This is a genomic window from Pseudomonas sp. PDM16, assembly GCF_014851865.1.
Classification (GTDB): Bacteria; Pseudomonadota; Gammaproteobacteria; order Pseudomonadales; family Pseudomonadaceae; genus Aquipseudomonas.
On sequence record NZ_JACVAM010000001.1, the window covers coordinates 1135694 to 1193364 of the forward strand.

General features: G+C 61.0%; 45 protein-coding genes (2 of these 45 running past the window's edge). 30 read left to right on the forward strand and 15 right to left on the reverse strand.

The annotated features are described in order from the left end of the window. The 14 genes in view from IB234_RS05300 to IB234_RS05365 are tightly spaced (at most 54 nt apart) and all read left to right on the forward strand, a layout consistent with a single transcriptional unit that may run on beyond the window. Positions 1–298: the 3' end of an ABC transporter ATP-binding protein gene (locus IB234_RS05300; RefSeq protein ID WP_192314956.1), read on the forward strand. The gene continues 938 nt to the left of window position 1, outside the view; only the last 298 of its 1236 coding nucleotides appear in the window; its start codon lies off the left edge, out of view; it ends in the stop codon at positions 296–298. 34 nt (positions 299–332) lie between these two features. After that, complete coding sequence (locus IB234_RS05305) at positions 333–3572, forward strand: class I SAM-dependent methyltransferase (RefSeq protein WP_192314959.1); 3240 nt, start codon at positions 333–335, stop codon at positions 3570–3572. 53 nt (positions 3573–3625) lie between these two features. Further along, positions 3626–5305: a type II secretion system ATPase GspE gene (gene gspE, locus IB234_RS05310; protein ID WP_192314961.1), complete on the forward strand. Its 1680-nt coding sequence runs from the start codon at positions 3626–3628 to the stop codon at positions 5303–5305. 1 nt (position 5306) lies between these two features. Beyond that, positions 5307–6518: a type II secretion system F family protein gene (locus IB234_RS05315; protein WP_192314963.1), complete on the forward strand. Its 1212-nt coding sequence runs from the start codon at positions 5307–5309 to the stop codon at positions 6516–6518. Between the two features lie 54 nt (positions 6519–6572). Continuing rightward, on the forward strand, positions 6573–6998 hold the full coding sequence (gspG, locus tag IB234_RS05320) for a type II secretion system major pseudopilin GspG (RefSeq protein ID WP_192314966.1): 426 nt from the start codon (positions 6573–6575) through the stop codon (positions 6996–6998). Positions 6999–7001: 3 nt separating this feature from the next. Next, positions 7002–7454 (forward strand): GspH/FimT family pseudopilin, encoded by a 453-nt coding sequence (locus tag IB234_RS05325; protein ID WP_192314968.1) that lies wholly within the window; start codon positions 7002–7004, stop codon positions 7452–7454. Then, positions 7451–7861 (forward strand): prepilin-type N-terminal cleavage/methylation domain-containing protein, encoded by a 411-nt coding sequence (locus tag IB234_RS05330; protein ID WP_192314970.1) that lies wholly within the window; start codon positions 7451–7453, stop codon positions 7859–7861. Before IB234_RS05325 ends, IB234_RS05330 begins: the two co-directional genes overlap by 4 nt. Then, the gene (locus tag IB234_RS05335; RefSeq protein ID WP_318651975.1) at positions 7858–8451 is read left to right on the forward strand and encodes a prepilin-type N-terminal cleavage/methylation domain-containing protein; all 594 of its coding nucleotides are present in this window, start codon (positions 7858–7860) and stop codon (positions 8449–8451) included. Before IB234_RS05330 ends, IB234_RS05335 begins: the two co-directional genes overlap by 4 nt. 20 nt (positions 8452–8471) lie before the next feature. Then, the gene (locus IB234_RS05340; RefSeq protein ID WP_192314983.1) at positions 8472–9263 is read left to right on the forward strand and encodes a type II secretion system protein GspK; all 792 of its coding nucleotides are present in this window, start codon (positions 8472–8474) and stop codon (positions 9261–9263) included. Between the two features lie 5 nt (positions 9264–9268). Further along, positions 9269–10381, forward strand: coding sequence for a PilN domain-containing protein (locus IB234_RS05345; RefSeq protein WP_192314987.1), 1113 nt, complete (start codon positions 9269–9271; stop codon positions 10379–10381). After that, the gene (gene gspM / locus IB234_RS05350; protein ID WP_192314989.1) at positions 10378–10968 is read left to right on the forward strand and encodes a type II secretion system protein GspM; all 591 of its coding nucleotides are present in this window, start codon (positions 10378–10380) and stop codon (positions 10966–10968) included. Before IB234_RS05345 ends, gspM begins: the two co-directional genes overlap by 4 nt. Before the next feature lie 8 nt (positions 10969–10976). Then, positions 10977–11441, forward strand: coding sequence for a hypothetical protein (locus IB234_RS05355; protein WP_192314991.1), 465 nt, complete (start codon positions 10977–10979; stop codon positions 11439–11441). A 35-nt stretch (positions 11442–11476) separates the two neighbouring features. Continuing rightward, on the forward strand, positions 11477–13660 hold the full coding sequence (gene gspD, locus IB234_RS05360; protein ID WP_192315001.1) for a type II secretion system secretin GspD: 2184 nt from the start codon (positions 11477–11479) through the stop codon (positions 13658–13660). A 15-nt stretch (positions 13661–13675) separates the two neighbouring features. After that, positions 13676–14086 carry a hypothetical protein gene (locus tag IB234_RS05365; protein ID WP_192315003.1) on the forward strand — a complete coding sequence of 137 codons (411 nt, stop codon included), beginning with the start codon at positions 13676–13678 and terminating at the stop codon, positions 14084–14086. 91 nt (positions 14087–14177) lie between these two features. Here IB234_RS05365 and selO read toward each other — a convergent pair whose 3' ends face one another. The 4 genes from selO to IB234_RS05385 all read right to left on the reverse strand — a co-directional run bounded on the left by selO (position 14178) and on the right by IB234_RS05385 (position 22900). Continuing rightward, complete coding sequence (gene selO, locus IB234_RS05370; RefSeq protein ID WP_192315006.1) at positions 14178–15638, reverse strand: protein adenylyltransferase SelO; 1461 nt, start codon at positions 15636–15638, stop codon at positions 14178–14180. Between the two features lie 62 nt (positions 15639–15700). Further along, on the reverse strand, positions 15701–19015 hold the full coding sequence (gene mscK / locus IB234_RS05375; protein WP_192315008.1) for a mechanosensitive channel MscK: 3315 nt from the start codon (positions 19013–19015) through the stop codon (positions 15701–15703). A gap of 89 nt (positions 19016–19104) precedes the next feature. Next, positions 19105–20847, reverse strand: coding sequence for a potassium/proton antiporter (locus IB234_RS05380; protein ID WP_192315576.1), 1743 nt, complete (start codon positions 20845–20847; stop codon positions 19105–19107). A gap of 220 nt (positions 20848–21067) precedes the next feature. Next, entirely contained in the window at positions 21068–22900 is a 1833-nt protein-coding gene (locus tag IB234_RS05385; RefSeq protein WP_192315010.1) for an acyl-CoA dehydrogenase, read from the reverse strand. 146 nt (positions 22901–23046) lie between these two features. Here IB234_RS05385 and IB234_RS05390 point away from each other — a divergent pair, with 146 nt between their 5' ends. Then, a complete protein-coding gene (locus IB234_RS05390; protein ID WP_192315012.1) occupies positions 23047–23883 on the forward strand; it encodes a 23S rRNA (adenine(2030)-N(6))-methyltransferase RlmJ in 837 nt (278 codons plus the stop codon). 4 nt (positions 23884–23887) lie between these two features. Here the strand turns inward: IB234_RS05390 and IB234_RS05395 are convergent, their stop codons facing one another. Then, positions 23888–25252, reverse strand: coding sequence for a CSLREA domain-containing protein (locus IB234_RS05395; protein ID WP_192315015.1), 1365 nt, complete (start codon positions 25250–25252; stop codon positions 23888–23890). 138 nt (positions 25253–25390) lie between these two features. Beyond that, entirely contained in the window at positions 25391–26383 is a 993-nt protein-coding gene (locus tag IB234_RS05400; RefSeq protein WP_192315017.1) for a DctP family TRAP transporter solute-binding subunit, read from the reverse strand. Positions 26384–26875: 492 nt separating this feature from the next. Here IB234_RS05400 and IB234_RS05405 point away from each other — a divergent pair, with 492 nt between their 5' ends. Next, positions 26876–28468 (forward strand): malate:quinone oxidoreductase, encoded by a 1593-nt coding sequence (locus IB234_RS05405; protein ID WP_192315019.1) that lies wholly within the window; start codon positions 26876–26878, stop codon positions 28466–28468. Positions 28469–28533: 65 nt separating this feature from the next. Here IB234_RS05405 and IB234_RS05410 read toward each other — a convergent pair whose 3' ends face one another. The 4 genes from IB234_RS05410 to IB234_RS05425 all read right to left on the reverse strand — a co-directional run bounded on the left by IB234_RS05410 (position 28534) and on the right by IB234_RS05425 (position 33588). Further along, positions 28534–29796 (reverse strand): HD-GYP domain-containing protein, encoded by a 1263-nt coding sequence (locus IB234_RS05410; RefSeq protein ID WP_192315021.1) that lies wholly within the window; start codon positions 29794–29796, stop codon positions 28534–28536. Between the two features lie 107 nt (positions 29797–29903). Further along, entirely contained in the window at positions 29904–30101 is a 198-nt protein-coding gene (locus tag IB234_RS05415; RefSeq protein WP_192315023.1) for a YjfB family protein, read from the reverse strand. Positions 30102–30158: 57 nt separating this feature from the next. Then, complete coding sequence (msrA, locus tag IB234_RS05420; RefSeq protein WP_192315025.1) at positions 30159–30806, reverse strand: peptide-methionine (S)-S-oxide reductase MsrA; 648 nt, start codon at positions 30804–30806, stop codon at positions 30159–30161. 82 nt (positions 30807–30888) lie between these two features. Next, a complete protein-coding gene (locus tag IB234_RS05425) occupies positions 30889–33588 on the reverse strand; it encodes an EAL domain-containing protein (RefSeq protein WP_192315027.1) in 2700 nt (899 codons plus the stop codon). A 132-nt stretch (positions 33589–33720) separates the two neighbouring features. Here IB234_RS05425 and IB234_RS05430 point away from each other — a divergent pair, with 132 nt between their 5' ends. The 6 genes from IB234_RS05430 (at position 33721) to IB234_RS05455 (ending at position 41410) form a co-directional block, all read left to right on the forward strand. Further along, on the forward strand, positions 33721–34251 hold the full coding sequence (locus tag IB234_RS05430) for a hypothetical protein (RefSeq protein WP_192315029.1): 531 nt from the start codon (positions 33721–33723) through the stop codon (positions 34249–34251). Between the two features lie 267 nt (positions 34252–34518). Continuing rightward, positions 34519–35310 (forward strand): ABC transporter permease, encoded by a 792-nt coding sequence (locus IB234_RS05435; RefSeq protein ID WP_192315041.1) that lies wholly within the window; start codon positions 34519–34521, stop codon positions 35308–35310. 2 nt (positions 35311–35312) lie between these two features. Next, complete coding sequence (locus IB234_RS05440; protein WP_192315043.1) at positions 35313–35987, forward strand: ABC transporter ATP-binding protein; 675 nt, start codon at positions 35313–35315, stop codon at positions 35985–35987. After that, the gene (locus IB234_RS05445; protein ID WP_192315045.1) at positions 35984–37516 is read left to right on the forward strand and encodes an FkbM family methyltransferase; all 1533 of its coding nucleotides are present in this window, start codon (positions 35984–35986) and stop codon (positions 37514–37516) included. Before IB234_RS05440 ends, IB234_RS05445 begins: the two co-directional genes overlap by 4 nt. Positions 37517–37546: 30 nt before the next feature. Beyond that, complete coding sequence (locus IB234_RS05450; protein WP_192315048.1) at positions 37547–40072, forward strand: glycosyltransferase family 4 protein; 2526 nt, start codon at positions 37547–37549, stop codon at positions 40070–40072. A 3-nt stretch (positions 40073–40075) separates the two neighbouring features. Then, a complete protein-coding gene (locus IB234_RS05455) occupies positions 40076–41410 on the forward strand; it encodes a sulfotransferase family protein (protein WP_192315050.1) in 1335 nt (444 codons plus the stop codon). A 40-nt stretch (positions 41411–41450) separates the two neighbouring features. On the opposite strand, the gene IB234_RS05460 is transcribed toward IB234_RS05455, so the two are convergent. The 5 genes from IB234_RS05460 to aceE all read right to left on the reverse strand — a co-directional run bounded on the left by IB234_RS05460 (position 41451) and on the right by aceE (position 48205). Next, positions 41451–42398 carry a sulfotransferase family 2 domain-containing protein gene (locus IB234_RS05460; RefSeq protein ID WP_192315061.1) on the reverse strand — a complete coding sequence of 316 codons (948 nt, stop codon included), beginning with the start codon at positions 42396–42398 and terminating at the stop codon, positions 41451–41453. Positions 42399–42430: 32 nt separating this feature from the next. Further along, complete coding sequence (locus tag IB234_RS05465; protein ID WP_192315070.1) at positions 42431–43174, reverse strand: sulfotransferase family 2 domain-containing protein; 744 nt, start codon at positions 43172–43174, stop codon at positions 42431–42433. Positions 43175–43184: 10 nt separating this feature from the next. Beyond that, complete coding sequence (locus IB234_RS05470) at positions 43185–43682, reverse strand: hypothetical protein (RefSeq protein WP_192315072.1); 498 nt, start codon at positions 43680–43682, stop codon at positions 43185–43187. Between the two features lie 207 nt (positions 43683–43889). Further along, positions 43890–45548 (reverse strand): dihydrolipoyllysine-residue acetyltransferase, encoded by a 1659-nt coding sequence (aceF, locus tag IB234_RS05475; protein ID WP_192315075.1) that lies wholly within the window; start codon positions 45546–45548, stop codon positions 43890–43892. Between the two features lie 11 nt (positions 45549–45559). Next, positions 45560–48205 carry a pyruvate dehydrogenase (acetyl-transferring), homodimeric type gene (aceE, locus tag IB234_RS05480; RefSeq protein ID WP_192315077.1) on the reverse strand — a complete coding sequence of 882 codons (2646 nt, stop codon included), beginning with the start codon at positions 48203–48205 and terminating at the stop codon, positions 45560–45562. Between the two features lie 242 nt (positions 48206–48447). On the opposite strand from aceE, the gene glnE reads away from it, so the two are divergent. From glnE to IB234_RS05520, 8 genes are all read left to right on the forward strand, one after another. Further along, positions 48448–51351, forward strand: coding sequence for a bifunctional [glutamate--ammonia ligase]-adenylyl-L-tyrosine phosphorylase/[glutamate--ammonia-ligase] adenylyltransferase (glnE, locus tag IB234_RS05485; protein WP_192315101.1), 2904 nt, complete (start codon positions 48448–48450; stop codon positions 51349–51351). A gap of 38 nt (positions 51352–51389) precedes the next feature. After that, on the forward strand, positions 51390–52313 hold the full coding sequence (locus IB234_RS05490) for a branched-chain amino acid transaminase (protein WP_192315103.1): 924 nt from the start codon (positions 51390–51392) through the stop codon (positions 52311–52313). A 152-nt stretch (positions 52314–52465) separates the two neighbouring features. After that, the gene (waaF, locus tag IB234_RS05495; protein WP_192315105.1) at positions 52466–53503 is read left to right on the forward strand and encodes a lipopolysaccharide heptosyltransferase II; all 1038 of its coding nucleotides are present in this window, start codon (positions 52466–52468) and stop codon (positions 53501–53503) included. Beyond that, a complete protein-coding gene (gene waaC, locus IB234_RS05500; RefSeq protein ID WP_192315107.1) occupies positions 53500–54504 on the forward strand; it encodes a lipopolysaccharide heptosyltransferase I in 1005 nt (334 codons plus the stop codon). The genes waaF and waaC overlap by 4 nt, the downstream gene beginning before the upstream one ends. Further along, on the forward strand, positions 54504–55625 hold the full coding sequence (locus IB234_RS05505) for a glycosyltransferase family 4 protein (RefSeq protein ID WP_192315110.1): 1122 nt from the start codon (positions 54504–54506) through the stop codon (positions 55623–55625). Before waaC ends, IB234_RS05505 begins: the two co-directional genes overlap by 1 nt. After that, positions 55622–56428, forward strand: a complete 807-nt coding sequence (gene rfaP, locus IB234_RS05510) for a lipopolysaccharide core heptose(I) kinase RfaP (protein ID WP_192315112.1) — start codon at positions 55622–55624, stop codon at positions 56426–56428. Before IB234_RS05505 ends, rfaP begins: the two co-directional genes overlap by 4 nt. 44 nt (positions 56429–56472) lie before the next feature. Continuing rightward, entirely contained in the window at positions 56473–57408 is a 936-nt protein-coding gene (locus IB234_RS05515; RefSeq protein WP_318651976.1) for a glycosyltransferase family 9 protein, read from the forward strand. Next, positions 57408–57671: the start of a lipopolysaccharide kinase InaA family protein gene (locus tag IB234_RS05520; protein ID WP_192315117.1), read on the forward strand. The gene runs 471 nt beyond the window's last position; the window shows 264 of its 735 coding nt (coding positions 1–264); its start codon is at positions 57408–57410; its stop codon lies beyond the right edge, outside the window. Before IB234_RS05515 ends, IB234_RS05520 begins: the two co-directional genes overlap by 1 nt.

Here is a 57671-nt window from a genome sequence, read left to right on the forward strand (position 1 = left end):
CTTTTACATCAAGGACCGTTTCGGGCAGCCCATTATGGGTGAGAATACCCTCCGGCTGGTGGAGGGCTGGGCTCCCATTGCTGGTGGGATGACGTTTACCGTCGATTTTCATTTCTACCTGCCATTGCTGGCGACGGGGGAATACAGCTTCACCGTCGCGCTCGCTGAAGGGTCCCAGGCGGAGCACGTGCAGCATCATTGGATCCACGATGCGTTGGTTTTCAAGTCATCAGCTCCCTCCTATCTCGCAGGCTTTTTCCAGATGGAGAATGTTTCCTGTGAGATCAGGCTTCAGTAGCGCTATGACTTTTCCTGTTTTCTGAGCATTTTTCATGTCCGAAAAGCTTGATCTGATCGAATTTCTGCCTCTGGTTCAGCCGCCGGAGCGGCTTACTGCCATCGAGTCATGGCATCGCCATATGCCGTTTGCCATGGTTCTACTGGGGCTGCTCAGGCCGGGAGTTCTAGTCGAACTAGGCACCCATCGGGGAGACTCCTACAGCGCATTCTGCCAAGGCGTTGTCCATCAGGGCCTCGCGGCCCGCTGCTTTGCGGTTGATACCTGGCAGGGGGATAGCCAGGCTGGACTTTATGGCGATGAGATTCTGGCTGATCTGGCCGCTTGGCATGATCCGCGTTATTCGTCATTTTCTAGCCTGCTGCGCATGACGTTCGATGAGGCGCTGGAGCGTTTTGCGGACGGTACAGTCGATCTCCTGCATATCGATGGCCTCCACACCTACGACGCAGTGCGGCACGATTTCGAAACCTGGCTTCCGAAGATGAGTCGGCAGGGTGTGGTGCTGTTCCACGATACGGTAGTGCGCCATTCGGATTTTGAGGTTTGGCGCCTCTGGCAGGATCTGGAGAAGCAGTACCCCTCCTTCGAGTTTTCATTTGGCTTCGGTTTGGGCGTACTCGCTGTCGGGGATGCAGTGCCCAAGAGTGTTCTGGATTTTTTGGCATATGCCAGATCGAATCCCAAGGTAGTCACCGATTTCTTTCACCAGCTCGGCGACTCTATAGCCCTTCGTAGAGCAAGCACCCGTATTGCCGCATTGGGTGAGCAGGTCGAGTCGCTGGGAGGTCAGCTGACCCATGCTCGACATGTGGTGGAAGAGCGCGATGCTCAGCTGCAGGCTGCTTGCCCTCCTGACGTCCATTTCAATCTCCTGAGAGATTTCGAGGCCTATCGGTCTGCCATGGAGGCAGATCGGAGTTTTCTGAGAACATACTCCGATCAGGCTACCGCCCAAGTTCGTATTGCCGAGCTCATTTCGCGTAGCCGACTCTGGCGAGGGCGTAATCGGTTGATGCGGCTTCTGGGGCAGAAGGATCGCGTGCTGAGCGCGCAGGTCCCGTCTCTACCGACGCCGTCTCCATCTGGGCATCGACCTATCATCGACGTCATCGTGCCTGTCTATCGCAATTTCGAACTCACCCAGCGCTGCATCGAGTCCGTGCTATGCAGCGATATCGCTACTGAGTTTGAGCTGGTCGTGATCAATGACTGCAGCCCGGATCCGGATCTGGCGGATTGGCTGGATCAGCAGGCAGCGGCCGGGCGCTTTACGCTGCTGAAGAACGAATTCAACAGAGGTTTTGTTCAGACGGTCAATCTAGGCATGGCTCTGCATCCCGAGCGCGATGTCGTGCTGCTCAACAGTGATGCCGAGGTGGCCAATGACTGGTTGGATCGGTTGCAGTCGGTGGCGTATTCCGAGGCGGGAATAGGTTCGGTCACGCCCTTCTCGAACAACGCCACAATTTGCAGCTATCCGGTGTTGTGCGCAGACAATGAGCTGCCGGAGGGCTTCGACCTCGCCTCATTGGATAGGGTCTTCCGGGAAGCAAACGCTGGCGTCAAGGTGGACTTGCCCACGGCGGTGGGCTTCTGCATGTTCATTCGCAGAACCTGTTTGGAGCAAAGCGGCCCATTCAACGCCGAGCTGTTCGGCCGAGGCTATGGCGAAGAGAACGAGTTCTGCATGCGCTCCGCTCAACTAGGCTGGCGCCATGTTTTGGCTGCCGACACCTTCGTGCGCCACGAGGGTGGCGTCAGCTTTGCCGAGACCCAGAGCGAAAACCAGCGTGTAGGTCGTAAAGCGCTTCTTGGGGCGTTTCCGCAATACGATCTGGTCATTCGCCAGCATGTCGAGGCGGATCCTGTTGCTCATGTCCGCTTCGCAACCGATCTGGCGGTCAGCCGAAGCCGAGGGCTCCCGATCGTGCTGATGATCAGCCACAAACGAGGTGGCGGTACTGCTCGTCATCTGGAGATGCTGATTGCGCAGTTGGAGGGGCAGGCGACCTTCTATGAGCTCGTTCCCGTGGAGGAGGGCGGGCTGGTGTCGCTCGGTCTTCATGGCGATGGCCATGCTCGAATGGTCTTTGATCCGTTTGCGGATTTCGAGGCGTTGGTCGCGACGCTTGAAGCGCTGGGAGTGGCGCGTATCCATATCCATCACACCATCGGCCTGGCGGCTCCGGTGTTTACACTCCCTGAGCGCCTGCAGTGCCCGTATGACATGACGGTGCATGATTATTATCTGGTCTGTCCGCAAGACTCGATGACCGATGCTCAGGGGCGCTACTGTGGGGCGCCGGATGCAGTTGGGTGCAATCGTTGTCTGGCTGAACGCCCTGCGCCGGGAGGTGTAGACATTGCTGCCTGGCGCCGTTTTGGTGAGGTGCTGTTAGGTGGTGCTGAGCGCGTCTTCGTGCCCAGTCAGGATACTGAGCGGAGGATGCGGCGGTACGTCGACAAGGCTCGATACATCCACGCCATCCACGAGACGGGAGACCTGCGAATTCCCGTTGTGGCGAAGGGTGCCTTACCGGAGAAGCCGCTTAAGGTAGTTGTCCTTGGGGCGCTCGGAATCATCAAAGGGGCCGATCTCCTCGAGGCGGTAGCGCTTGAGGCGCGGGCCGCGCGAACCCCTGTAGAGTTTCATCTGCTTGGCTACTCCTATCGGAAACTCCGCTGCAAGCCTTTCAGTGCGCTAGAAGTGCATGGCGCTTATCAGGAGGCCGAACTCGCTGGGCTTCTAAAGGAGCTCGATGCCGACGTGGCATGGTTCCCGGGTAGTTGCCCAGAAACCTACAGCTATACCCTGTCCGCATGTTTGAGGGCGGGCCTGCCCGTTGTCGCGCCGCAGATCGGCGCATTCCCCGAGCGACTGGCTGAACGGGATCGCACATGGCTTTTCCAGGCAGATCCGACGCCGAGCGAGATGTTGGCTCTTTTGCTGGAGGTGCGTGAGCAATTGATCAAGGGGGCGCCAGTGAGTGAGGTGCAATCCGAGTCGCGTGCCGCTGAGTTCGACTATACGGTAGGCTATTGCGCTGAGCTGGCGGCATCGAAGATTGAGCCTCTTGATCGTGCGAGCTGGCAGAGCCTGTATGGGGTATGGAAGTCGCTGGCTACTATGCCGCGTGGCAAGCGTGCACCGGAGCGATTCAGTTCCCGCGTGGTTCGATTCGTGATTCGCCAGCCTTGGGCTCAGCCTTTGCTTGTGCAGGTTCCGCATGGTTTGCGCGCTCGTATCAAGCGATTGGTTTTCCGCGCTTGATCGCAGTACTGAATGATAAGTCGGCCCGGCATGCGGCCGTGAGAGGCGTTTGAATGCAATACCTGGGATCGCTGCTGGTCGAGGCTGGCAAACTGTCGGCAGAGGATCTGCAGCGCGCGCTGCAGGTTCGAGCTGTGTCGGGCGGGAAGCTCGGACATATCCTGGTTCGGCTTGGCATGGTTGCAGAGCGGGATGTCGCAGCATGTCTGGTGGAGGCATTCGGTCATCGCCTGGCAACTGCTGACGACTATCCGGCTGACCCTGTCCTGGAGGGTCTGATTTCGCCAGCGTTCATGCGTGACCAGCATGTGATTCCGCTGAAGGAAAGTGACGCGCTTGTCGTGGTGGCGATGCTTGATCCAGCCGATGAGTTCGTTCGGCAGGCTGTGGAGCTCGCTACAGGTCGTCCGGTCGAGGCATGGCTTGCCGTATCGTCGGAGTTGGATGCGGCTTATGAGCGCTTGTATGGCGCGGGTGCCTCGCGCTCCGACGTGGATGCTGCTCCCGGAGTCGAGCTCGATGGTGGCGAGGCCGATGTCGAGCGTCTGAAGGACATGGCCAGCGAAGTGCCGGTCATCCGCTTGGTCAACAGCATTTTCTCGCGGGCATTGGAAAGCCGGGCCTCGGATATCCATATCGAACCATTCGAGCATCAGCTGTCCATCCGCTTTCGCATTGATGGGGTATTGCAAGAAGTCGAAAAGGCTCCCGCGAAGCTCGCCCCCGCGGTAATTTCGCGACTGAAGATTCTGTCCCGGCTCAATATCGCCGAGCGCCGGCTCCCCCAGGATGGTCGCATCCAGCTCCGGATGCAGGGCCGTCTGATCGATCTGCGTGTTTCCAGTGTGCCGACCATGCACGGAGAGAGTGTGGTCATGCGTATTCTGGACAAGCAGAGCATGAATCTCGATCTGGATGCCATCGGTCTATCCGACACGGTGCTTCGTGGCTTCAAGGATGTGCTTGATCGCCCCAATGGAATCTTCCTCGTTACGGGCCCAACCGGTAGCGGTAAAACGACGACTCTCTATGCGGCACTGAGTCGTCTGAATACCGTCGATCAGAAGATACTGACGGTCGAGGACCCGGTGGAGTACCAGATTCAGGGGGTCAATCAGATCCAGGCAGCTAGCAAGCTTGGTCTCGACTTCGCCAGCGCACTGCGTTCTATCCTGCGTCAGGACCCTGACGTAGTGATGATCGGGGAGATGCGAGACCAGGAAACAGCCGGTATCGCCATTCAGGCGTCCCTGACCGGCCACATCGTGCTGTCCACGCTGCACACCAACGATGCGCCGAGCGCCATTACCCGACTGCTCGATATGGGTATCGAGGACTATCTGCTCACCTCCACCATCAATGCTGTGATGGCGCAGCGCCTGGTGCGAGTTCTCTGCCCGCACTGTCGAGAAACGGACGATGTGGATGACGAGCGAATCGAGCACATGGGTATTGTTCATCTGCTGGACGGACGTCCTGCCAGTTTCTGGAAGCCGGTTGGTTGTGGCGAGTGTGCTCACACTGGCTACCGGGGGCGTATGGGTATTCATGAGTTGCTGGTGATGGATGATGCGATCCGTCATCTCGTTCTCCAGCGGGCAGGTAGTGAGCAGCTCTATCGAGCGGCTTGCTCCGCCGGCATGCGCACGATGTTCGAGGATGGTGTCCTCAAGGCCATGCAGGGGCTTACCTCGCTGGCTGAAGTCCTACGTGTCGCGAAGATGTCTCGCTAATATGGCTCACTTCAAATACAAGGCGGTTGATCGCAACGGTAAGGCTGTCGACGGAGTCATCGAGCAGGCTTCGATAGACGCCGCTGCGGATTGGCTTGCCCGCGAAGGTATGACACCGCTCAGTATCGTGCCAAGCAAGGTCGGCGCCGGTGCCAAGCCTTCCGCGGCGGGGCGCAAGGGAGGGGGCAAGAGCCGGGATCGGGTTCTGCACTTCACTCGCGAGCTGGGAATAATGCTCTCCTCGGGGCTGCCGTTGGATCGTAGCCTGGGTATTCTGGAGGAGTTGTCCGATCCGGTTGCTCGCGAGATGGTGCATGAGCTGCGCAGCGAGGTTCGTAAAGGCAAGGGGCTGGCGGAGGCGTTTTCTGCTCGCGGAGAGTTCTCTCCTTTTTACATCAGCATGATTCGCGCGGGCGAGGCGAGCGGCTCCTTGGAAGGGTCGCTGTTGCGCATGACTGAATATCTTGAACGGTCGAAAGCGCTGAGGCAGATGATTTCTTCTGCCATGACCTATCCACTGATCCTGCTGGCCGTAGCGGTACTTTCTCTCGTATTCCTGCTGGCCTATGTCGTGCCTAGCTTTGCCGATCTTTTTTCGGACATGGGGGGAACCCTTCCAGCGCCGACGCGTCTAGTGATGAATGCCGGAGCCTTCATGGCTGACTGGTGGTATCTGGTGCTGGGCGCTGCCGTGGGTGCCTACATGGGGGGGCGACACTGGTTGCGGCAGCCGGCAGTAAAGGCTCAACTCGACCGAAGAATGCTGGGTTGGCCTCTGGTCGGTGACTTGGTGCGTAACCTGGAAACCTCTCGTTTCTCCCGGACACTGGGCGTGCTGATGCAGGGCGGGGTGCCACTGGTCGCCGCGTTGGGTATCGCTCGCGAGACCATCGGCAACGATCTTCTGCGCCAGTCGATCGAGGTAGCCATAGGCGAGCTGAAGGAGGGTAAATCCCTGAGTTCTTCCCTCCTGGCGAGTAATGACTTTCCGCCACTAGCCATGCACATGATGCAGGTCGGCGAAGAAACGGGGCGCCTGGAAGAGATGCTGGTGAAAGTGGCCGGCATATACGAGGACGAAGTCGCTGTCGTGACCAAACGTCTGCTGGCCCTGCTGGAGCCCGCGCTGATCCTGACGTTGGGGGTTCTGATTGCCGGTATCATCGTTTCCATCCTGCTCGGGATTCTTGGAGTTAACGAGTTGATCGGTTGATAGTTGATTCCCCATTAGTAAAAACAGTTCATTGATTCGGTTTCAGAGGTCGTTATGAAGCGTCAGGTTCGCAAGCAACAGGGTTTCACCCTTATCGAGCTGTTGGTGGTGTTGGTGATTCTCGGGCTGCTCATGTCAGTGGTCGGTCCGCGCGTGATGAAGTACGTCGGCGGAGCGAAAAGCGATACCGCTGCCATGCAAATCCAGGAGTTGTCCGCCGCTCTGGACATGTACCACCTGGAAGTCGGCAGCTATCCTGCGCAGAGTGCCGGTCTCAAGGCGCTGATCGAGCAGCCGTCCGGGGTGACACGCTGGAAGGGGCCATACCTGCGCAAGTCGGCCGTCCCGAAGGACCCTTGGGGTAACGACTACTCCTACCGCTACCCAGGTAAACACGGCCCGTTCGACCTTTATTCTCTCGGTGCCGATGGGCAGCCGGGTGGTGAGGGTGAAGCGGCAGATATCAACGGCTGGGAATGATTCGTGCGGCGAGCCGGCGGCGGCGGGTTCACCCTGCTGGAGATGATGGTGGTGCTGGCTATCGTTGCGATGGCCATGGCACTGGTGGTGCCGGCTGTTACTCGAGGTATGGAGACGAGTGTCAATGATGTCGCTCGTGATATTTCAGTGTCCCTTCGTAAAGCTCGCACCTCTGCACTGTCTGCCCAGCGATCATCTGTTCTTTGGATTGACCTAGACAAGAAAACCTACGCCGTGGGCGCTGGAAAGGCTAAAGATATCCCGAGTGATGTATCTATCCGTGCGAAGGTTGCGAGCACGCAGATCGACGCTCGCCGAGCGGGTTTCCGCTTTTTTCCCGACGGATCCGCGACGGGTGGGGCGCTCTTCCTGACGCAGGGCGATGCAAGTGTCTCTGTTGAAATTGATTGGCTGAGTGGCCGGGTCACTGTTCGTGATCAGGAGGCTGGTCGGTGAGGGTGGGCGCTCGTCAGGCTGGATTCACGATTCTGGAAGTGCTGGTGGCCTTCGTTGTGGCGGCGTTGCTCTTGTCAGTGATTTTGGGCGGTTTTTCTCAGGGGCTAAGTAATCTCCGGCTAGTTGACCAGCGCGCTCAGGCTGTTTTGGTGGCGCAGTCGCGGATGGCCGAGGTTGGAGTGGTCACGCCATTGCAGCCGGGGGTGTTCCAAGGCGTCGAGAATGCTGACCAACCTTTCCGCTGGGTGGTTAATGTAACCCCTCTGGAATGGGAGTATGCGGCTCGTGTAGCCGCAGTGGGAGCGGTGCTGTACCGGGTGCAAGTCGAGGTTAGCTGGGGTGAGCCAGGTGTAGAGAAGAGCCTTTCCCTTGTGTCACTGCGGACATTTCGTGAGGTGGCGAAGTGAGCCGGCAGCGGGGCTTCACGTTGTTTGAGGTTCTGGTTGCTCTTACGCTGATGGCGCTGCTGACCGTCGTGTTATTTGGTGGTTTCCGCGCGGGGCTGCGTTCCTGGCAGGCGTTAGATTCTCATGTCTCCTCGGTTGAAGATGCTCGGCGGCTTAGCGATCTGCTTTATCGCCATCTCAGCCAGGCAATGGACGCCCCACTGCAAGATGCGAATTTTCAGCCCACCCTTTCTTTCGATGGGGATTCGGTTTCGATGCGCTATATAGCGCCACTCTCGATGTCTGCTGGGGATGCACCGCATGTGGTGGAGATAGCCAATGCGCCAAATGGGCAGGCGGGAGTGTGGATGCGCTTTGCACCAATGCGCCTAGGCGTTTCACTTGATGATTTGTTTGCAGGGAGTGCTTTCCAGCTTGTCAGTGAAGGTCTCAGTGTCAGGTTCTCATACTTTGCCGACGGTCAATGGATGGAGCGCGTCTCTCCTGAGCATCGGCCGGTGCTGGTGGCGGTGAGTATCTCGGGGGGGCAGGGATGGCCGAGAATGGTGATCCCTGTGACCATGACGGCTATGCCGGGGGCGCAGCAATGAGGCGTCGGCAGCAGAGTGGAGTGGTCCTGATCGTTGTTCTTTGGGTGGTTGCGCTGCTGAGTGTTCTGCTCATGGGATTCGTTGCTGTCGCTCGAGTAGAGCGTGACAACGCCGCCGATGTGGTGAACCGGGCAGAGGCTCGGGCCTCTGCCGAGGCTGCATTGGCTTACCTCAGTGCGATGTATAACCTTGGTGGCGAAGAATGGCCGAGACTGATGGGGCGGGTCCTCTTGTTGCCCCTTGCAGAGCCAGTAGCGTTTCGTGTCGTCCCGGAGGATGCATTTGTCAGCCTCAACGGTTCCAGCCGGGAGACGCTGATGGCTTTTTTCACCGCTCTGACACCATCGGTACAGAATCCCGAGCATGTGGTGGAGCAGATATTTGCACGCCGTGAGCCCCCCGTATCTGAGGCGCCACAGGCGGGGCAGGAGCCTCGGCCTTGGTTTTCGGCCAACGAGCTCTTGTTGCTGGATGGTGTCAATCCAGCCGCGCTCCAGGGGGCTATCGGTCTTTTGACGGTCGACTCCTTCAATGATGCCGTTAATGAGCAGTTCGCACCTGCGGTGCTATTGCGCGCGCTATACCCGGATCGTGCTGATGACATTCTCGCGGCTCGTGCTGCGTTGTCGAATGACCCGGAGGCCGCTAGCGATCCCTCGGCAACCACCATGTTCTTTCGAGTTCAGGTGCAGCTCGGACGTCCTCCATTGGAGCGTCGTATAGAGGCGGTCGTGGCCTTTGAGGGTATTGAGTCCGGCTATCAGATCGTTCGATGGAACGAGTACAATGCTTCATTTACCTTCGATGAATAAGCTAGATGCGTATTGATACTGGCAGCCTGAGCCTGTTTGGGGTGGACCTGAGCAAGACTTGGCAATGGTGGCTTTCGGGGCTTGAGCAGATACTGCCAGCAGGTTGGCAGAGCTTCTTTTTCCGCACGCCACCACTTCTCGTCATCGAGCAGAATGAGTCTGGTCTGGTTCTTTCGCTGCAGAAACCAGCAGGCAATGTACAGCTATGTAACATTCCGCCGGAGATTGTGGCGGTCGCCGAGCCCGGCACCTTGAGGCGCTATCTGCCGCAAGGTGTACGCCTAGACCGTTTGGATGTTGTGCTCGTGCTGCCTTCGACGACAGTATTGGTTCGCCGCATAAGCTTGCCATCTGCGGCTCGCATGTCGTTGCTCGACTCCGTTCGCTATCAGCTTTCTCGTCTGACGCCATTTGCACCAAGTCAGGTCTATTTCGATGCGCGGGTCGCGGCCATCCATCAAGATGCTCAGGAACTTGAGGTCGATGTGCTCGTTGCACCAAGGCAAATGGTCGACCCTGCTCTAGAAGGTTTGCAGTCAGCGCTTGGCCTGCCAATTACCCGGGCGAGTAGGGTTGTCGAGGGCGATGTAGCGCCTTTCAACCTTTTGCAGGGGCATGTGCCGGGGAGACGCTGGTGGCGCCGTCTGAATCTCAACGCCTATCTGGCGTTGGCGTTGGTGGTTGCTCTTCTCGCGGCAGCGGTGGTACCTGTCATCAAGCAGCGTGCTCTGGTGGTCGAGCGCAAGCAAGAGCTGCTTGAGCTGAATGCTAGGGCGGCGGATCTCAAGGCGAAGATGCAAGGCCTGGATGATCAGCTGTCACTAATCAATTTCATGGCGGCTAGACGGCAGTCGGTTCCTACGCCAACTGCCACACTGGCCGAATTGACTCGGCTCATTCCTGCCTCTGCTTACGTCAATAGCTTCGTGGTTCGTGACGGAGCCATCGAGTTGGGAGGGGTGGGTAACGGCGTGGTGGATCTGATCGATATCATCAATTCGTCGCCTCTGTTCGAGGGGGCTCGGTTTTCCGCGCCATTGAGTCGTGACCCCCGCAGTGGTTTGGATCAGTTCCGAATTGCCTTGAAGTTTCGCGCGCCGGCCAAGGAGCCTGAATGAACGCCTCCTGGTTGCAATCGCATCGTCAAGGCTTAGCAAGCCTCACCATTGCCGCTGCGCTCTTCCTGCTGTTTGTCGCACTCGTCGCGACTCCTCTGATTTCTCGTTGGGACCGCTATCAACTGGAGCTGACCAAGGACGGGCGGGTAATGCAGCATTTGCAGGCGATGCTTGCCTCTCGTGATGATTTGGAGCAGGCATACGCAGACTTCCAGCAGCGAGGTTTGGATCGTTGGGTCTACCAGGCTGCTAGCGCCGAGGCGATCGAGCTGGATATTCAGAAACGGGTGACCGACCTTCTGAGCACTCAAGGGGTACAGGTGCGCACCGTATCTGCGCTGCGAGGGCTGCAGCGTGATGATCACCAGATCGTAGGGATGCGTTTCCTGTTTTCGGGCACCCTGCCCAGTGTTTTGACGGTTTTCGACGAGATTGAGCTCATGCGGCCACTGTTGCTTATCGAGGATGTAAGGATGTCCCCTGTTTTGCAGGGTGGTCGCCGAGATGCTCCTCAGAAGCAGCTGCTTGAAATCGAGATGTCCGTGGTGACCTTCCTTCCCCTGGTCAGTGAGGGGCAGGAGCCTTGAGAGCTGAGTTGAGTCGAACATCTATCTGGCTTGCGGGCGGGCTCCTGTTCGCACTTAGCCTGTGCGTGCTGGGATGGGTTTTGGTCGATGTTGCAGATGTGCGCACTCCGCGTCTTGCACCGTATGAGCTGCCCGTGGGGCTTGAGGAGAACAGGGCGGCCAGGCAGCTTGCTCTACAAGCTCCATTGTTCTGGCAGTCCCGTGTGCTTGAACAAGAGGGGGAACTACCAGCTGCTGTCTCTACTGGCACTATCGAAGGGCTCAGGCTGGCAGGAATATTGGGGCAGACGGTATTGCTCAAACCCAAGGATAAGCCAGTGAAAAAACTGATGGTGGGCGATGTCATTGAGGGATACAAGATCGAATCCGTGAGAGATCGCATCGTTGTACTCGTAGCCAATGATCGCCGTGTTGAGCTGAGTCTGGTGCCGGAGCGTGCCTCGAACGTCGTTCTGCAGCCTGTTAACGAATGATTAAAAATATTTCATCCAAGTTGGAAAATGATCAGATGAGAATCGAAATGCTCGGGCGCGGAAGGCTCCGGCTGACGCCGTTGGCTGCAGTGCTCTGCAGTCTCATGCTTTCCGGCTGCAGCTCGTTACTTGCGCCGCAGGAGCCAGAGCAACCTGCACTTCCCTCCAGCTTTGTGAAGATGTCTGCCGACGGCGAGATGCGCGAAGAGCAGCCCGAGGCCGAAGAACGGCAACCCGCTGGTCGTGTCCTTTTGGAACACAAGGGTAACCAGAACGTCATTTCTCCTCTGGCTACGCCTGTGCCGGCTACCGCATCGGATCAGCTGGTCAATGTGCACTTCGACGCGGCACCACTTTCGGACGTTCTAGGCGCTCTGTTGGGGGACATGCTGAAGGTTCCCTATACCGTAGCTGGAGAGGTTGGCGGCGAGATCACATTGGTCTCTACCGATCCAGTGCCTCGCGATAGCTTGCTGGATCTTCTGGAGCATGCTCTGGAGGTCCAGGGTATCGCGATGGTCAAAGACGTGTCGGGGGTTTATCGCATCGGCCCGGCTGATAAGCTCAAGGGCAGCGTACCGGTTGCGACCAAATCAGCTTCCACCGCCAGAGGGTACGGTGTTCGCATCGTGCCCTTGCGTTACCTGCCCGTGACCGAGCTCGAGAAGATCTTCGAGCCGCTGGGCATGAAGGAAAACATCCTCCGAATCGACCCGGTGCGCAACATCGTCATGGTCGGTGGCTCGGGGCCGCAGTTGCAAAACATGCTACGTACGCTGGACATGCTCGACGTTGATGTCCTGAAGGGCATGTCGTTCGGGATCTATGAGGTGCTGAACCTCGATCCGGAACTGCTGGTGGAGCGATTCAACAACCTATTGAGCAACCCGGACCTGAAGAGCCTATCCAGCTCGGCACGTCTGATGGCGCTGGAGGAATTGAATAGTGTCATGGTGGTCGCTGCGAGCTCCGAGCAGCTTGGCAGCGTAAGCCATTGGCTTCGCCAGCTTGACGGCGCGGCCCGTAATGACGAGCAGGCCGGCTCGCAGCTTTATGTCTACAACGTAGAAAACGGTGAGGCTGCCAACCTGGCTACCCTGTTGAGCCAGCTATACGGCGGTGGCAATGGCGCGGCCGCTCCGACTACCTCCGGCACAGTGGCGCCGGGGTTGGAGTCCAGCGAACTGTCGAGCTCCTCCTCCTTGAACTCCTCGTCCGGAAGTGACTCCAGCGGCAGCCTGGCTTTCAGCTCCTCCAGCCGCAAGTCGTCGACTACCGGGGGCGCAACCAGCACCACCACCGAGAGCGGTGCTCGTATTGTCGCGGATGAGGCCAATAACAGCTTGTTGGTGATGGCCTCCAATAAGGATTGGCGTGATATTCGTTCCGCGCTCAAGAAGATGGACAAGACCCCTGCGCAGGTGCTCGTAGAAGTTTCCATCTGGGAAGTTTCTCTTACCGATGAGCTTAACTATGGCGTCGAGTGGTATTTCAATGCCTCCCGTGATGCGCAGGGGGTTCTGACCAAGGGCGGCTTGTTCTCAATGAATGATGCCGGCGCGGTCGCAGCCTCTCCACCAGGTTTCTCCTACCTGTTCAGCGGGTCTGACTGGCGTGCGGTGATCAATGCGCTGCAGAAGAAGTCGAACGTACGTTCTCTGTCTTCGCCGTCTCTGTTGGTCTTGGATAATCGTGAAGCCAGCATCATGGTCGGTGACCAGCAGCCAGTGCAGACCAGTCAGACTGTCAATACTGGGAATACCGGGGTTCTCACTCAGAACGTCGAGTACAAGGATACTGGTGTTCAACTGAAGGTCCGTCCGCGCGTCAACTCTGGCGGACTGGTTGTCATGGATATCCTGCAGGAGGTTACCGATGTTGGGGAGCGCGACGTTGCGACAGGGCAGCGTTCCTTCCTCAAGAGAAGTATCGAGAGTTCTGTCGCCATTCAGGGTGGGGATACCATCATTCTCGGCGGTCTGATTCAGGACAAGAGCTCCGACGGAAATGGCGGAATACCGTATCTGAGGTCTATGCCGATTCTCGGCCCGCTATTTGGCACAACCACCAGCGATGGCAATAGAACAGAGCTGCTGGTGACTATTACGCCCAAGGCGATCAATCGTTATCGGGACTTCGGGCGGGTAGGTGAGGAGTTCCGTCAGAAAATGCCAGGAATAGCGGATAGTTTTCGTGAAGAGTTTTCCGGGAAAAATTAGTTATAAGTGAGGTTAGTGCAGATGGTTTTTAAGCGGTTGAGATTGTTGTCCGTAGCAGTACTTAGTCTTCTGGTGCTGGGGTGTGCGACTCATCAGGAGAAGACGGATGAGCAAGTAGTGGGTGATCTATCTCAGAAACGTCTTTCGTTGTTGAAGGCGGGAGACGTCAATGGTGCTTACGCGCTTATGTCTCCAGGCTATCGTGCGCAGAAAACCATCGAGCACTTCAAGATGGACTTTGGCGGCGCTGCCAATATCGTTTCATTCAAAGGACAATCGGTTTCGTGTGAGGTCGATCGGTGTGAGGTCTATGTAGATGTCGAGTACAGCCGACCTGCCTTCTCGCCAAACCTGAACATAGTGCGTACCAATATAGAAACGTGGATCAAGATCAATGATGAGTGGTGGTATGTAAGGACGCAGTGATTCTTACTGCCGATTTAACGCCGACTGATGTCGGCGTTTTTGTTTCTGATGCACATAAGTACGTCACACCCGTGAAAGCGGTAGTTCCCGATTACGACGAGCAACTGATCTCCAGATGCTTGCCCCACTCCGGTGGGCGCTCCGTGTAGCGTTCCATGCCGGGCTGGTCCTCAAAGGGTCGCGAGAGCACTGCATGTAGTTCGCGTACCGGTTCGTAGTCACCTCTCTCGGCAGCTTCGATGGCCTGCTGGGCCAGGTAGTTACGCAGCAGATAGCGTGGATTGACCGCATGCATGCGTGCCCGGCGCTCGGTCTGGGTGCCCTGTTCGCTGGCTGCCCGAGCCAGGTATTCCTGCCCCCACTGGTCGAAGCCGGCAAGGTCGACGAAGTCTTCGCGCAGCGTCTTGATGGCATCGGCCGGCGCCTGTTCGCCGAGGCGACGGAAGAACAGGTTGTAGTCCACCGCGCTGGTCTGCATCAGTTGCAGCAGGCGCTCGATCAGCGCGGCGTCGCGCTCGTCGGCGGTGGTCAGGCCGAGGCGGCGGCGCATCAGGTCCTGGTAGTGGGCCTGGAACAGCGGAAGGAACAGGCCCAGCGACTCGCGCAGCTGCTCCACCTCGACGAAGGGCGTCAGTGCCTGGGCCAGGGCGCTGAGGTTCCAGTGGGCGATGGGCACCTGGTTGCTGAAGCTGTAGCGGCCGGAGTCATCCGAGTGGTTGCAGATATGGTTGGCGTCGAAGTCGTCCAGGAACGCGTAGGGGCCGTAGTCGAAGGTGATGCCGAGGATCGACATGTTGTCGCTGTTCATCACACCGTGGCAGAAGCCATAGGCCTGCCACCTGGCGATCAGCTCGGCGTTGCGTTCGACGATCTCGCGGAACATCGCTGCCCACGGATTCTCTGCCGACAGGCACTCGGGGAAGTGGCTGGCCAGCACGTGCTCGCCCAGCTCCTTCAGACGTTCATGCTGGTTGGTGTAATAGAAGTACTCGAAGTGGCCGAAGCGCACATGGCTGGGCGCCAGGCGCAGCAGCATGGCCCCGCTTTCCTGCTTCTCGCGCCAGACTGGCGTGCTCGATCCGGTCACGCACAGAGCGCGTGAGGTCGGGATGCCGAGGGCATGCATATATTCGCTGGCGAGGAATTCGCGGATCGAGCTGCGCAGCACGGCGCGACCATCGCCCATGCGCGAGTAAGGGGTCTGGCCGGCGCCCTTGAGGTGCAGGTCCCAGTGTTCGCTGGCGTCGTTGACCACCTCGCCCAGCAACAGGCCGCGTCCGTCCCCCAGGCGCGGGTTGTACACGCCGAACTGGTGCCCGGAATAGACCATCGCGCGTGGCTCGGCATCGCTCCACAGCTTGTGCCCGGCGAACAGCTGGGCGAATACCTCGCTATTGGCCTCGGCCGGGTCGAGGTCGAGCAGGGCCATGGCCGCGGGACTTGCCAGCACCAGGCGCGGTTCGTCCAGTGGCTCGGGCAGCACCTCGGTGGAGAAGGCGTCGCCCAGGCGGGCGAAGCGGTTGTCGAACTTCAGCGCGTCGAGAGTCTTCATGGGCTCAGCTTGTCGTGAGGACGGGCCTGGAGGAAACCGCAGGACCGTCCTGGCATGGAGAGTCAGTTTGGTGTTGGCTGCGCGGACGCTTCGTCGGCTTCCACCTGAGCCTGCGGGGTGGCGATCTTGCGGCTGAGCACCACATCCATCTTCGGTGTCGAGGCGATGTTGATGTCATGCTCCTGGAACAGTTGGTCGATGCGCCGGTTCAACTCGTCGGTGGCCAGACCGCGGTCGCCGAGTTCGCGCACGTACACTTTGAGCTCATGCTCCAGGGTGCTCGCACCGTAGGTCTTCAGCTGCACGTTGGGCGCCGGGTCGCGCAGTACGCGGCTGTTCTCCTGGGCGGCCTGCAACAGCAGCTTGCGCACCATCTCCAGGTCCGCACCGCGGTTGACGCTATAGACCAGCACGATGCGGGTCACGGTGTCGGTCAGGGTCCAGTTGATCAACTGGCTGGTGAGGAGGATCTGGTTCGGTACGATCACTTCCTTGCGATCGCTGTCGGTGATGTGCGTGGCACGGATGCGGATACGGTTGACCGTGCCGGTGACGGTGCCGATGGTCACCAGGTCGCCGATGCGGATCGGCCGCTCGAACAGCAGAATCAGGCCGGAGATGAAGTTGGCGAAGATCGCTTGCATGCCGAAGCCGATACCGACCGAGAGCGCGGCCACCAGCCATTGCAGCTTGTCCCAGCTCACTCCAAGGGTCGATAGAGCGCTGACGAAGCCGATGCCGGCGATGGCGTAGGAGAGCAGGGTGGTGGTGGCGTAGGCGCTGCCCTGTGCCAGCCGCAGCTTGGACAGCACCAGCACCTCCAGCAGGCCGGGCAGGTTGCGCGCCAGGGCGATGGTGATGCCGGCGATGATCAGCGCGCCGAGCACGTCGAGCAGGCTGATGGGGATCTGCGCTGCGGTGGCGCCGGTACCGGCGGCGTACTGATACAGGTTGATCTGGTCGAGGTAGGCGAACACGCTGATCAGGTCGGCCCAGACCAGGTACATGCAGGCGAGGAAACCACCGAGCAGCGCCAGGCGGATCAACCGCAGGGACTGCTGGTTGATCTGGTCGATATCCATCACCGGCTCTTCGACCACTACCTCGTCGCCTTCCTCGTTCTCCTTGGTCTGTGCCTGGCGCTTGGCCAGTACCCGGGCGTAGGCCAGCCTGCGCGCAGCCACGGCCAGGCCGCGAACGAAGGCGGCCTCTATCAGCAGGGCGAGGATCAGCAGGTACAGGGTGTTGATCAGACGGTCGGTGAGCTTGAGCGAGGTGTAGTAGTAGCCGAAGCCAACGGCGACGATGAACGCTAGCGGCAGCAGGGACACGCCGATGCCCACGAGCAGGCGGAACGGCGAGGTCTGTTCGCGCATCGGCTCGGCCAGCAGCAGCTTGCCGAGGATCAAGGTCATCAGCGTATAGCCGGTGAGTACCACGAGGATACCGATCACATCGTCGGCCAGGGCCTGTGGTTGGTGCTCGGCGACGGTCACCACCGCCACCAGCGCCATCACCACCAGCCCCAGGCGCCGGACCTGCTTGCTCAGCAGTGCTACCTGCGGGCGCGGCCAGCGGAAGTGCAATTCAGCCACACCGCCTGGCGCGAGGATGCGGTACAGGGTGTAGAACACCAGCCAGGTCTGGGCCATCTCCAGCAACGCGCTGCCGAGGGTCGAGTTCTGGCCGCGAGCGTCGATCAGCAATGCCACGCCGCACAGGGTGAGGAACAGGGTCACCGGCAGCGCCAGCAGTACGTTGAGGAGGATCGCCATCGGCGTGTGCATCTGGCTGTCGCGCTTATAGTGGCCGATGTCCTCGTGCAGCGCCTGCAACTTGTCGTAGAGCCAGCGCCGACGCCATAGCAGCCCGCTGATCACCAGCAGCAGCGGGATGAACAGCCAGGGGCGGTCGACCAGGCCCGCGCCCAGCTCGCGTATGCCGGAGCCCCAGGGCATGGTCGCCAGCTGGTGCTCCAGCATGCGTGGCAGCTCCTGCAGCCAGGACAGGTCGAGTGGCTTGTTGCTGGGAATCCAGAACATCTGCTCGTCCAGCGTGGCGCGCAGTGTCCCGATCATTTCCTGCAGCTGCTTCTGGTTGAGTTGCAGGGTGATGGACTCGTTGAGCAAAGTGTTCAGCTCACGGTTCATGTGTTGCAGCAGGTCGTTGCGGGTGGTTACCAGGTCCAGGAGTGTCGCGCGCAGCTCAGGCGTTACCTGTTCCTCGGGTTGTCCGGCGAGCAGGTCGTCGACGTAGCCCGGCAGGTTGCCCAGCTTGTCACGCTCCTGGTTCAGCTCGAACTGGTAGAGGCGGATGTCGGCGATTTCGTCGGCCAGGTCACTGTCCAGATGCGGCTTTGGCAGCGCCTGCTTCTGCTCGTAGAGAATCTTGGCCAACAGCAGGCTGCCCTTGAGCACGGCGATCTGTTCGTCCAGGGCCTGATCGACCTGGCTCACGCTGTCCAGCTGCTGCTTGGTTTCCAGGTTCATCCGGGTCAGCTGGTTGAGCCGGTCGGTGGCGCGCAGCAGGTAGTCGGATATCTTCAGGTTGATGGCGCTCTCGCGCGCCACCAGGCTGTCCGGTGTGGCCTTCTCAGCCTCGCGTGACAGCTCCGCAACGGTCTTCTCTGAGCTGACCCGGCGCTTGTCGCTGATCAGGCCCTGCAGGTCGAGACTCTCTAGGTCCAGACGGCGGATGCGCTCCTGCAGCAGCTCGTGGCGGGCGCTGCCGAGGTCCTGCAGCAGGCTGTTGCCGGCTAGCTCCTGGCGGCGCAGCGCGGTCTGCGCATCGAGGGCGGCCAGTTCTGCATTGAGCTGGCTGCGTCGCTCGGCGGTCAAGGGCTTGCCAGCCTCCTTGCCGATCTTGAGCAGGCTGTTGATCTGTAGGGTGCGGGTCTGGTTGGCGCTGATTTCGGCCTGGGCGCGCTCGGGGCGCGTCTGCGCGGTGATCAGCAGACTGCTGGCCTCGGCTAGCTCCTGCTGCCAGCCGCTGAGCTGAGCGCTGCGCTCGCTGAGTAACTGTTCCAATTGTTCCACGCTGGCGCGCGTGTAGCGATTGGCGACATTGGCCGGCTGGCTGGCTTTCAGGCGTACCAGCTCGCGCTGTGCCTCGCTGGTCAGTCGTGGAGCATCACGCAGCTGGATCTTCAGCGCCTCAAGCTTCTGCTGGCTCTCGTCCCGAGCGGCGAGAAAGCTCAGGGTCTGTTCCAGTTGGGCCTTGACCTCGTTCTGTTCGGTTTCCGTCAGTTTGCGATCAGCCAGTGCGGCGAGGCTGTCCTGCACGGCTTTGGCGGCTGGTGGCTCGGCTGCAGCGAGCGGATTGGCGGTCAGGCACAGGCCGAGGAAGAGGGTGGCTAGAAGAGGGCGCAGAAGAGACATGGGCGCGGGAGTGACTCGTGAGCGGGAATGCGACTAATGATATGCCAGGCGCAATGCGGGCGCTGCCACCCGCGTCACTTTCATCCGGCCTAGAGGAAGAGTCCGGGCTTGGCCTGGCCTTCGGGGAATCGGACGCCAACCTTGCGTACCTTGTTCCCTTCCATCAAGGCGACGGTCCAGGTCAGGCCGTTCCACTCCACCTGGTCGCCGAGAATCGGTTGGCCGCCGATCTCATGGGCGATGAAGCGCCCCAAGGCCTGGTTGCCGTCCTCATCGCCGAGCTTGAGGCCGTAGAGTGCGGCGATCGCGCTGAGCTGGGCGTCGCCTTCCAGCACGAAGTCACCGAAGAAGCGCAGGTCCGCGCTACGCTGCGGTGCCTGGCTGAACAGCTTGCCGAGGGCCGAGAGGTCATGCTCGTGGCCGACCACACAGAGGATGTCACCGGCGTCCAGGGTGGTACTGCCGGACGGGTGCAGCAGTTCGGTGCCACGGAACAGCGCAGCCACGCGGGTGCCCTCCGGCATCTTCAGTTCGCGCAGCGGTGCACCGATACACCACTTCTCCGCGCCGAGGCGGTAGATGAACAGCTCCCACTCGCTGGTGGGGTGGATTTCCAGGCCCGCTCGGGAAATCGGCGCGGGCTCTGGCGGTACGGTCACCCGCAGCAGCCTGGCGGCCAGTGGCAGGCTGGCGCCCTGCAGCAGCAGCGAGACCAAGACGATGAAGAAGGCCAGGTTGAAGTAAAGCTGCGAGTGCGGCAGGCCGGCCATCATCGGGAACACCGCGAGGATGATCGGCACCGCGCCGCGCAGGCCCACCCAGGCGATGAAGGCTTTCTCGCGGTCGTGGAAGGCCTTGAATGGGTACAGGCCGATCAGCACCGACAGCGGGCGGGCGAACAGGATCATCCACAGCGCCAGGCCCAGAGCCGGGATGGCGATGGGCAGCAGGTCGTGCGGCGTCACCAGCAGGCCGAGCACCAGGAACATGCCGATCTGCGCCAGCCAGGCCATGCCGTCGAGCATGTGCAGGATGCTGTGGCGGCTGCGAATCGGTCGGTTGCCCAGCACCAGGCCACACAGGTATGCAGCAAGGATGCCACTGCCGTGCAGGAAGTTGGTCAGGGCGAATACCAGCAGGCCGCCGCTCACCACCAGCAGTGGGTACAGGCCGTTGGGCAGGCTGACGCGGTTGATCAGTTGCAGCAGCACCCAGCCGCCGCCGAGGCCGAGCAGGGCGCCGATGCCGAATTCGCTGAGCAGGTGGCCGAGGAAGGCGATGCTGATCTCGCTCTGGCCCTTGGCGAGCATGTCGATCAGGGTCACGGTGAGGAACACCGCCATCGGGTCATTGCTGCCGGACTCGATTTCCAGAGTTGCGGTGACCCGCTCGTTGAGGCCCTTGCCGCCGAGCAGGGAGAACACCGCGGCGGCGTCGGTGGAGCCGACGATGGCGCCGATCAGCAGGCCCTGCATCATGTTCAGGTCGAACAGCCAGGCGGCGGCCATACCGGTCAGCCCGGTGGTGATTAGCACGCCGACCGTGGCCAGCGACAGCGCCGGCCATAGCGCCACACGGAAGCTGGAGACCCGCGTGCGCAAGCCGCCGTCGAGCAGGATGATGGCCAGCGCCAGGTTGCCGACCAGGTAGGCCAGCGGGTAGTTGCTGAAGCCGATGCCGCCGGGGCCGTCGACGCCGGCGACCATGCCCACGGCGAGGATGATCACCAGGATCGGGATGCCCAGCCGTGAGGAAATAGAGCTCACCAGGATGCTTGCGCCGACCAGCAACGCGCCGATCAGGAACAGGCTGTTGATGGTGGCTGCATCCACGTGACGGAACTCCTGGGTACGGGGCGGGAAGGGTGGCGCGAGAAGGTGCATGCAGCGCGCATGCCAGCCGGATTCTAACCTGCCGACCGCGAGGCCCCGCAAGCGCCATCGGCGAGAAAGTGAGGTTGACTGGCGAAAGCCTCGTCGCCATTTCGACTCACGGGTCGTTGCCCATGAAAAAGCCCCGCATGGGCGGGGCTTGAAGGTGTGCTGCCGGCGATCAGAACCAGGTGGCCTGCATGTTCAGGCAGGTGTCGTCGCGCGCCTCGAGGATGGCCAGCTCGTGGTGGCAGCCCGGCACTTCCCAGGTCAGGAAGTAGCGCGCGGCTTGCAGCTTGCCCTGGTAGAACTCGGCGTCGGCGGCGTTGCCCTCGCCTTTAGCAATCAGGGCGAGGCCTTCCTCGGCGCGGATCGCCTGTTCCAGCCAGCGCCAGCCGATCACCGCGTGGCCGAACACTTTGAGGTACAGCGCCGAGTTGGCCAGGCCCTGGTTGACCTTTCCGGCGAGCAGGTCGCCGAGCAGGGCCAGGGTTACGCCGCCGAGGCGGTTGACCAGTTGTTCCAGCGGCTCGCGCAGGCGGTTCAATGACTCGAACGTCTCGGCGCGGCGGCAGGTGCCCTGGATCAGGGCCATCAGGCGCTTGAGTGCGGCGCCGCCATTCATCGACACCTTGCGCCCGAGCAGGTCGAGCGACTGGATGCCGTGGGTGCCCTCGTGGATCGGATTCAGGCGGTTGTCGCGGTAGTACTGCTCCACCGGGTATTCGCGGGTGTAGCCGTGGCCGCCGAGCACCTGAATCGCCAGTTCGTTGGCCTTGAGGCAGAACTCGGAAGGCCAGGATTTGACGATCGGGGTCAGCAGGTCGAGCAGCTCCAGGGCCTGGGCGCGCTCTTCCGGCGTGGCCAGGGTGTGGGTGTCGTCGAACAGCCGCGCGGCGTACAGGCCGAGGTCGAAGGCGCCTTCGACGTAGGCCTTCTGGGTCAGCAGCATTCGCCGTACGTCGGCGTGCTCGATGATCGCCACCTGCGGGCTGGTCGGGTCCTTGCCGTCGGCATGGCGACCCTGCGGGCGCTCGCGGGCATATTCCAGCGAGTACAGGTAGCCGGCGTAGCCGAGCATGATCGCGCCCATGCCGACGCCAATGCGCGCCTCGTTCATCATCTGGAACATGTAGGACAGGCCGTGGTGCGGCTTGCCCACCAGATAACCGACGCAGCCGTCGTTATCGCCCCCCGCGTTATCACCAAAGTTCAGCGCGGTCGAGGTGGTGCCGCGCCAGCCCATCTTGTGGAACAGGCCGGCCAGGGTCACGTCGTTGCGCTGGCCCAGCGAGCCGTCGTCGTTGACCAGGAACTTGGGCACCAGGAACAGGCTGATGCCTTTCACTCCGGGCGGGGCGTCCGGCAGCTTGGCCAGGACCATGTGCACGATGTTCTCGGAGATCGGCTGGTCGCCGCCGGAGATGAAGATCTTGTTGCCCTTCAGGCGGTAGCTGCCATCGGCGTGCGGCTCGGCCTTGGTGCGGATGTCCGACAACGAGGAGCCGGCGTGCGGTTCGGTCAGGCCCATGGTGCCGAAGAAGCGGCCGTCGATGATCGGCTGCAGGTAACGCGCCTTCTGCTCGTCGCTGCCGAAGGCCTCGATCAGGTTGGCCACGCCCATGGTCAGCATCGAATAGGAGCTGGTGGCGCAGTTGGCCGACTGGAAGTGGGCGAAGCAGGCCTGCGACAGCAGGTTGGGCAACTGCATGCCGCCGGCCTCGAAGTCGCGGGTGGCATTGAGGAAGCCGGCCTCGTGGAAGGCCTTGAGCGCCGGGGCAACTTCCGGGATCAGCACCGCGGCGCCGTCCACGTATTGCGGTTCGTGCTCGTCGTTCTTGCGGTTGTGCGGGGCGAACAGCTCCTCGGCGATGCCGCGCGCGGTGGCGATGGCCGCGTCGAAGGTTTCGCGGTTGTGGTCGGCGAAGCGCTCGCGCTGGGTCAGGGCTTCGGCATCCAGCACTTCGTAGAGTTCGAAGGCCAGGTTGCGGGAACTGAGCAGGGACTCGGACATGAAACGTGTCTCCGGTGGGATCTTTTCGAAGTCTAGAGCTGTGAATAGAGGCCGCCTAGCAAGATTCACTTCCCTGATATTGGCCTAGAACCTGCCGTCGTCATTCCTTCGGGCTACAATTCACGCCCCGCTCCAGGTGAAACGCCATGAACTACCGCCACGCCTTCCACGCCGGCAACCACGCCGACGTGCTCAAGCACATCGTCATCAGCCGCATCATCGCCCTGTTGTCGCGCAAGGAGGCGCCGTTCGCCTACCTCGACAGTCATGCCGGCGTCGGCCTCTATGACCTGCAGGGCGACCAGGCGACCCGCACTGGCGAGTGGCTGGAAGGCATCGCCCGCCTGTGGGATGCACCGGACCTACCCGAGTCCACCGCCGACTACTTCGGCGTGCTGCGCACGCTCAACCCGGACGGTGCGCTGCGCTACTACCCCGGCTCGCCGGAGCTGGCCTGCCAGCTGACCCGTGATGATGACCGGGTGCTGCTCAACGAGAAGCATCCGGAAGATGGCCAACTGCTCAAGGACAACATGAAGGGCGACCGCCGCGTGGCCGTGCACCTGGGTGAGGGCTGGCACGTGCCGCGCGCCCTGCTGCCGGTGGCGGAGAAGCGTGCGCTGCTGCTGATCGACCCGCCATTCGAGAAGGCCGACGAACTGGAGCGCTGCGTCACCGCGCTGGACGAGGCCATCGGCCGCATGCGCCAGACCGTGGTCGCCATCTGGTACCCGATCAAGGACGAGCGCCAGCTCAAGCGCTTCTATCAGGGCCTGGAGAAATCCAGCGCGCCCAAGCTGCTGCGCGTCGAGCTGTTCGTCCACGCGCCGGACGACGCCAATCGCCTGGCCGGCTCCGGCCTGGCCATCGCCAACGCGCCCTGGGGCCTGGAAGACGAGCTGAAACAGCTGCTGCCGTGGCTGGCCGACAAGCTGGCGCAGAGCCAGGGCAGCTTCCGCCTGGACTGGCTGATCGCCGACTGATCTCTTAAGGTCCTGCGCGTTCGAAGGCGCCCAGATCGCAGCGGGCGATGCCATCGCCGTCACCGTCACGCGGACGAGTCAGGCGCCGTTGGTCATGGTTGGGGCAGGCGCCTTCGGCGCTGTCCAGGGCGGCACTGTTGCGGCGTAGGGCGTGCGCCAGGGTGCCGTTGTTCTCCGCCAGGGGGAACAGTTCGCGCACCAGCACCTGATCGTTATCCACACTGATGCTGCCGGTGCAGTTGCCGGCATCGCTGCCCAGTAGCAAACCGCGCACATTCATCGCCACGGCGCTGTCCTGCTGCAGGCAGTTGCGCGGCTCGCCGGTCTCGCGCTCGCGGTTGCCGGCGATGATCACGTTGCGCAGGCTGACCGTGCCGTCCTCGTTGATCAAGCCGTAGCCGTCGTTCTCGACGATGGTCACGTGGCTCAACGTGGCGCTGGGCGTGCCGGTCTTTTGCGGGTTGTGGCGGTCGCCGTTGTCCAGTGCGGCACCCTTGCCGCCGCCGTAGTTGTCGCTGAGGGTGGCATTGGTCAGGACCAGGCTGCCCAGGTTGAGAATGGCTCCACCCATGCCATCGGGGCCGACGCGGTTGCCGATCAGTGCTACCCGCGCCAGGTCCGCCGTGCCGCGGTTGAGCAGGCCGCAGCCCATGCCGAATTCGTGATAGTCGAGGCAGAGGTTGCGCTCGATGCGGCTGTCGCGCACTTGCAGGGTGCCTTCGTTGTACAGCGCGCCGCCCTGACCCATGGTCATGTCGCCGCCATCCACCAGGTTGTTTTCCAGGCGGACGTGATGCAGCTGCGCCGTGGCGAAATTGGCCAGCGCACCGCCACGGCTCTGCACGTTGGTGACATAGGCATAGGTACGGTTGTCGCGCAGGGTCACGTCCATCGCGTGCAGGGTGCCGTGGTTGCGGATGCCGCCGCCGTCGTAAACCGAGAGTCCGCCGGTCAGGGTCAGGCCGCGCAGGCTGAGGCTGGCGTCTGGTTGGACGTCGAACAGGCGGTCGAGCCGCTTGCTGTCGATCAGCGTTTGCTCCGGGCCGGCGCCGAGAATGGTGACCTGGCCGAGTAGATCGAAGTCGCCGGTGAGGTTGGCGTTCTCCTCGCGCGGCCATCCTTGCGCGTCCAGGCCGTTGGCCAGGCTCAGTTGATAGGTGCCGGCGCCGAGCAGGATCAGGCTCGGCTGGTCGGGGCTGGCGTTGGCGGCGGCGATGGCTTCGCGTAGCGAGCAGTGCTGTGCGGTGCAGGTGCCGTCGAATTCATCGAGCAAGGTGGTAACGCGCAGCTCCTGAGCCAGGGTGGGTAGGCTCAGGCAGGCCAGCAGGCCGAGGGAGTACGACAGTGGGGCAGGGGATAGCGCGGACATGGCAGACCTCGCGGGTGGGGAAACGGGGACTGCTCGTTCCGGAGATGGACCCTACGGCGTGTGTCCGCGTTCCCGCCCGTTGCGATAGCCTGCTGGCGAACACTCTGCCCGGCAGGGTGCCGAGCAGAGGCGCGCCGATCAGTGGCGGCGGTTGGCGCGCTCGGCGGCGCGGATCACGTCGGCACCGATCAGTTGTTCGTTCTGCTGCCAGACCGGGCGCATGGCGTCGCGCCAGGCATTGCGGGCGGCGGCGTCCAGCTCGGTGATCTGCATGCCAGCGGCCTGCAGTTGCGCGCGGTCGTTCTGGTTCTGGCGGTCGGCGGCTTTGTTCACCGCGTAGGTGACTTCGTCGATGATCGCCTCCAGCTCCATGCGCACGGAGTGCGGCATCGAGTACCAGAAGCGCGAGTTGGTCACCAGCATGTAGTCGAGTACACCGTGGTCACTCTGGGTCGCGTGGGTCAGGTATTGGGCATAGCCCTGGCTCTGGATGTTCGACCAGGTGTTCTCGGTGCCCTGCACGGTACCGGAGCGCAGGGCTTCAGTGGTGGCGGCGAACGGCAGTTTGACCGGGGTGGCGCCTAGTTGGGTGAACTGGCTTTCGATGACCGAGGATGCCTGGATACGGAAGCTCAGGCCCTTGGCGTCGGCCGGTTGTTGCAGCGTGCGCTTGGCGGTCAGCTGTTTCATGCCGTTGTGCCAGTAGGCCAGGCCGGCGATGTCCTGCTTCTCCATGGAGCTCAGCAGCTGACGGCCCTTGGCGCCTTTCTGGAAGCGGTTGACCGCGTCCAGGTCATCGAACAGGAACGGCAGATCGAACACCTGCAATTGCGGCGCGTACTGGCTGAACTTGGCCAGCGACGGTGCCAGCATCTGCACTTTGCCGTCGAGCAGGGCCTGCATCTCGTCGGCATCGCCGTGGAGGGTGGAATTCGGATAGATCTCCACCGCGACCTGGCCGGCCAGGCGCTCCTCGACCAGCTTCTTGAACATCAGCGCACCCTGGCCCTTGGGGGTGTCGTCGGCGACGACGTGGGAGAACTTGATGAGGAAGGTCTTGTCCTCGGCGGACGCGAAGGCGGTCGTGCACAGCAGGAGCAGGGCGCACAGGCCGCGGAGAGACTTGTTCATGAGTACTGCCTTTGGTTGTTTGTTCTTGGTGAGGCGGCGCCGCTCGTGGCAGCACGCAAGCCGGCCAATTTACCTGAGTGGAGTCTGGGCGACAGCCTAGACATGGGTAGGGTGTGATCGGGCGCGCGGCCGGGCGTGGCCGCGCGGCAGCACAGAGCTCGATACAGAACTACCTTGAAATGGCGGTCGCTCGCCACCTCGTCGGCGGAAATCAGCCAGATTGCTTGGTGTGCCCAGGTGGTAGGCCGCGAAATACGGCGTTTCGCCCAGGCGGCACTGGATTTGCTAAAGGCAGCGCGACCTTTTGTCTCAGCCTCGAGCAGAAGCGTCAACTCCAGGCCAGTACGGCGGTCAACCGACCGAACGGCCTTTCGCAGCGACGCCCACACGTGATCCGAGCAGACCGAAGACCGCACCTCAGAAAGCGCGGCCCGGTCGTGGGGCTCCGTCGATTCGCCTTGCCAACTGCACATATATGGAATGGTCATTACCATGAAAAAACTACTACTGATCCTCGCCTGCTTCGTGGCGGTGGGATGCTCGCAACCTCCGAAGCCGGAGAAGACCGTCGATGTCCTGCTGATCGGCGGCGGCATCATGAGTGCCACCCTCGGCACTTACCTCAACGAGCTCGAGCCGGGCTGGAGCATCGACATCTACGAGCGCATGGACAAGGTCGCCGACGAGAGTTCCAACGCCTGGAACAACGCCGGCACCGGCCACTCGGCCTTCTGCGAGCTGAACTACACGCCGGAGACCGCCGACGGCGGCATCGACATCAGCAAGGCCGTGGGCATCAACGAGAGCTTCGAGATCTCCAAGCAGTTCTGGGCCTACCAGATCGACCAGGGCGTGCTGAAGGAGCCGAAGTCCTTCATCAACAACGTGCCGCACATGAGCTTCGTCTGGGGTGACGACAACGTCGCCTACCTGAAGAAACGCCACGCCGCGCTGCAGCACAGCAACCTGTTCCGTGGCATGGAGTACTCCGAGGATCCAGCGCAGATCGCCCAGTGGGTACCGCTGGTGATGGCCGACCGCGACCCCGCGCAGAAGATCGCCGCCACCCGCATGCCGATCGGCACCGACGTCAACTTCGGCGAGATCACCAAGCAGCTGGTCGGCTCGCTGGCCCAGCGCCAAGGCGTGTCGCTGCACCTGAGCCATGAGGTGCGCGACATCACCCGCAACGACGACGGTACTTGGAACGTGGTGGTAGCGGACCTGGCCAACGGCGAGAAGGAAACCAGCGTCAACGCCAAGTTCGTCTTCATCGGTGCCGGCGGCGCCGCGTTGCCGTTGCTGCAGAAGTCCGGGATTCCCGAGGCCGATGGCTACGCCGGCTTCCCGGTGGGCGGCCAGTTCCTGCTGACCAAGAACCCTGAGATCGTCGCCCAGCACCAGGCCAAGCTGTACGGCAAGGCCTCGGTCGGATCGCCGCCCATGTCGGTGCCGCACCTCGACACCCGCGTGATCGACGGCCAGAAGGTCCTGCTGTTCGGACCTTTCGCCACCTTCTCCAGCAAGTTCCTCAAGAACGGTTCGCTGTGGGACATGTTCGCCGCCATCAGCACCGACAACGTCGGCCCGATGACCCATGCCGGCTGGGACAACATGGACCTGACCCAATATCTGATCGGCCAGCTGATGCTGAGCCAGGAAGATCGTATGCATGCCCTGCGGGAATACTTCCCCGATGCTCGTGATGGCGACTGGGAGCTGATCACCGCCGGCCAGCGTGTGCAGGTAATCAAGAAGGACGCCGAGAAGGGCGGTGTGCTGCAGTTCGGCACCGAGGTGGTGAGCTCGGCGGACGGTAGCATCGCCGCCTTGCTCGGCGCCTCGCCGGGCGCCTCGACCGCTGCGCCGATCATGCTGACCGTGCTGGAGAAGACCTTCAAGGACAAGCTCCAGACGCCGGAGTGGCAGGCGCGCCTGAAGGAAATCATCCCGTCCTATGGGCTGAAGCTGAACGACGACATCGAGCTGACCAACCGCATTCGTGCTTACAGTAGCGAGCGCCTGCAACTGGTTCACGTGCCGGTGGAGCCGGAAGTCATCAGCCCGGACGCCGCAGCGCTGTAATCGATGCCAGGGGGCTACCGAAAGGGCGACTCGCTAGCGAGTCGCCCTTTTTCATGTGGTGATGGTTACTGGCTGCGTTGCCGAGGGTCGACGTAGTAGGTCAGCTGCTGGCGCGGATTCAGATACTCCAGTGCCTCCAGGGGCAACTGCGAGGGGCGTAGGCTGCGGGCAATAGCCAGATTCGGCTCCTGCTCTAGGTTGACGATCAGGGCTTCTGTCTTGGGAATATGCGGCTCGTACAGTATCAGTGTCGGTTTTAGCGGTAGGCTGGGATGCATGGCCAGCACCAGGGCATAGCGCTCATCCTCGAGTTGTACCAGGCTCCCCGGTGGATAGACGCCCATGCAGCGGATGAAGGCTTTCAGTGCTACATCGTCGAAGCGATCACGCTGCTGCTTGAACATCGATGCCAGGGCCTCGTGGGGGCTCAGGCCATCGCGCGGATTCAGCGGGTTGCACAGGTTGTCGAACGTGTTGGTGATCGTCACCAGCCGGCTGAGCCGGCCAATGCCGGCCTCGCGCAGGCCCTTCGGATATCCGCTGCCGTCGCAGTATTCGTGGTGCTCCTGAATGATCCGCAGCACCTCATCGTCGAGCATCAGCTGTTGGCCTCGGCGCGCGCCGAACTCGCAGTGCATCTGCAGCAACTGCTGTTCCGGGCGTGTCAGCGGTTCGGCCTTCAGCAGTACCTTGCTGGGAATCTCCAGTTTGCCTATATCGTGCAGCAGGGCGCCCAGCCCCAGGCTGTGGCAGGCCTCGCTGTCATAGCCCAGCTGGCGGCCGAGCATCACCGACAGCACCGTCACGTTGAGCGAGTGGAAGTAGGCATCGTCGGAGGCCTTGCCGTTGATGCTGTGCAGGGCCGCTCCATCATCCCCCAGCAGCGAGTCGACCAAATCCCGTACCACTTCACCGGCTAGCTTGACCGCCTCCTCAGGCTGACTGCGCAGGGACTGGTTGAGTGATTTCACCCGCTGGCTCGCCTGGACGAATCTTCGATCCACTTCTGCCAAGCGTTTGCGCAAGATACCCAGCTTGGCCGCGCGGGACTGGCGTGCGAGCTCGTCGGGATCTGGGGCGGACGGCGCCATCGGTGTCGATGGCGTTTGGGATTCGGGCTGCGACAGTGGAGGTGGCTCGCAGTCGCTACGGGCCGGCTCATAGCGGAGCTGTGACAACCCGAGATTGCGCAGGGCCCTGATCTGATCCTCGTCCTTGATCTTGAAGCTGTTGAACGTGAAGTCGTGCTCCCACCAGCTCAGGTCCAGATGCACGTACAGGCCGACGCACAACTGATCGGGATGGATGGAAACGGTGGCGGCGGCCATGCCTGCCTCCCTGTGTACTGGCTGTTTGCTGGCAGTCTAGCTTTTTGCGATGGACAGGGAAGAGGCCCGGGCATCATGACTGCACGGTATCGCTATCGCGGGGGTACTCAGGCCATCACATCGATGGAGTTGCCCAGGTTGGGCGGGTTGCTCGGCGGGGTAACCTGAGGAATGGCCTGAATCAGACCTATGGCGCTCTCCGCCTGCAGGTCGAGGGTCTTCCTCAGCATGAGAATCGCAGCCGTCGCAGAAGTCTGCGACGCGCTGGCATTGGAGACGGCGCTGGCGATGCTACTCAGTTCCATGGGGGTTCTCCGGGGTATCTCTCAAGGGTCGACCACTGCTCGGCTCCATGGGTTCCTTCAATCCGGCAGGCATACGCCGGTGCCACCCAGCCCACAGTAGCCTCTGGGGTTCTTGCCGAGGTACTGCTGGTGGTAGGGCTCGGCGTAGTAGAAGGGCGGTACGTCCCCTATCTCGGTGGTGATGGCGCCAAGGCCGGAACGCTGAAGTTCGCTCTGGAAGCGCTGCCGACTGGCTTCGGCCGCCTCGCGCTGGGTGGTGTCGAAGCAGTAGATGGCCGAGCGGTACTGGGTGCCGATGTCGTTGCCCTGACGCATGCCCTGAGTGGGGTTATGTGCCTCCCAGAAAACCTTGAGCAATTGTTCGTAGCTGATCTGCTGTGGGTCGAATACCACCAGTACGACCTCGGTATGGCCGGTCAGGCCGGAGCAGACTTCCTCATAGGTCGGGTTTGGCGTGTGGCCGCCGGCATAGCCTGCGGCGGTGCTCCATACCCCCGGTTGCTGCCAGAAGCGGCGCTCGGCGCCCCAGAAACAACCCAGGCCGAAAAGCGCCTGATGCAAGCCTGCGGGGAACGGGGGGGTGAGGGAGTTGCCGTTGGCATGGTGGTGTGCCGGCACCTGCATGCTTTCGGCTCGCCCCGGCAGAGCCTGTTCGGCTGCTGGCAAGTCGAGTTTGTGAACCAGGATTTGCGAGCGTAGAACCATGGGGCTGCTCCCGTGCGAGGTAAAAGAAACATAGCTTACTCCCCTGGGCGAATGGGAGGCATCGCTGGCGCGGCTGTCTTGCTCAGGCGCCGCTGGGACGGCCAGGGTAGCGGCGCAGGCTCTCCAGCAGCTCGCGGCTGGGAATGGGGCGGTCGAACAGGTAACCCTGGCCTACATCGCAGTGCTGGCGGCGGAGAAACCCCAACTGGGCAGCGGTTTCGATGCCTTCGGCGACGACCTTGAGCTTGAGGTTGTGGGCCATGGCGATCACGGCAGACGTGATTTCCATGTCGTCCTGGTTTTCAGGGATGTCCTTGATGAAGCTGCGGTCGATCTTGATGACGTCGATGGGGAATTTCTTCAGGTAACTCAGCGACGAGTAGCCTGTGCCGAAGTCATCCATCGTCAGGGTGAGCCCGAGCGCCTTGAGCTGCGTCACCTGCTGGCGGGTCACGTCGTCGCCCTCCAGAAGCAGGCTCTCGGTGAGCTCGAGCTCCAGCAGATGGGGTGGCATCTGTTCTTCGTCGAGGATCGCCGCGATCGATCCGACCAGATCGGGATCGGTGAATTGCTTGGCGGACAGGTTGATTGCCACCTGCACTTCGCCAATCCCCAGTGTCGCCAGCTCCAGGCAGGTGCGGCAAGCCTGGCGCGCAACCCATTTGCCGATGGGGATAATGAGGCCGGTCTCTTCTGCCACCCCGATGAACTGATCGGGGCTGATCATGCCCTTTTCCGGATGCTGCCAGCGCAGCAGGGCTTCCAGCCCTACCAGCCGGCCTGTCTTCAGGCACAGTTGGGGCTGGTAGTAGACTTCCAGTTCGTTCTGGGTCAGGGCGCGGCGCAGGTTGTTCTCGACGAAAAGCTTGTGGCTGGCCTCGGCATTCAGCGCTTCGGTGAACATCTGCACCTGATGCTTGCCGTTGGCCTTGGCCTTGTGCAGCGCCAACCCCGCATGTTTCATCAGGGTGTGGGGGTCGGCACCGTGGGTTGGGGCGCAGGCCAGGCCAACCGAGCCGGTGACGCTGATAAGCTGGTTATCGACGAACAGGGGCTTGTCTAGGGTGATCAGCAGGTCGTGAGCCAGCTGCAGGCCCGCCGCCTCGTTGGCGCCATCCAGCAGTACGGCGAACTCGTTGCTGGCGAAGCGCGCCAGGCTGGTGCCCTGGGTCAGGCTGTTGCGCAATCGGCGGGCGAGGTTGGCCAGCAGCTTGTCCCCGGTCTGATGCCCCAGGCTGTCGTTGATCCGCTTGAAGTTATCGATGTCTACCAGCAGCAGGCTGAAGGCGTGATTGTCCTTGCGCGCGAAGCGCTCTTCCAGGCAGCGAATGAAATAGGGGCGGTTGCCCAGGCCCGTGAGATTGTCGCTGTAGGCCAGGCGCTCGATACGCTGCTGGGCCAGCTTGCTCTGGGTGATGTCTTCGTAGATGCCGATGTAGTGAGTCAGCTCGCCATCGTCGTTGTATACCTTGGAGATCGACAGCTGGGCCCAATACGGCTCTAGGTTTTTGCGTCGGCTGCGAAACTCGCCCTGCCAGCTATTGCGCTCCGCCAGGCCGGCCTGGGCATCGAAGAGCAGATCGCCCAGGTTCTCCAGGGCCGGGAGCTGGGAGATGCGGCGGCCCTGGATCTCTTCGGCACCGTACTGGGTGATCGAGGTAAAGCTGGGATTGACGTACTGCACCAGGCCGTCGCAGTCGAACAGCAGGAAGGCGCTGGCACTCTGTTCCACCGCGCGCTGGAACAGGAACAGCGCGCTGGTCGCGTCGCGTCGCTGCTGATTGCTCATCACCTGGGCGAACTGGTCCGCCAGCTCTCCGGCGAAGGCGATCTCATCGGCCTGCCAGGTGCGTGCTGAGCCGATATGCTCCAGGCACAACACGCCGACTACCTCGCCGCCCAGGCGGATGCTGGCATCGAGCATGGCGCTGATGCCTTGCGACTTGAGATAGCCGCGCGTCAGCTCGCTGGTACGTGGGTCGCGCTGGGCGTTGTGTGCATCAATGGCGCGACCGCTCTGCAGTGCCTCCAGATACCGCGGGAAGCAGCTGGCATCGATGGCCGCCGGCATTTCGTGGCGGTCGATATCGCGGCGATACAGCGCCACAGGCTCCAGGCAGTCTCCGACCAAGTGCCAGATGCTGGCGCGCGCCACATCATAGGCCTCGCAGGCTGCCTGGGTGATCAACTCGGCGGCTTCCTTGAGCGGGTCCAGCGCGCTGTAGCGGTGGCGCGCGAGGCGCACAATCAGGCTCTGCTGGGCGCGAGAGCGAATCAGGTGCTGAAGGTGTCCTTCCTGGGAGTGCTGGTAGAGTTCCAGCGAGGTCTTCAGCTTGCTGTTCTGTTCCTCCAGCTCCTGTAGGCGCTGCTCGACCAGCGTCTCGCCGGCCTCCGCCGTGACCAGCAGGTACCCACGCAACAATCGGCGCCCGCGTTGCTGGAAGGCCTCGCCAATCTCCAGTAGATGGAGGGCGCCGTTGGGTGTGTGCAGACGATAGCGCACTGAGTAGTGCTGCGAAGCTGCCAACTGGACCTGGATCTCGTCATGCAGACTGTAGCGCGCCTCGGGCTCCATCAGGCTGGCATAGGGGCAGTCGAGAAGCGCGCAGAGCTCACCGGCACTGACACCGAGCTGGCGCTCGCAGGCCGGGTCGAGAAACAACAGGGTCCAGCTGGGTTCGTTGATGCGCTCGAAACGCAACATCCCCAGGCGTGACGGCACTGGCAACTGCGTCACAACCTCGGCCGCCTGACGGCTAGCGGCATCGGGATGGCTTTTCATCGAACGGCTGGCTTCCTTATTCTGCCGCTTCAGGGCAGGCTTGGATCCTGTTTCCACTTGTCATGCCTAAGTGAGCCGGGGCAAGCAGGTTCTTGAGACTCGTACATCAACCAAGTTCGGCAAGGGTGCATCATGCGGCAGGGACTGACAAGAAGACTGAGCGGGTTATTGCTGATGCTGAGCCTGGGCGCGGGCGCTCCCGCCCAGGCGAGCGAGGCCCAGCTGAGCGGTGAAGAGCAGGCGCGATATCTCGCCGAGCTGAAACGGCTGTATCTGACCAAGGATGAGCGCAAGGCGCTGCTGGCGCACAGCAACGCGCTGCTCGACACCTACGCCCTGCGTGCCGGCTACCAGCTGGGCAAGGCGCCGGCACAGCGCAGCGATCTGCGCTACCAACTGAGCATCGCCGCTCCTGGTGAGCTTCTGGTGCGCGAGGAGACTCGCCAGGAACAGAGCAAGAGCCTGTCGGTAAGCAATCATCGCCTGTCCGTATTCGGGCTCGATCCCTACATTCATTACGACTGCCCGAACACGGGTGTCACCTGCGTGCTCAACAATCCGGCCGATGGCAGCCCCTGGATCACCGTGTTGCGCGATCATCAGGGGGCGGCCGACCTGGCCAAGGCGATCAGTTTCCTGATCCGAAACTTACAGAGAAACTGACAGTCGAGACTGGTGGTCTTTTCCATGATGTGAGGCCCTCGATGCAGGAGCGCTAGCTGGGCTCTCCTTCCCATGGGAGGGAGCATGTCCATCAAGCGGTCAGTGCGGTCGCTTGATAGAAGCTGCATTTGCAACTGCAATGGTGGTAAGCCGGGTAGTACTGCGCATCTCTGGATAGCTACTTCAGCAACCGCAACTTCGACCGCTTTGTAGTGCGTAAGCTTGCTTAGCTGCCCGTCCCTTATAACCCCCTGAACTGAGTAATCGATGTACCGAAAATCAACCTACTGGGAAACAGCCTTCCGCGTTGTACAAGTGTCCTGGCTGCGGGCCGTGATGGGGTTGAAGTCGGAGTCGCGGGGAACGCGATTAGGGTATCTCTGGTGGATTGTCGAGCCTGCCATGCACCTGGCAGTTTATTACTTTGCCTTCGGCGTACTGCTCGAGCACGGGGGCGACGACTATGTGGCTTTCCTTCTGATAGGCATCGTGCATTGGCTATGGCTTTCCAAGAGCATCATGAACGCCAGCTCGTCCATTCTGGTGAGCCGGGGGCTCATACTCCAGCTGCCACTGCATACGGGGATTTTCCCACTTGCCGAAATATTCAGGGACCTGATCAAGCAGATCATTGTAGTGGTCATCCTGATGCTGATTCTCTGGCTGATGGGCTACGATCCAACAAAGTACTGGCTCATCTATCCTGTTATCTTCGTTCTCCAGGTGCTGCTGACCCTGCCGCTCGCCGGTTTGGTGGCGGCACTTATGCCCTTCGTGCCGGACCTGCGGGTGATCGTTCCCGCCTGCCTGCAGCTCGCCATGTTTCTTTCCGGAGTGTTCTTCTCGGCTGACCTAATTCCGGAGTCCTTCCACTGGCTGTTGAATCTCAATCCGGCCTATTTGTTGCTGGAAGCATACCGAGACATTCTGATCCGCCAGCAACCACCCGAGTGGGCATTGCTGGGCGGGCTACTCGTAGCGCTCTGCTTCTTCAATATTTTCGTGATCGCCCTGTTCGGTCGTTTCAATCGTCAATATCCCCGGATCGTTCAGGAGTGAGCATGGCGCGTCTTCTTCTGGAAATGCGCGATGTGCACATGGGGTACACCACGCGCAAGTCACTGCTGCGCAGCGATTACCACCCTGTCATCAATGGGGTGAGCCTCGAGATCCGTGAGGGGCAGCGGCTCGGTGTGATGGGGCATAACGGTGCGGGTAAGTCGACGCTGTTGCGACTCATCGCGGGCATCTATGCTCCTGATAGCGGGAAAGTGATCAATCACGGAGCTCGTGTTTCACTGCTTTCGCTCCAGGCGGGGTTCGATCCGCGCCTCAATGGTTGGGACAACGCCTTGCTGAGCGGGGTGCTGATGGGAATGACTCCGGCGCAAGCGCGACAGCGACTGAAGAGCATCCACGATTTCTGCGAGTTGGGTGATCAGATGAATGATCTTCTCGGCACCTATTCATCTGGAATGCGTGCGCGCCTTGGATTTGCGGTCGCTCTGACGATGGAGGCCGACCTGTTGCTGATCGATGAGGTGCTCTCGGTGGGCGATCAGAGTTTCCAGGAGAAGTCGGAGAAGGCGGTCATGAATGCCGTGGATCAGGGATGTGCCATGATCCTTGTCTCGCACTCTCCGTTCAAACTTCAGAAGTGGACTGACTCCATCGTGTCGTTCGAGGGAGGGAACATCCATCCGATGTCTCTGGACAGTCTGGAGGGCGGGGCATGATCAGCTACGCTCAGAATTTCGAGGATGTCATTCTTGAGCGAATATTCAAGAACCAGAAGGATGGTTTCTACATTGACGTAGGTGCTTGCCATCCAATGTATGACTCGGTCACCCAGCATTTCTATTTGAAAGGCTGGAGCGGCATCAACATAGAGCCGCAGCCGGATCTCCACGCTCAGCTACAGGCTGTTCGTGATCGCGATATCAATCTTCAGGTATGTGTTGGGGCGAAAGCCGGTAACAGTGTCCTGTCCGTAACTGTGGAAATAGGCACGTCGACTCTCAGAAAATCCATAGCTGATAGCTATCGCAGCGAGGGCAAAGTTTCTCAAGAGCTGGTGGTCGAGGTCGTTACGCTCGACTCTATCTGGGAAGAGTACGTTGGCGAGCGGCAAGTCGATTTCCTGAAAATTGATGTCGAGGGATTTGAAAAGGAAGTGCTTTCCGGGGCTGATTTCTCCAAGGTTGCCCCCAGTATTCTAGTTGTAGAAGCTACCAGTCCTAATTCGCCGTTACCTATATATGGTCAGTGGGAGCACCTGCTTCTAGATTGTTATGAATTCTTTTACTTCGATGGTCTGAATCGGTTCTATGCGCGCAAGAGTTTTAGTTTTGACAGCGCTGCCTGTGCTGTGCCGCCAAACGTATTCGATAACATTAAGACGTACCCGAGCATTCTTCTTGAGCAGGAGAGTAGAAATCAGAAACTTGAGAATGATGATCTCAATAAGCAGCTTAAAGAGGCTTTGGATCTGATTGTCGGTAAGGATGCCGCGCTGGTGGATGCCGGTGCAGCGTACGAGGCTCTGCAGGGTGAAGCGGTGTTGCAGCGCCAGCAGCTCGAAGAGGCTGCTGCGGTGGGTTCGGATTATCGCGGAGAAATTGCCAAGATTCAGAATGCATATGATGCATTGATGATTGCTATGGAAAAGAAAGAGCAGGACCTATTGGACGCTCTTGATCTGATATACGAGAAAGATGTTGGCCTGACCGAACTTGCATCAAGCTATGAGACGGTGCAAAACCAGCTTCAAGCCAAGGAAGAGGAGCTGCAACAAACTCAATGGATGCTCAAGGGTAAAGATATTGCGTTGCAGGATGCAGCCGCCGCATACGAGGCGCTGCAAATAGAACTCCAGCGAGTCCGTGAGCGCGCGGAGCTTCTCGGCGAAAGCCTTCGGACTGCGATGGAGCGAGGCCGCGATGCCGCCGACGCCTACAAGAGTTTGAGAGACCAGTTCGACTTGAAACTGGCTGAGCTGGAGGCAACACAAGGCGCATTGGCGCTCAAGGAGGCTCAACTGCTTCAATCAGCCCCTGCCTGCGAAGGGGCAGGTTGCGCTCCGCAAGTGCCCTCGGGGGACGCCTATAGCGCCTTGCTGCTCGACGAGCTGCAAATGAAGGACGATGCGTTGCTTGACGCTGCGCGCTCCTATGCAAGCCTGCGTGATGAGTTCGACAGAAAGCTACGTGAGCTGGAAGTGCTGCACGAGCGTCTTGCTGCATCGCCGGGAACTGAGGGGCGGTGAATGCTAGCCAATAATTCGAATGAGAGCCGTATGACTCGGACAGACATCAGCGACATCTGTATATTTACAATTGTTTCGAACAACTATCTGCACTATGCCAATACACTTTTTGAGAGTCTGCGGGAACACTGCCCTCAGGCGGATCTGGTGCTGGGGCTTTGTGATAAGAGAACAGATGCGACTGATTGTCCTGCGGCAGATATTGTTGAGCTTAGAGATTTAGATATTCCGGAGTTGGGTGCATTCATATATCAGTATTCGATCCTGGAGCTGAATACCGCCATCAAGCCATACTTGGTGGAATTGTTAATGAATCGCGGTTATCGAAAAATTATTTATTTCGATCCGGATATTTATATCTTTGGAACGCTCGATCCTATGCTTGGGTTGTTGGATCAGCATAATGTGCTTCTCACACCTCATCTGACGGATCTTTTGGATGACGGAAAATGGCCTACCGAGCTAAGTATCCTTCAGGCGGGATCCTATAATTTGGGTTATATAGGGCTTAGCAGCTGCGATGAAACTCGCAAGCTTGTTAAGTGGTGGCAGGCAAAGCTGTATAAAGAGTGTGTGGTGGATTTGCCGCGTAACTTGTTCGTCGACCAAAAGTGGATGGACCTTGTTCCGTCGATGTTCGAGGGGGTCTATATCAATCGAGCCTCCAGTTGGAACGTCGCTTACTGGAATTTGAATCATCGCAAGCTACAGCAACGGGATGACGGGGGGTTCGAGGTTGACGAGCGGCCTCTCACCTTCTTCCATTTCTCGGGCTTTTCCATTGAGGCTGGCACTCTCAGTAAACATCAAAATCGCTTTGATAAGGGGCCACGTGGCACACCGCTCAGGGCACTTTGCACCCTTTATGAAGAAGCGCTAATGCGAAACGGTCTGGAGCGGTTCCAAGGGCTTCCTTATGCCTTTGGCTCGTTCGCAGATGGTACAAAGGTGCCTGACAGTGCTCGACGCCTCATTCGAACCAGTGAAGATCTCATAGGCGTGGATTTCTTTGATGAGGCGCAGTGCGGCCATGTCCATGCAGTGCTCAATCGTCTGGTGCATTCTAAGAAAGGTGGAATCAGCCTGACGGCTTTGTCTCTTGCCTTGTGGGAGGCGCGCGCCGATCTGCGAGATGCGTTCCCGGCAGTGGAGAGTGTCGACAGCATTCGGTTTGCTGAGTGGTTCCTGGATGCAGCGCCTCGTGAGGCAGGCTTCAGCGAGATTTACCTTGCGCCAGTGCGCGAACAGCTCGAGCGGGCAAGGGCTAGCCCCTCTTCCTCGCCGCAGGCGGTGCAGAGCTCACTGTTGAGTCGGATATTCCGATTGGTATGGCAGAAGCGTCGGAGCATCCCTCTGAAATGGCGCATTGCTTTGTTTCCTTATGCCGGCTGGGTCCTGAAGCGGGCTTATCCGCGAACAGACCTTCTCCCCCCTGTGGAAAGTAGCAATGAGCCGGGGATTAACCTAATTGGCTATCTCCATGCGGAGAGCGGGGTAGGCGAGGCAGCTCGCTCCTCTCTTCGTGCGTTGCGACGGTCAGGGTTGCCGTTTTCTCTCATCGATTACCGGCTTGGTAATATTTCCCGTATGGATGAGATCGTGAACGGTAACGGCAACCAGATTAGGTATCCGATCAATCTGGTTCATGTGAACGCTGATCAGAGCAAAATTGCTCGCGACCATCTGGGTGGACAGCTTTTCCAAGGGCGTTACACCATCGGCTATTGGTATTGGGAAATGCCTATATTTCCGGACTTTCTCCACTTCGCCTACGATCAGGTAGATGAAATATGGGTCTCTACAGAATACAACCGGGTCGCTATTTCCAAGTTCACGGATAAGCCGGTAACGCTGGTGCCGCCGGCTATCGAGGTAAATATCGAAAAGCCGCTGACGCGCACAGAGTTGCATCTCGATCAAGGGGCGTTCATTTTCTTCCACATGTCCGACACTCTGAGCATGTCGGAGAGGAAGAATCCTGAAGGGGTAATAAGAGCGTTCCAGCAAGCGTTCGGCGACCGGCTCGAGGAAGATGTAAGGCTGGTCATTAAGCTGTCCAATCTTGAGCGTAGGCCCGAGCTTGCCGCAGAGGTCTATGCGGCAATGGAAAGAGACCCCCGCATTCAGCTTATCGATGGTTATCTGGACAGGAACACCCTCAACAATCTGATCAACGCCTGCGACTGCTATGTGAGCCTGCACCGTGCAGAGGGTTTTGGTTTGCCCATTGCCGAGGCCATGTATCTCGGAAAGCCGGTGATAGCCACATATTGGTCCGGCAATGTGGACTTCATGAATCAAGAGAACTCCATGCCGGTGCACTACACGCTGGTGGAGTTGAACGAGGACATCGGCCCCTATCAGAAAGGGCAGCTGTGGGCGGAGCCTGACATAGGTGATGCAGCGCAGAAGATGTCCAGCATGGTGGAAAACAAGGAACTGCGGAAGCGATTGGCAGATGCCGCTGCGCGGGACGTCAGAGCGATGCTCAGCCCAGGCAGAATTGCGGAATTGATCTCTGCTCGTACGGCTGAAATATTCCACTCTAAGCAGTGAATTATGGCTGCTGATATTCTTTCTTTTGAAGTCGGCTCGATAGTCTATCTGCCGCTGCCCGACGAGGTGGAAGGTTTCGGCTTAGACACGCCTGTTGCGCAGAGCAGGCTGGTTGGCCACAGGATATCTTTCGTGGGTTGGGCCGTTGGTCGCTTTCCATACACGGTAGAGTCCCTCAACCTCATGGATGGTCAGCGGCTGGTCAAGTGCGTTCCAGTGAACGTGCCTAGATCTGATCTGGCGGCCCTGTGTGGCCAGGGGTGGGAGGTTGAGGGAAGGCCCGGCTTTCACAGCTTCATCGGTGGGCTTGGGCTGCGCCGGGCTGTCGAGTTGGATATCGTGCTTAACCTCCATGACTCTAGGGATGGCAGTTGGCGGCAGGTGAAAGTCGCTACGGTTTGCGGTAGGACACGCAACCATCTGCAGGTTGATAGTAAATACCAGCCGCTTATGCTGACTGCGATAGCTCGAAGTGGAACGACCTTGGCCATGCAGATTTTCGGAGAGCACCGAGGGATTCTGACGTCGAACTTCTATCCCTATGAAGTGAAGCAATCTGCATATTGGGGGCATGTGCTTAAAGTACTCGTTGACCCCGCCGACTTTGATGGCTCTTCACATCCTGATGACTTCGAGAAGAATATTGGTTTTGTTGGCCACAATCCCTATTGTCACGAGGAAACACTTCGTCAGCTCAAGGGGCGAAGAAATTTCCATGAGCATTACAACAATCACTTGCCGTTGGAGTTGGCGAAATTTGCTGTTGCTCGCATCAATGAATTTTATGAGCTGATCGCTAAGGGCGAGCGAAAAACGAACGCGACCTACTTCGCTGAAAAGTTTTTGCCGACCCATCTTCAACCAATATTCCACGACATATTTCGGAGTCCCAAGGAGATCGTACTGACTCGGGATTTCAGAGACGTTATCTGTTCTGCGCAGTCATTCAATCAGAAGCGAAACAGCCAGTCGTTCGGGCGGGGGGAGGCGACGAATGATCTTGAGTGGATAACTGGGTTTAGCTCCGGAGTAAGGAGTGTTGCTGAGGCCTGGTTGGACAGGGGGCATTCGGCCCTTCATGTTCGCTATGAAGATCTCGTCCTACAGCCCGAAGCGCAGATACGAAGAGTTTTCGACTATCTTGAGGTCGAAGCCTCGGATGTCTTGATAAGCTTGATCAGACGGAAAATATTCGAGTCATCACAGGCGCTGCACCACATGACGGCTTCGAGTCCCGAAAAGTCAGTTGGTCGATGGCAGCGTGATATGCCCGATGAGCTGCTTGAGCATTGCCACGAGCATTTCGGTCAGGAATTGAAGCTTTTTGGATACCAATGACTCCACCTTGCCTGACCGTAGCTTGGTTGCGCTGGTAGAACTAACGACTGACGGAAGCCTGGCATCTGCTATCGAAGATTTTCAAAGCTCGTTGGTAGAGCTCTAGGTCCACATGGACTAATTCTGCGATGATCGATCTTAGCTGTGAGGACTCGTGAACTATATCGATGGATCTGTAGTTGCTTGTTTCGTTCATGAGTTCGGATAGCTCCATCTTTCGGCATATTGCTGCAGGCTGGGGGAGCTCTAGGCTATCGAAAATCAGCTCTACCGATTCCTCGTAGCGTTCCAATACGCCGAAAGCTGCCAGACCGGACAAGTGATCGAGAGCTCTCTCGCCCGCATCAGCAACACTGACAGCTGGAGCGCTTTCATCGATGGTGGGCCATATATCTAGCGAAAGTGAACCTGCCAATGCCCTGGTCAGTCCATTTTCTATATACGGATGGCTTCTGGTAACGGGGTGCAGAAAGAACTCCTCGGCGTCAAGCGCCGCTGCCAGCCTGGCAAGGCCCCAATTGTTCCTTTCAACCACATCTGGCTGGTGAGCCTTGAGAAAGTTGTATAGAGAAACTAGTCGAGAGACAGGGTCTCTGAGAAGAGTAACTATCCGCTTTTGGCCGGGGATGAGATGGCAGGAGGCTAAGTCGTAATGCCCGGAAAATAAGCGGTACTTGGCGAGCTCGCCGGTAGGGTAATTTCTTATGCCGTTAAATCTCTCCGGGCAAATGAGATTTTCTTGGAAGTGACCCGCTAAGAGGCTATGAAGGGTAGTGCCTCCTGTTTTAGGGCTATGCATGAAGACTACACGAGGAATGCTCAAGTCTTCCCAGTCAGGAAATGGGATATCTGACTCGCCACGTGTCTGGAACTGCAATTGGTTGAACTCTTCGGAAGCAAGTAGTGCTCGTCTGAAGGCAGAGAGGTTCTCGTGCTGGCGATGGTAGGTGATGATGCCTTCATCCTCTGGTTCGCGTCCGAGAATCATTCGGTAGCCCGATAAAACATCAGCTCGCGAAATCATGTCGGCAGATGCAGCGATTCGGGCATGAGAGCAGAGATATTACTCATCTGGCTGGCGAAATTGCATTCCGCCCACGTCACTAACTCCATATCTAGCTCGTTCTGGATTTGCAGTCGCTCTATCGTTTCCGTGGATATTTTTTTCGGGTGCTCTGAGGTATTTAGCCTATGTATGGTATGAGGCCTGAATAGGCCGAACTTGAAGCAGAAAATATCTATGGATTCTTCGAGTCTGGAGTTGATGGCATAGAAGTCCATTCTGCTTAAGTTCTCTATGGCTCGCTGCAGATGGCTGCGGTCAAGCTCTGTCTCCCTTCTAGGGGCGCCACTGAGAAATCGCGTCTGCATGTTGTTAAAGCTCTCGCTTATGGCGAAATCCTTGGATTCAACCAAGTCCACAAGCTCAAGCTCTCTGGCAGCCCTTATCTTGCTTGCACCTTCGTTTGACCAGCCGAGTCGGTCGGGATCCTGGCTTCTCCAGAAGGCGTACGTTGAAATACAGCGCTCGATGGGGTTTCTCAGCGTGGTTATCTGTTTATGGTTCAGCGTATTGGGTACTTGGCTGAGCCCAAGATGCCCGTGAATGAAGTCATAACGTCGAAGTTCTTCTTCATCGCATTTCATCAGTCCATTGGAGTCTTTCAGGTGCAGTATCCTGTCCGCTTGCACCGCGTTCTCAATGATGTTGCGGAAAGTCACGCCGCCAGTTTTGGGGATGTGCAGATACAGGAATCTGTGCATGGATGGGGGCTCAGGTGACGTGGATGGCCGATAACGCAATGCCGAGCAGCCGATTGTCTCCGCTGTCCGGTCTTTTTGTTTGCAGGGTAGTGATCTCTATGAAAGTGTAATCACGCTCTGTAAAGGCCAGCTCTGGAATTAGGTAATTCAATTTACCGTCGCTCTTGCATGCCGGAGTCAGAGGAACGCCGTTGTATCGGACTGTTAATGTGTCGAGGTGTTCGGGTGTAACGGCATGGAAGACTCGAAGTGAAAGAGTTCGCTGATTCGCCACTATTCTGGCGAAGTATAGCGTGGCCGTAGAGGCCGGCCCCGTAAATCTCCAATAGAGACGTCCATCGGTTTCCCGCGTATGCCATCCGTCGCCGTGGAGCGGCTGATCGAAGGTGTAATGAAGTTCGCTCAATGGCGGGAGCTTCTCCAGATTGCCTACGAACTGATCGCGAAGGGCTTCCCGAATTTTTGGAAGCAGGCGGTCATACGCCTGCGGATCGGAACTCGTCGGCATCGATTGTTTCCCCGCCTTGACGATTTGGATGAATTGCTAGCAGGCCATGCGGGGGCTACTGAGGATTAGAGGTACCGAGGGTACATCTTTCTAGTGTTCACAGACTATGTGATTGAAAGCACGGAGCGTGCTGCAGATGGCGCTGAGAGCTAGTCTAGGCATGGAGCCACTCCCCGGCGAGCTCCAGCGCTCGCCGGGGAGTGGCTGTTACAGCAGCAGGGTGCGGATATCCGCCAGCACGTCGCCCAGGCGCTTGGTGAAGCGCGCGGCGGCAGCACCGTTGATCACCCGGTGGTCGTAGGAAAGCGACAGCGGCAGCATCAGCTTGGGCTGGAACGCCTTGCCATCCCACACCGGCTGCATGGTCGCCTTGGACACGCCGAGGATCGCCACTTCCGGCGCGTTGACGATCGGCGTGAAGCCGGTGCCGCCAATGTGGCCGAGGCTGGAGATGGTGAAGCAGGCACCCTGCATGGCGTCGGCCGAGAGCTTCTTGGTGCGCGCCTTCTCCGCCAGTTCGGCGGCCTCGGCGGCCAGTTGCAGCAGGCTCTTCTGGTCGACGTCGCGGATCACCGGGACCAGCAGGCCATCCGGGGTATCGACGGCGAAGCCGATGTGCACGTACTTCTTGCGGATCAGTGCCTTGCCGCTCGGCGCCAGCGAACTGTTGAAGTCCGGCAGCTCCTTGAGCAGGTGGGCACAGGCCTTGAGCAGCAGCGGCAGCACGGTCAGCTTGACGCCGGCCTTCTCCGCCACCGCCTTCTGCGCCACGCGGAAGGCTTCCAGCTCGGTGATGTCGGCGCTGTCGAACTGGGTCACGTGCGGCACGTTGAGCCAGCTGCGGTGCAGGTTGGCGGCGCCGACCTGCATCAGGCGGGTCATCGCCACTTCTTCCACTTCGCCGAACTTGCTGAAGTCCACGGCCGGGACCGGCGGGATGCCGGCGCCGCCGGTCGCGCCAGCGGCCGGAGCGTTCTTGGCCTGTTGCAGCATGGCCTTGACGTAGTTTTGCACGTCTTCCTTGAGGATGCGGCCTTTCGGGCCGGTGCCCGGCACGGCGGCCAGGTCGACACCGAACTCGCGGGCGGTCATGCGCACGGCCGGGCCGGCGTGCACCTTGTTGCCGTCACGCACTGGCGCAGCGACCGCTGCAGCCGCTGCGGACAGCGCGGCGATGGCGCCAACCTCGGCGGCCACCGCAGGGGCGGCGCCCGGCGGCGTGCTGTGTATGGGCGCGGCGGCTGCTGGGGCTGCGGCGGCAGGTGCCGGAGCGGTAGCAGGAGCTGCACCAGCGACCTTGAGCTTGAGGATCAGGTCGCCGGTGCCGACTTCGGCGTCCAGCTTGACCAGTACTTCCTCGACCACGCCGGCGGCCGGCGAGGGGATCTCCATGCTGGCCTTGTCCGACTCCAGGGTGATCAGCGATTGATCAGCCTCGATGGTGTCGCCGGTCTTGACCATGACTTCGATGACCTTGACCTTGCCGCTGGTGCCGATGTCCGGCACATGCACGTCCTGCACGCTGGCGGCGGCCGGAGCCGCTGCGGGGGCTGCAGTAGGTGCGGGAGCCGGCTCGGTGGCCTTGGGCGCTTCGGCGGCAGCCGGGGCGGCTGCGGGCTCTGCGACCGGGGCGGCGCCCTCGACCTCCAGTTCCAGCAGTTCGTCGCCGGTCTTCAGCTTGTCGCCCAGCTTGACCTTCAGGCTCTTGATCACCCCCGCCTTGGGCGAGGGGACTTCCATGGAGGCCTTGTCGGACTCCAGGGTCAGGACGCTCTGGTCGGCTTCGATGCGATCACCGACCTTGACCAGCAGCTCGATCACTTCACCTTCGCCGCCGATATCGGGTACGCGAATCAACTCGCTCACAGTGCGTCTCCTCAGCAGTCCAGGGGGTTGGCTTTTTCAGGGTCGATGCCGAACTTGGCGATGGCGTCGGCCAGCACCTTGGCTTCGATCTCGCCACGGTCGACCAGCGCTTCCAGCGCGGCCAGGACCACCCAGTAACGGTCCACTTCGAAGAAGTGGCGCAGTTTCTTGCGGGTGTCGCTGCGACCGAAGCCGTCAGTACCGAGCACCTTGTATTCCTTGCTGGGCACCCACTGGCGCACCTGCTCGGCGAACAGCTTCATGTAGTCGGTAGACGCGACTACCGGGCCCTTGCGGCCTGTCAGGCATTCCTGGATGAACGCCTGCTTGGGCTTCTGCCCCGGGTGCAGACGGTTCCAGCGCTCCACGGCCAGGCCGTCGCGGCGCAGTTCGTTGAAGCTGGTGACGCTCCACACGTCCGAGCCGATGTTGAACTCGTCACGCAGGATCTTCGCCGCCTCGCGCACTTCGCGCAGGATGGTGCCCGAACCCAGCAGCTGCACGTGGTGTGCGGCTTCCTTCTTGTCCTCTTCGAGCAGGTACATGCCCTTGATGATGCCGTCCTCGGTGCCGGCCGGCAGGGCCGGTTGCTGGTAGGACTCGTTCATCACGGTGATGTAGTAGAAGACGTTCTGCTGCTGCTCGATCATCTCCTTGATGCCGTGACGGATGATCACCGCCAGCTCGTAGCCGTAGGTCGGATCGTAGGTGCGGCAGTTGGGGATGGTCGCGGCCATGATGTGGCTGTGGCCGTCCTCGTGCTGCAGGCCTTCGCCGTTCAGCGTGGTACGGCCGGCGGTGCCGCCGATCAGGAAGCCACGGGCACGGCTGTCGCCAGCGGCCCAGGCCAGGTCGCCGATACGCTGGAAGCCGAACATCGAGTAGAAGATGTAGAACGGCAGCATCGGCTGGTTGTGCGTGGAGTACGAGGTGGCGGCGGCGATCCAGCTGGACATGGCGCCGGCCTCGTTGATGCCTTCCTCGAGGATCTGGCCCTTCTTGTCCTCGCGGTAGAACATCACCTGGTCCTTATCCACCGGCTCGTAGAGCTGGCCGACCGAGGAGTAGATGCCGAGCTGGCGGAACATGCCTTCCATGCCGAAGGTACGCGCCTCGTCCGGCACGATGGGCACGATGCGCGCGCCCAGGTCCTTGTCCTTGACCAGCTGCGAAAGGATGCGCACGAAGGCCATGGTGGTGGAGATGTCGCGGTCGCCGGTGCCGTCGAGGATGGCCTTGAGGGTCTCCAGCGGCGGAGTCGGGATGCTGAAGCTCTGCGCGCGGCGTTGCGGCACGAAGCCACCGAGGGCGGCGCGACGCTCGTGCAGGTACTTGTACTCCGGGCTGCCTGGCTCGGCCTGCACGAACGGCAGGTTCTCCAGATCGTCGTCCTTGACCGGGATGTCGAAACGGTCGCGGAATTTCTTCAGGCTGTCGGTATCGACCTTCTTGGTGTTGTGCGCGGTGTTCTTCGCCTCGCCAGCACCGGTGCCGTAGCCCTTGATGGTCTTGGCCAGAACCACGGTCGGCTGACCCTTGTGGTTGACCGCCTGGTGGTAGGCCGCATACATCTTGTACGGGTCGTGACCGCCACGGTTGAGGTTCCAGATTTCCTGGTCGGAGAGGTCCTTGACCATCTCCTTCAGCTCGGGGCTGTTGAAGAAGTGCTCACGCACGTAGGCCCCGTCCTTGGCCTTGTAGTTCTGGTACTCGCCGTCGATCACTTCGTCCATGCGGCGTTGCAGCAGGCCGTCGACGTCCTTGGCCAGCAGCGGGTCCCAGAAGCGGCCCCAGACCACCTTGTTGACGTTCCACTCGGCGCCACGGAACACGCCTTCCAGTTCCTGGATGATCTTGCCGTTGCCGCGTACCGGACCGTCCAGGCGCTGCAGGTTGCAGTTGATCACGAAGATCAGGTTGTCCAGCTTCTCGCGGCCGGCCAGGGAGATGGCGCCCAGGGATTCCGGCTCGTCGCACTCGCCGTCGCCCATGAAGCACCAGACCTTCTGCTTGCCGGCGGGAATGTAGCCGCGGCTTTCCAGGTACTTCATGAAGCGCGCCTGGTAGATCGCCTGGATCGGACCCAGACCCATGGACACGGTGGGGAACTGCCAGAAGTCCGGCATCAGCCACGGGTGCGGGTAGGAGGAAAGGCCCTTGCCGTCGACTTCGCGACGGAAGTTGTTCATCTGGTCTTCGCTGATGCGCCCTTCGAGGAAAGCGCGGGCGTAGATGCCAGGGCTGGCGTGGCCCTGATAGAAGATCAGGTCGCCGCCGTGTTCTTCGGTCGGGGCCTGGAAGAAGTAGTTGAAGCCGATGTCGTATAGGGTCGCCGAGGAGGCGAAGCTGGAAATGTGGCCGCCCAGGTCCGGGTCCTGCAGGTTGGTGCGCATCACCATGGCCAGCGCGTTCCAGCGCACCAGCGAGCGGATGCGGCGTTCCATGAACAGGTCGCCGGGCATGCGTGCCTCATGGCCGACCGGAATGCTGTTGCGGTAAGGCGTGGTGATCGCGTAGGGCAGCTGGGTGCCGCTACGGGTAGCCAGTTCGCCCATGCGGGTCAGCAGATAGTGGGCGCGTTCTTCGCCTTCTTTGTCGAGGACGGAATCGAGGGCGTCCAGCCATTCCTGGGTTTCGACGGGATCGAGGTCTTGCATGGCTTGCTCCAGGGCGGAAAGGCTTCCAGAATCGGAGGCCTGGGCTCGTGCACGCTTTTTGGGCGCGCTACGTGAAGTCGTGGTCGACCAAGGTGCTCGTGGTCGCTTTTGTAGTTTTACTACATTTCGATGGCATCTGTAGAGCCCGGGACACATTCTTTAGTAGTAAAACTACAGTTTTCAGTAAGGGCAGTGGCGCCTGGGTGGATTCGGGGCTGGCTGCCCGCTCCCAAGGATAGACCATGAGTTTGCCGCCACTGGCCGCCCTGCCGACAACCCTGCAACCCCTTGCCGAGCGCGCCGCTGCGCTGTTGCCCCCTGCCTGGCCGGCTGAGCGGGCGCAGGCGCTGCAACGACTCTGCGGGCTCAGTGATTTCGTTCACGAACAGGCCGTGCGCAACCCTGAGCTGCTGCCGGCGCTGGGGGCGAGTGGCGAGCTAGAGCGGCGCTTCGCCGCAGGCGAGTTGCGTGACCAACTGCAGTGTGTGTTGGCGGATTGCGCCGATGAAGAGGAGCTTGGACGTCGGTTGCGCCGTTTTCGCAATCGCCAGCAGGTGCGCATCATCTGGCGCGACCTGACCCGCCAGGCCGACCTGGCCGAGACCTGCCATGACCTCTCCGACCTGGCCGATGCCTGCGTCGATGGCGCCTACCAGTGGCTTTACCCGCGCCACTGCGAACAGTTCGGTACGCCGATCGGTCATCGCTCGGGCGAGCCGCAGCACCTGGTCATCCTCGGCATGGGCAAGCTGGGCGCCCATGAACTCAACCTGTCCTCGGATATCGATCTGATCTTCGGCTATCCGGAGGGCGGTGAGACCGAAGGGGTGAAGCGCTCGATGGACAACCAGGAGTTCTTCATCCGCCTGGGGCAGCGCCTGATCAAAGCGCTGGACGCCATCACCGTCGAGGGCTTCGTGTTCCGGGTCGACATGCGCCTGCGGCCCTATGGCTCGGCCGGTGCGCTGGTGCTCAGCTTCAACGCGCTGGAGCAGTACTACCAGGACCAGGGGCGCGACTGGGAGCGCTACGCCATGATCAAGGCGCGCGTGGTCGGTGGCGACCAGACCGCCGGCAAGCAGCTGCTGGAAATGCTGCGACCCTTCGTCTACCGCCGTTACCTGGATTTCTCCGCCATCGAAGCGCTGCGCGCTATGAAGCAGCTGATCCAGCAGGAGGTGCGACGCAAGGGCATGAGCGACAACGTCAAGCTCGGCTCCGGCGGCATCCGTGAGGTGGAGTTCATCGCCCAGGCCTTCCAGCTGATCCATGGCGGTCGCGACCTCAGCTTGCAGCAACGGCCACTGCTCAAGGTGCTCGACATCCTGGAGGGGCAAGGCTATCTGCCGCCGCCGATCATCGCCGAGATGAAGGAGGGCTACGAATTCCTGCGTTACACCGAGCACGCCCTGCAGGCCATCGCCGACCGCCAGACGCAGATGCTGCCGGACAACGACACCGACCGCGCGCGGGTGGCCTGCATCATGGGCTTCGCCGACTGGGCCGCGTTCCATGAGCGGCTGATGTACTGGCGCGGGCGTATCGAGTGGCACTTCCGCCAGGTCATCGCCGACCCGGACGAGGAAGAGGGCGTGGAAGCCGAAACCTGTATCGGTGGCGAATGGCTGCCGTTGTGGGAGGAAGCGCTGGATGAAGAAATGGCCGGTCGCCAGTTGGCCGAAGCTGGCTTCAAGGAGCCGGCTGCCGCGCTCAAGCGGCTGATCGATCTGCGTGGTGGCACTCAAGTGCGCACCATGCAGCGTCTCGGTCGCGAGCGCCTGGACGCCTTTGTCCCGCGTCTGTTGGCCCAGGCGGTGGAACATGAAGATCCGGACCTGGTGCTGGAACGCGTATTGCCGCTGGTGGAGGCGGTGGCGCGGCGTTCGGCCTATCTCGTGCTGCTCACCGAAAATCCCGGTGCGCTGCAGCGGCTGATGACCCTGTGCGCGGCCAGTCCATGGATCGCCGAGCAGATCACCCGTTTCCCGCTGTTGCTCGATGAGCTGCTCAACGAGGGGCGGTTGTTCAAGCCGCCCCTGGCACCGGAGCTGGTCGCGGAGCTGCGCGAGCGGTTGACGCGCATCCCCGAGGACGACCTGGAGCAGCAGATGGAGGCGCTGCGCCACTTCAAATTGGCCCACGGCCTGCGCGTGGCTGCCTCGGAGATCGCCGGCACCCTGCCGCTGATGAAGGTATCGGACTACCTGACCTGGCTGGCCGAGGCGATCCTCGACCAGGTCCTGGCCCTGGCCTGGCGCCAGACCGTGGCCAAGTACGGCAATCCGCGCCGCGCCGATGGCAGCCTGTGCGATCCGGACTTCATCATCGTCGGCTACGGCAAGGTCGGCGGCCTGGAGTTCGGTCACGGCTCGGACCTCGACCTGGTGTTCATCCACGACGGCGACTCGCAGGCCGAGACCGATGGCGCCAAGTCCATCGACGGTGCGCAGTTCTTCGCCCGTCTGGGGCAGCGCATCATCCACCTGCTGACCACCCAGACTACCTCCGGCCAGCTGTATGACGTTGACATGCGTCTACGTCCTTCGGGGGCAGCGGGCCTGCTGGTCAGTTCCCTAGGCGCTTTCCAGCGCTATCAGGAGAGCGAGGCCTGGACCTGGGAGCATCAGGCCCTGGTGCGTGCTCGCGTGCTGGTTGGCTGCTCTCGGGTTGCTGCAGCCTTCGAGCAGGTGCGTGCAGACGTGCTCGGGCGCGAGCGCGACCTGCCCGGCCTGCAGGCCGAGGTCAGCGAAATGCGGGCCAAGATGCGTGACAACCTGGGTACTCCTGCGACAGCCGCCGGCACCGCCGCGAATGCCTTCGACGCTGCGTCTTCCTTCGATCTGAAGCAGGACGCCGGTGGTATCGTCGATATCGAATTTATGGTGCAATACGCGGCCCTGGCGTGGTCGCGGCAGCATCCCGAGCTGTATCGCTACACCGACAACATCCGCATTCTCGACGGCCTGCGCGACGTGGGATTGATGCCCGCCGCCGACGTCGAACTGCTGCAGGAGGCCTACAAGGCCTATCGCTCCGCCGCCCACCGGCAGGCGTTGCAGAAACAGCCGGGCAAGGTTGGCGGCGACCAGTTCGCCGCCGAACGGCGCAGCGTGATGCGCCTGTGGCGCGAGCTGGGCTTGAGCTGACCTTTCCCTGAACCGATGAAGACTGAGGAGTGGCAAAGATGTCGATGTCCGACCGTGATGGCGTGATCTGGTATGACGGCGAGCTGGTGCAGTGGCGCGACGCTACCACCCACGTACTGACCCACACCCTGCACTACGGCATGGGCGTGTTCGAGGGTGTGCGTGCCTACAACACGCCGGACGGCACCGCGATCTTCCGCCTGCAGGCGCACACCGATCGCCTGTTCGACTCGGCCCACATCTTCAACATGCAGATCCCCTTCTCCAAGGAAGAGATCAACGAAGCCCAGCGCGCCGCGGTGCGTGAGAACGGCCTGGAAAGCGCCTACCTGCGCCCGATGGTGTTCTTCGGCAGCGAAGGCATGGGCCTGCGCGCCACCGGCCTGAAAGTGCACGTGATCGTCGCCGCCTGGAACTGGGGCGCCTACATGGGCGAAGAAGCCCTGAAGACCGGCATCAAGGTGCGTACCAGCTCCTTCACCCGTCACCACGTCAACATCTCCATGACCCGCGCCAAGGCCAACGGCAACTACATCAACTCGATGCTGGCCCTGCAGGAAGCCATCTCCGGCGGCGCCGACGAGGCCCTGCTGCTGGACCCGGAAGGCTACGTGGCCGAAGGTTCGGGCGAGAACATCTTCCTGGTCAAGGACGGCGTGGTGTACACCCCGGAAGTGACTTCCTGCCTCAACGGCATCACCCGCAGCACCATTTTGACCCTGGCTGAAGAGCACGGCATCAAGGTGGTGGAGAAGCGCATCACCCGCGACGAGGTGTACATCTGCGACGAGGCCTTCTTCACCGGCACCGCCGCCGAAGTCACGCCGATCCGCGAAGTGGACGGTCGCCAGATCGGTATCGGCCGTCGTGGCCCGGTGACCGAGAAGCTGCAGAAGGCCTACTTCGACCTGGTCACCGGCAAGACCAGTGCCCACGGCGAGTGGCGCACCCTGGTCAAATAAGACCAGACTTGAAGAATCGTGACCGGGAGCCCATCTGCTGGTCATGATTGCCCCATTTTGAGTGGTCGTGGTTCGCTCGGGGCATACGAAAAAGAGATAACAGGGCAGTGACTGGGGAGGCGTGAGCCTCCCCGCTCATTTCCGGAGTCGTGATGAGAATACTGATCGTGGGCCCGAGCTGGGTCGGTGACATGGTGATGGCGCAGACCCTGTTCGTCTGCCTCAAACAACGCCACCCCGGCTGCGAGATCGATGTACTGGCGCCCGAGTGGAGCCGGCCGATCCTCGAGCGCATGCCCGAGGTGCGCGCAGCGCTGAGCTTCCCACTCGGCCATGGCGTGCTGGATGTCGCCACCCGTCGGCGCATCGGCAAGTCCCTGGCCGGCCAGTACGACCAGGCGATCCTGCTGCCCAACTCGCTCAAATCCGCCCTGGTGCCGTTCTTCGCCGGCATCCCCAAGCGCACCGGCTGGAAGGGGGAGATGCGTTACGGCCTGCTTAACGACATCCGCAAGCTGGATAAAGAGCACCTGCCGCTGATGATCGAGCGCTTCATGGCGCTGGCTTATGAGGATGGTGCCGAGCTGCCCAAGCCTTATCCGCAGCCTCGCCTGGTGATCGATGAAGCCAGCCGCACCGCTGCCCTGGCCAAGTTTGGGCTAGGCCTGGATCGGCCAGTGCTGGCCCTGTGCCCCGGTGCCGAGTTCGGTGAGGCCAAGCGCTGGCCGGTGGAGCACTACTCCAAGGTCGCCGAGATCAAGATTCGCGCTGGCTGGCAGGTGTGGCTGTTCGGTTCGAAGAGCGATCACCCCGGCTGCGAGGGCATCCGCGCGCGACTGATTCCGGGGCTGCGCGAGGAAAGTGTCAACCTGGCCGGTGAGACCAGCCTGGCCGAGGCCATCGACCTGATGTCTGCCGCCGGCGCCGTGGTCTCCAACGACTCCGGCCTGATGCACGTGGCCGCCGCGTTGAATCGCCCGCTGGTGGCGGTGTACGGCTCCACCTCGCCGCAGTTCACTCCGCCGCTGGCGGACCAGGTTGAAATAGTCCGCCTGGGTCTGGACTGCAGTCCCTGCTTCGACCGCACCTGCCGCTTCGGTCACTACAACTGCCTGCGCCAGCTCAAGCCGCGCCCGGTGATCGAGGCGCTGGACCGCCTTGCCGCCGACCCCGTCGAGGTCGCCGGATGAGGGTTCTGCTGATCAAGACCTCGTCTCTCGGTGACGTGATTCACACCCTGCCGGCGCTGACCGACGCGGCGCGCGCCATCCCCGGCATCCAGTTCGACTGGGTGGTGGAGGAGGGTTTCGCCGAGATTCCGGCCTGGCATCCGGCCGTGGCTCAGGTGATCCCGGTGGCGATCCGCCGCTGGCGCAAGCATCCGCTGCAGACCTGGAAGACCGGCGAGTGGAAGCGCTTCAAGCAGCGTCTGGGCGAGGTCGACTACGACCTGGTGCTCGACGCCCAGGGTCTGTTCAAGAGTGCGGTGCTGACCCGTTACTCCAAGTCGCCGGTGGCCGGCCTGGACCGCGACTCGGCGCGTGAGCCGATTGCCTGCCGTTTCTATGATCGCCTGTACGCGGTGCCCAAGGAGCAGCACGCCCTGGAGCGTACGCGCCAGCTGTTTGCTCAGGCCCTCGGTTATGAGGTGCCGCAGCAGATCGGCGACTACGGCCTGGACCGTGCAGTCATGGCTGATGCCGCTGCGCAGCCCTATCTGCTGTTCCTGCATGGCACCACCTGGGCCAGCAAACACTGGCCGGAGGCAGACTGGCGCGCCCTGGCCGAACGCATGGCCGGACAGGGCTGGGCCATCCGCCTGCCTTGGGGTAACGAGGCGGAGCGCGAGCGCGCCGTGCGCATCGTCGCCGGCATCGAGGGGGCTGCGGTGCTGCCCAAGCTGAATCTGGCCGGCGTGGCCAAGGTAATCGCCGGGGCCACTGCCTGCGTCGCCGTGGATACCGGCCTCGGCCACCTGGCCGCCGCACTCGATGTGCCGACCATCTCCCTCTACGGCCCGACCCTGCCCGGCAAGGTCGGTGCCTACGGTCGCGGCCAGGTGCATTTGTGCGCCAGCGGTCCGGGCGCCGGTCTGGGCGACCGTCACAAGCCGTGCTTTGACGGCCTCGATGCGCAACGCGTGGGCGATGAGCTGAACGCCTTGCTGCTGGCCCAGCAGGAGGCGGTGTGATGCAGCTGGCCTTCGTCCTCTACAAGTACTTCCCGTTCGGCGGCCTGCAGCGCGATTTCATGCGCATCGCCCTGGAATGCCAGGCGCGCGGCCACGCCATTCGCGTCTACACGCCGATCTGGGAGGGCGAAGTGCCCGCCGGTTTCGACGTGCGGGTGGCGCCGATCAAGGCGTTCTTCAATCACCATCGCAACGAGCGCTTCAGCGCCTGGTTGGCGGCGGATCTGGCGCGCGATCCGGTGGATCGCGTGATCGGCTTCAACAAGATGCCGGGCCTCGACGTCTACTACGCCGCCGATGGCTGCTACGAAGACAAGGCGCAGACCCTGCGCGCGCCGATCTACAAGCGCTGGGGTCGCTACAAGCACTTCGCCGAGTACGAGCGAGCGGTGTTCTCCCCGGAGTCGAAGACCGAGATCCTGATGATCTCCGAGGTGCAGCAGCCGCTGTTCATCAAGCATTACCAGACCCCGGATGCGCGTTTCCATCTGTTGCCGCCGGGCATCGCTGCTGACCGTCGCGCCCCGGCCAATGCCGCCGAGATTCGTGCCGAGTTCCGCCGCGAGTTCAAGCTGGCCGACGATGACCTGCTGCTGGTGCAGATCGGCTCCGGCTTCAAGACCAAGGGCCTGGATCGCAGCCTCAAGGCGCTGGCCGCACTGCCGAGCGAGCTGAAGAAACGCACCCGCCTGATCGCCATCGGCCAGGACGATCCCAAGCCCTTCCTGCTGCAGGTCAAGGCGCTGGGGCTGAGCGACCAGGTGCAGATTCTCAAGGGCCGCAGCGACATTCCGCGCTTCCTGCTCGGCGCCGATCTGCTGATCCATCCGGCTTACAACGAGAACACCGGAACTGTGCTGCTGGAGGCGGTGGTTTCCGGCCTGCCGGTGGTGGTCAGCGAGGTCTGCGGCTATGCCCATTACATTGCTGAGGCCGGCGCCGGTCGTGTGGTGCCTGCTCCTTTCGAGCAGGAGACGCTGAATCGCATGCTGGCCGAGATGCTGGCTGACGACGCGGCGCGAGCGAGGTGGGGTGCCAATGGCCTGGCCTTCGCCGCCAGTGCCGACCTGTATTCCATGCCGCAGCGCGCGGCCGACGTGATCCTGACGGGGGGCGTATGAAGCTGATCCTCGCCGAGCCGTTCAGGTCGCTATGGGCTGGGAAGGACGCCTTTGCTTCCGTCGAAGCCCTGCAGGGCCAGATCTACCGCGAGCTGGAAGGGCGTCGCACCCTGCGCACCGAGGTCGACGGGCGCGGCTACTTCGTCAAGATTCATCGCGGCATCGGCTGGGGCGAGATCGTCAAGAATCTGCTCAGCGCCAAGCTGCCGGTGCTTGGCGCCGGCCAGGAGTGGACGGCGATTCGGCGCCTGACCGAGGCCGGTGTGCCGACCATGACCGCGGTGGCCTACGGCGAGCGCGGCAGCAATCCGGCGGCGCAGCATTCCTTCATCATCACCGAGGAGCTGGCGCCGACCATCGACCTGGAACAGCTGACCCTGAACTGGACTCGGCAGCCGCCCGACCCACGGCTCAAGCGCACGTTGATCGCCGAGGTGGCGACGATGACCGGCAACATGCACCGCGCCGGGGTCAACCACCGCGACTGCTACATCTGCCACTTCCTGCTGCACACCGACAAGCCGGTGACGGCCGACGACTTCCGTCTGTCGGTGATCGATCTGCACCGGGCCCAGGTTCGCGGCGCCACGCCAACCCGCTGGCGCAACAAGGATCTGGCAGCGCTGTATTTCTCGGCACTGGACATAGGCCTGACAGGCCGCGACAAGCTGCGTTTCCTGCACCGCTATTTCCAGAAGCCTCTGCGCGACATCCTGCGCGACGAGTCCGCTCTACTGGCGTGGCTGGAGCGCAAGGCGGACAAACTCTACGAACGCAAGCAGCGCTACGGGGATGCGCTTTGACAGGGGACGTACCATTGATGCACATGGATTGGCGAAGCAAACGTGTGACGATCGTGCCCTGCACGGCCTTGGGTGATGTGACCATCTACCTGCGACTCGCCTGGCTGTTCCATGTGGCCGGCGCACACGTGCGTTTCGTCGCGCGAGCCTTGCACCCGGCCCGTGAGTATTTCGATTGGCTGCAGGTAGAGCCTGGACATGATGTGGATCTTCTGGCGCTCGCCGCTCAGAGCGATTTGCTCATCAGCTACGTCAACTGGCTTGGCGACGACGCGGCACACGTGGCCCGCGTGCTGGAAGTGGGCAATATCGCCTTCGTCACGGCCAAGAAGCTGCCATCGGCGCTGGGCATCGATGGGCGTGAAGTCCGGGTGGGCGAGCAGCTCATTCCGGGTGCCAGTCGCGCGCTTTGTCTGCGCTCCAGAGACGGCAGAAGCATGGTGCAGTGGGTGGACGAATATGGGGCCAGTGTCTATGGGCTTCGTTCCGACGAGCCTGTCGCGCTGCACTGCCCGGTAATCTGTCCGGACGCTTCGCGCAGAGTCGTCATTTTCCCGACCACACCGCAGGAGAAAAAGAACTACTCGCCTGCCGGCTTTCGTTGGCTAGCCCACCGTCTGCGGCGCCAGGGGTGGCTGGTCGAGTTCGTCGGTATGCCGCATGAGCGTGAGGTGCTCTCCGGACAGTACCCGGGCGTTCCTGTGCATGCCTTCGCTGACGTACGCGGTCTGATGGACTTCCTGGCCACCTGCTCGGTGGTCGTGAGCAACGATTCGGGCGGCGGTCATCTCGGCTCGTTGATGGGGCTGCGCAGCTTCACCATCACCCGCAAGAATGCTCGTTTCGTCTGGCGTCCTGGTTTCAACGAGCTCAACCATGTGCTGGCGCCGATGGCCAGTTTCAAATTGGCGGGGCGCTATGTCTGGCGGCCATTCATCCCGGTCTGGCGGATTCCGCGGCAACTGGGGAGGGCTCGCTGATGGCGGGCTGGACGCTTTTGCCGGAGTATTCCTCCCTGCAATCCGAGCTGGGCTCGTTGGAGTCGGTTTTCGCGCTGCAAGGTCGGCAGTTGACTTCGGACCCTCTGTCCGAGGTGATCCTGATCGAACTTGATGGCGTGCGCTATTACGTCAAGCGCTACAGCGGCGCCGGCAAGGGGTTGCGTCGCTACGTCGGCCGGCCGCGGGTCAAGGCTGAGTGGCAGAATCTGAAACACTTCGCCAGGTGGGGTATTCCCACCGCG

Excerpts from the sequence above, each read along its gene's own strand:
- IB234_RS05305 (WP_192314959.1), top strand. The coding sequence starts at position 333 with ATGTCCGAAAAGCTTGATCTGATCGAATTTCTGCCTCTGGTTCAGCCG.
- gspE (WP_192314961.1), top strand. The coding sequence starts at position 3,626 with ATGCAATACCTGGGATCGCTGCTGGTCGAGGCTGGCAAACTGTCGGCA.
- IB234_RS05315 (WP_192314963.1), top strand. The coding sequence starts at position 5,307 with ATGGCTCACTTCAAATACAAGGCGGTTGATCGCAACGGTAAGGCTGTC.
- gspG (WP_192314966.1), top strand. The coding sequence starts at position 6,573 with ATGAAGCGTCAGGTTCGCAAGCAACAGGGTTTCACCCTTATCGAGCTG.
- IB234_RS05345 (WP_192314987.1), top strand. The coding sequence starts at position 9,269 with ATGCGTATTGATACTGGCAGCCTGAGCCTGTTTGGGGTGGACCTGAGC.
- gspM (WP_192314989.1), top strand. The coding sequence starts at position 10,378 with ATGAACGCCTCCTGGTTGCAATCGCATCGTCAAGGCTTAGCAAGCCTC.
- gspD (WP_192315001.1), top strand. The coding sequence starts at position 11,477 with ATGAGAATCGAAATGCTCGGGCGCGGAAGGCTCCGGCTGACGCCGTTG.
- selO (WP_192315006.1), bottom strand. The coding sequence starts at position 15,638 with ATGAAGACTCTCGACGCGCTGAAGTTCGACAACCGCTTCGCCCGCCTG.
- mscK (WP_192315008.1), bottom strand. The coding sequence starts at position 19,015 with ATGTCTCTTCTGCGCCCTCTTCTAGCCACCCTCTTCCTCGGCCTGTGC.
- IB234_RS05385 (WP_192315010.1), bottom strand. The coding sequence starts at position 22,900 with ATGTCCGAGTCCCTGCTCAGTTCCCGCAACCTGGCCTTCGAACTCTAC.
- IB234_RS05390 (WP_192315012.1), top strand. The coding sequence starts at position 23,047 with ATGAACTACCGCCACGCCTTCCACGCCGGCAACCACGCCGACGTGCTC.
- IB234_RS05395 (WP_192315015.1), bottom strand. The coding sequence starts at position 25,252 with ATGTCCGCGCTATCCCCTGCCCCACTGTCGTACTCCCTCGGCCTGCTG.
- IB234_RS05400 (WP_192315017.1), bottom strand. The coding sequence starts at position 26,383 with ATGAACAAGTCTCTCCGCGGCCTGTGCGCCCTGCTCCTGCTGTGCACG.
- IB234_RS05405 (WP_192315019.1), top strand. The coding sequence starts at position 26,876 with ATGAAAAAACTACTACTGATCCTCGCCTGCTTCGTGGCGGTGGGATGC.
- IB234_RS05410 (WP_192315021.1), bottom strand. The coding sequence starts at position 29,796 with ATGGCCGCCGCCACCGTTTCCATCCATCCCGATCAGTTGTGCGTCGGC.
- IB234_RS05415 (WP_192315023.1), bottom strand. The coding sequence starts at position 30,101 with ATGGAACTGAGTAGCATCGCCAGCGCCGTCTCCAATGCCAGCGCGTCG.
- msrA (WP_192315025.1), bottom strand. The coding sequence starts at position 30,806 with ATGGTTCTACGCTCGCAAATCCTGGTTCACAAACTCGACTTGCCAGCA.
- IB234_RS05425 (WP_192315027.1), bottom strand. The coding sequence starts at position 33,588 with ATGAAAAGCCATCCCGATGCCGCTAGCCGTCAGGCGGCCGAGGTTGTG.
- IB234_RS05430 (WP_192315029.1), top strand. The coding sequence starts at position 33,721 with ATGCGGCAGGGACTGACAAGAAGACTGAGCGGGTTATTGCTGATGCTG.
- IB234_RS05435 (WP_192315041.1), top strand. The coding sequence starts at position 34,519 with ATGTACCGAAAATCAACCTACTGGGAAACAGCCTTCCGCGTTGTACAA.
- IB234_RS05440 (WP_192315043.1), top strand. The coding sequence starts at position 35,313 with ATGGCGCGTCTTCTTCTGGAAATGCGCGATGTGCACATGGGGTACACC.
- IB234_RS05445 (WP_192315045.1), top strand. The coding sequence starts at position 35,984 with ATGATCAGCTACGCTCAGAATTTCGAGGATGTCATTCTTGAGCGAATA.
- IB234_RS05450 (WP_192315048.1), top strand. The coding sequence starts at position 37,547 with ATGACTCGGACAGACATCAGCGACATCTGTATATTTACAATTGTTTCG.
- IB234_RS05455 (WP_192315050.1), top strand. The coding sequence starts at position 40,076 with ATGGCTGCTGATATTCTTTCTTTTGAAGTCGGCTCGATAGTCTATCTG.
- IB234_RS05460 (WP_192315061.1), bottom strand. The coding sequence starts at position 42,398 with ATGATTCTCGGACGCGAACCAGAGGATGAAGGCATCATCACCTACCAT.
- IB234_RS05465 (WP_192315070.1), bottom strand. The coding sequence starts at position 43,174 with ATGCACAGATTCCTGTATCTGCACATCCCCAAAACTGGCGGCGTGACT.
- IB234_RS05470 (WP_192315072.1), bottom strand. The coding sequence starts at position 43,682 with ATGCCGACGAGTTCCGATCCGCAGGCGTATGACCGCCTGCTTCCAAAA.
- aceE (WP_192315077.1), bottom strand. The coding sequence starts at position 48,205 with ATGCAAGACCTCGATCCCGTCGAAACCCAGGAATGGCTGGACGCCCTC.
- glnE (WP_192315101.1), top strand. The coding sequence starts at position 48,448 with ATGAGTTTGCCGCCACTGGCCGCCCTGCCGACAACCCTGCAACCCCTT.
- IB234_RS05490 (WP_192315103.1), top strand. The coding sequence starts at position 51,390 with ATGTCGATGTCCGACCGTGATGGCGTGATCTGGTATGACGGCGAGCTG.
- waaF (WP_192315105.1), top strand. The coding sequence starts at position 52,466 with ATGAGAATACTGATCGTGGGCCCGAGCTGGGTCGGTGACATGGTGATG.
- waaC (WP_192315107.1), top strand. The coding sequence starts at position 53,500 with ATGAGGGTTCTGCTGATCAAGACCTCGTCTCTCGGTGACGTGATTCAC.
- IB234_RS05505 (WP_192315110.1), top strand. The coding sequence starts at position 54,504 with ATGCAGCTGGCCTTCGTCCTCTACAAGTACTTCCCGTTCGGCGGCCTG.
- rfaP (WP_192315112.1), top strand. The coding sequence starts at position 55,622 with ATGAAGCTGATCCTCGCCGAGCCGTTCAGGTCGCTATGGGCTGGGAAG.